This is a genomic window from Anaerotalea alkaliphila (assembly GCF_010179735.1).
Classification (GTDB): Bacteria; Bacillota; Clostridia; order Lachnospirales; family Vallitaleaceae; genus Anaerotalea; species Anaerotalea alkaliphila.
Window position 1 is genome coordinate 1 of record NZ_JAAEEH010000001.1, and the last position, 57671, is coordinate 57671.

Here is a 57671-nt window from a genome sequence, read left to right on the forward strand (position 1 = left end):
CCTGGGCCTGGACAGGGAACTGGAGGGAGCCTGCCCTGCAGGCGCCCAGGCCACCCGGGTTTCCTCCCATGGGGTGCTGAACAGGCTGGCGGAAAAGGTCCCCAACCTGATCGGCGGGGCCGCGGACCTGGCGCCCTCCACCAAGACCACCATGGAGGGCCGGGGGCATTTCACTCCCGGGGACCATGGAGGGGCAAACCTGCATTTCGGCGTCCGGGAGCATGCCATGGCCGCCATGGCCAACGGCATCGCCCTCCATGGGGGACTCGTGCCCTATGTGGCCGGATTCTTCGTGTTCAGCGACTACATGAAGCCGGCCATGCGGCTTTCCGCCCTGATGGGGCTGCCGGTGACCTATGTGTTCACCCACGACAGCATCGGGGTGGGGGAGGACGGCCCCACCCACCAGCCCGTCGAACACCTGGCCATGCTCCGGGGGATCCCCAACTTCAACACCATCCGGCCGGCGGACTACAGGGAAACGGAAGCGGCCTGGAGGGTGGCGCTCTCCAGCACCTCCACCCCCACGGCCCTGGTCCTTTCCAGGCAGAACCTGCCCCAATACGAGGGCAGCGGCGAGGGCCTCTACAAGGGGGCCTACGTCCTGAAGGAATCCCCAGGGGAAGCGGAAGTGGTCCTGGTGGCTTCCGGATCCGAGGTGGAACTGGTCCACCAGGCGGCCGCGCTGCTGGAGGAGGAAGGGATAGGGACCCGGGTTGTGAGCATGCCCTCCTGGTTCCTCTTCGAGACCCAACCGGAAGCGTACAGGAAAAGCGTCCTTCCGGACGAGCTCCCCATCCTGGCGGTGGAAGCCGCATCCCCCTTGGGATGGCACAAGTATGCCGGCTCGGGGGGCAAGGTCCTGGGAATCGAAACCTTTGGGGTCTCTGGGCCCGCAGATCAGGTCTACGGACAGATGGGCCTGACGGTGGAGCATGTGGCGGCAGAGGCAAGAGCCCTGTGCAAGCGCAGATAGACGGAAGCGCAAGACGCAAAGAAAGAAGGGAACAGGCACTCCTGTTCCCTTCTTTCTTTGCGTCTTGCGGAGGTCAAACGGGCGTCCCCACCAGGACAGCCACGGACCTGGCTTCCAGGTGGATTTTCCTCAAAGGGGGAACCGTACCGGATCTGGAAGACGTAAACTCCTTTCCGGCGGGAAGGGAGGTGTCCGCGACCAGGGTCCACGAATGGCTCTTGGGAAGGTCCGGAAGCCGGACGGTCTGGGGCTCCCAATAGGTGTTGATGCCCACGTAGACAAGGTCGTCGTCGGTGTCGTCCCCGTTCCTTCCGGCAAACAGCATCCCCAGCACCCGGGTTTCCTCCCAGGAATCCAGATACCAGGGGGAGACCCCGTGGCGGCTGACCGATGGGAGGCCGCAATGGGCGGGTGCGGTCTCCATCTTGAGGACAGGGTGCTCCTTTCGGAAACGGATCATCCCCTGGAAGAACTGGAACATGTCCCTGTTCGTCTCCAGGAGACTCCAGTCCAGCCAGGAGATCTCGTTGTCCTGGCAGTAGGGGTTGTTGTTGCCGTACTGGGTGTTGCAGAATTCGTCCCCCGCCAGCAGCATGGGGGTTCCCCGGCTGCAGAGCAGGACGGCGCAGGCGTTCTTCATCATCTTCTTCCGGAGGGCCAGGATTTCCGGATCCCGGGTGTCCCCTTCGGCTCCGCAGTTCCAGCTGTGGTTGGCGTTGTCCCCATCCGTGTTGTCCCAACCATTGTCCTGGTTGTGCTTCTCGTTGTAGGCGTAGAGGTCGTAGAGGGTGAAGCCGTCATGGCAGGTGAGGAAGTTCACGGAGGCGTTTTTGCCCCGGTGGGTGGGGTCGTAGAGGTCCAGGGAACCCGCCATCCGTTCCGCAACCACCGTAGCCAGACCCGGGTCCCCCTTCAGGAAGCGGCGGAGGTCGTCCCGGTACCGGCCGTTCCATTCGGACCAACGGCTCCAGGAGGGGAAGCTGCCCACTTGGTAGAGCCCCCCTGCATCCCAGGCCTCGGCGATCAGCTTGACCTTGGCCAGGATGGGGTCGAAAGCCAGGTTCTGCAGCAGGGGTGGCTTGCTCATGGGGGAGCCGTCCTCGTTCCGCCCCAGGATGGAGGCCAGGTCGAACCGGAAGCCGTCCACCCGGTAGGCGGTCACCCAATAGCGGAGGCAATCCAGGATCATCCGCTGGACGATGGGATGGTTGCAGTTGAGGGTGTTGCCGCATCCGCTGAAGTTGTAGTACTGGCCGTCCGGAGTCAGCATGTAGTATACGTTGTTGTCGAAGCCCTTGAAGGAGATGTAGGGACCGTCCTCGTTCCCCTCGGCGGTGTGGTTGAAGACCACATCCAGGATGACCTCGATGCCGTTCTCATGGAGCTTCTTGATGAGGGATTTCAGTTCGTCCCCCTCCCTGTTCAACTCGAAGCCGGCGGCATAGGCGGTGTTGGGGGAGAAGAAACTCACGGCGTTGTATCCCCAATAGTCCAGCAGCCGTTTTCCCTCCACGATGCGCAGGTCCTTCAGCTCGTCGAATTCGAAGACCGGCATCAGCTCCACGGCGTTCACCCCCAGCTCCTTCAGATAGGGGATCTTCTGGGCCAGACCCTCGAAGCTTCCCGGATAGTCCACCCCGGAGGAGGGATGGACCGTGTAGCCCCGCACGTGGAGCTCATAGATGACCAGGTCCTGGAGGTCGGTTTCCAGCTGCTTCTGGGTGCCCCAGTCGAAATCCTGGACCACCACCCGGGAACGGTACTGGTTGGCGAATTTGGGCTTGAATCCCCATTTGCTCTGGCCGGCCACCGCCTTGCCATAGGGGTCCAGCAGATACTTGGAGCTGTCGAAGACCAGGCCGTTCTCCGGGTCATGGGGACCTTCCAGGCTGTAAGCGTACTCGAATTCCCGGATATCCAAGCCGAAGAGGACCATGGAATAGACGTTGCCGATGCGGTAGCTTTCCGGAAAGGGGAGGGACGCATACGGTTCATAGGTATCCCGCCGGAAGAGGTGCAGGGTGCAGGAGGTGGCGTTCTGGGAATGGACCGTGAAACTGACCCCTCCGGGAACGACCATGGCCCCATTCTCCAGATACGGGCCGGGACAGATCTGGAAACCGCCGGAAGTATCCGTGGGTACAGGATTTCTGGTGACACGGTTATGGGTTTCTGGCATGGGTGGTCACCCCTTTCGTTGTATGGCAGGGAAGTACAGCAGGTCCTCCTTCAGGATATGTTCCAGAATCAGCTCCTTGGCGAGGAAGGAGGCGAACGCGGAGGCGCCCACAGCCCCGTTCCTATAGGATTCCTTCAGCTGGAAGGCCTTTCCGACGAGGTTCTTGTGGATTTTGGCATGCTTTTCCAGGTCGGGATAGCCGGCATCCGAAAGGGCCTGCTCTTCCGTCTGGAAATGTTCCACCAGCCGCTCCACGATGCTGTCGATCCTGACGGCAAGGGTCTGGGGATCCGCGCCGTCCGACAGGGGCAGAAGCTCCCGGGCCAGCCGCATCAGTTCCTGGTGTTGTCCGTCGATCTCCCGGTTGCCGCTGGCGTGGAAGGGCCGCCACTCCAGCAGGCCGGCGTCCAGGGCGGAGGGAAGTACACCGGCCACCTGGACCACCTGGTTTCCCCCATTTGCCAGGGAGCTTTCCAGCGCCTCCTCCAGAAGGGCCATCCAGTCCTCCAAGGATTCGCCGGGGGTCCGCTCCGAAACGACCAGGGTAGCCGTAACTTTGCCCACTACCGGATGTTCTATCCTGTCCAGGGCCGAGCGGACCCTTTCCGCCACCGCCATGGCTCCGGGCAGGGAGGTTTTGGGCATCAGAAGTTCCAGTTGCTCCCGGCCATGGAGGGTCAGGATGTCGTATTTGCGGATCAGGCTGGCGGTGGTCTCCGCCAGTTGCACCAGGACTTCCCGGACCACAGCCGTTCCCCAGGACGCCTGCATCCCTTCCAGTCCGTCCAAAGCCAGGACGGCCAGGGCCAGCGGGTCGTGGAAACGGTCGGAACGTTCCATCTCCTCTTCCAGGCGCTTCCGGAAGAAGTCCGGAGCCATCATGGATTCCAGTCCCTCCAGTCCGTCCAGGATTTCCTGGGCGACCAGGGACTCCTGCCGCGGGGCATAGATGCAGGCGAAAAAAGGGGCGTCGATGAGGAACAGGGTGGTGGTGGTCCAAATCCCCAACTGCTGGTGGAACTGGTCCAGGATCACCGGCTTGCTGTCCTGGAGGGCCTGGCTGTAGGCCAGGGTCCATTGGGGAGTGAAGTCCTCCGCCGCGGAGAAAACCGTGTTATGGTTGTTTCCCACGACATCGTCGGAATGAAGGCCCGTAAGGTCCTCGAAGGCGTCATTCACTTTCAGGAACAGATAGTCCGTGGGAGTCCCCTGCCCGTCCAGGACCGCCTTCTGGTAGGAAAAGGCCAGAGGGGATTTCTTGAAAAAATCCTGCAGAAGCTCTTCGTTCATAAATCAGTTCTCCTTGGGGGCCAGCAGCGAGCGCAAGGTCTTGTACTTGCTTTTCACCTGGTCGTAGATTTTCCTGCCATGGGCTTCTCCCAGCCGGTTACGGAAAAAATGGTAGAATTCGCTCTTGTTGTGGGAAACGGCAAGACCTTCCAGGACAAGCTGCTCTTCCTGGGGATCCAGGTTTCCCTTGATCTGGGCAAGGACCTTCTTCTGCCGGTCGGGAGAGGGGGGAGCGGCGTGGTGCTGGTGGGGATGGGGATGGGGAAGGGCGTGGGGGTGGGTTTCCCTGGGAGCTTGATGGGCAACGACATGGACCGGGGGGGCATCCTGGACCGACAGTGCATCCCCGATGGACTCATGCCTCTTGACCAGCACAGGCATGTCCTTGTAGTGGGACCGGAGGAATTCGATGGCGGCCTCGAAGCCCAGGTCCTTGGAGACCACATGGAACTCCCCGCCCTGGTGCCTTTCCATGGCGATGCCCATCATGGCGGCAATCTGGAAATCCATGGCGTTGGGACGTTTGGACTTGGTCTCGATGAAATGGATGTCCGCCTCCCCTTTCTCAATCTCCAGGATCACGGGGATTTCCAAAGTGTTGGCGTTCTCGCTGAAGAACACATAGACCTCATCCCCTTTCTCCAGATGGGAGAATTGACGGAGTCCCTGGCTTTTCACGTTTTCCAGGTCAATAAAAAAGCACTTCATATCTGTTGCCTTTCTTTCGGCGGGTGTTGCTTGGTTGCGGAGTTTCCTTGTGGTTATTATAGCAGGAATCGGAGGAATGGAAAAGGGGCCCTGGAAAACAAACATTTGGTTAAGGAGTAGACAAACAATTGAAAATATTGTATAATATAAATATATCGATAATACGAGAAATACACGAGGTAATCACCACAATCCCAAAATGGGAATACGATATTGGAAGCGCCAGGAATGTCAAAAGGCATGTTCCTGGCTTTTTTGTGCGGTGGGAAAGTCTGGTCCAAGCAATCTTGGGAACAGACTTTCCCACTGCATTCTTGTGCAAAAGGAGGTTTCGCGATGGGTTTAAAATCATTACCCTACACTGTTGAAATGGGGATGGCCCTGCTGTCGGTCTTGGCCGTCTGGTTTGTCTGGCGCAAGGTCCGAATAAACAGGAACATCCATATCCGGGACGCGTCCCTGACGGTGGAGGAGCTGGAGGACCATGCCAGGAGGATTTCCCTGGACCATGCGGTTTCCAGAAAAAGAAACATCCTGAATTGGCCGTTGACACGGATGAACGACAACTATGTCCAGATTCTGCTCGTCTACAAGGGGTTGAATGAGGACATCCAGCGGAAGCGGTCCGTACCGCCAGCCGCAGAGTGGCTGCTGGACAATTTTTATGTGGTCGAGGAACAGGTGAAGGGCATCCGAAGGGACCTGTCGAAAAAGCAGCATGACCGTCTTCCGGTCTTGCGGAAGGGGCCCTACAAGGGGTATACGAGAATCTTTGCCATCGCCATGGAACTTGTGGCCCATGTGGACGGACAGGTCGAGGAAGATACCCTGCGCAAATACCTGGAAGCGTACCAAACCCACAACATCCTTTTTGAAAGGGAAATTTCCGCCCTGCCGACCATGATCCGGCTGGCGCTCATCGAGAACATCCGCATGGCAACCGAAAAAATCAAGGAAACCCAGACACAGTGGAAAAAGGCCGACGAGGTGGCGAAAAAATGGCTTGAAGAGGATTCCATAAAACTGTTTCAGAACGGACTGGAACCCATAGAAGTGAATCCGTCCTTTGTGGAGCATCTGTTCTACCGGCTACGGAAATCCGGACGCAACTATGCGAACGTCTTGCTGTTTATGGACGAGAACCTGGAGAAGTTGGGAACCACGACGGAAGCCGTTGCCAGCAAGGAGCATCATGCCCAGGCCATCAACACGGTTTCCATGGGGAACTGCATCACCAGCCTGAAAGCTGTCGGGACGATGGATTGGTCGGCCCTGTTCGAGTCCGCAAGTTTCCTGGACAAGACCTTGCGGCAGGATCCGGATGGAACCTACAGACTGATGGACATGAGCACACGCAGCCATTACAAGAGAGAAGCGGAGAAAATCGCGCGGGCTTATGGGGTCTCGGAACTCCACATCGGAAGGGAAGCGGTCCTTCTTGCAGAAAAGGCTTCCAAAGGACAAACTCCCGACCAGGAGGTGGGAAACGCAGCCAGGAGAAGGCTCCATGTGGGGTACTACCTGACCGGAAACGGTTTGAAAGAACTGGAGGACAGACAGCAGGGCCAAGGCAAGAGGACGCCCTGGACACGAGTTGGGCTTTGGGTGAAGGGCAAACCGGAAATCCTGTATATGGGTTCCGTTGGAGTCCTCACGCTGCTGGTAGGGGCATTTGCCGTGGGCCATGTTGCGGACGCCCAAGGGGGAAATCTGCTGTTCCATGGGGTCCTGGCAGGGCTGGCGGTGCTGCTCCCGGCTTCGGAAATGGCCATTTCCATGGTGAACTGGCTGGTATGCAAATTCAGCGAACCGGCGATATTTCCCCGACTGGAGCTCAAGGGAGGGATTCCCGACAACATGCGCACCATGGTCGTCATGCCGGCGCTGCTGACGGACGAAAAAAGGGTGGAGGAACTGCTGGAAAACATGGAAATCCACTATCTTGCCAACAGGGAGGACAACCTGTACTTCGCCCTGATCGGCGCATTCAAGGATGCGGACAGCCTCAATACGGACGGCGACAGGAAGGTGCTGGCGGAAGCGTTTGACGGGATCAAGGCGTTGAATGGAAAGTATGCCCGGGAAGGGAAGGACATCTTCTATTTCTACCATCGGTTGCGGCAGTTCAACGAAAGCGACAACAACTGGATGGGATGGGAAAGGAAAAGAGGGGCGCTGATGGAGTTCAACGAAATGCTCCTAGGCTCCCAGGACACCAGTTTCTCCTACTACTCCAACGCATCGCTTCCGCACGCCGACATCAAGTACATCATCACCCTGGATGCGGATACGGTCCTTCCCCTGGGAACGGCCAAACGGATGATCGGAACCATGGCGCATCCGCTGAACATTCCCATCGTGGACAGGGAAAAGGGGATCGTGGTGGAAGGGTATGGACTCATGCAACCCAGGATCACCTTCGACATGGACAGTTCGAACAGGTCCGCCTTTTCCAGGATTTTCACGGGACAGGAGGGCATAGACCCCTATGCCAGCGCCATCTCCGATGTGTACCAGGACCTGTTCGGAGAGGGGATCTTCACAGGAAAGGGCATCTATGACCTGCATGTTTTTCACGGCATCCTGAAGGATGCCATCCCGGAGAATGCGATTTTAAGCCATGACCTGCTGGAAGGCTCCTATGTCAGGGTGGCCCTGGTCAGCGACCTGGAACTGGTGGATTCCTATCCATCCAAATACAATTCCTACATGGCAAGGCTCTACCGCTGGATCCGGGGGGACTGGCAGCTGCTGCCCTGGCTGGGAAGGAAAGTCAGCAATGCGAACAACGAGCGGATACAGAACCCGCTGTCCAAGGTCTCCAGATGGAAAATCGGCGACAATCTGAGAAGAAGCCTTTTGGCTCCGGCCATCATGGCGCTGTATCTGTTGGGATTCAGCATCCTGCCGGGAAGCCCCTATTTTTGGGTAGGGATCGGCATCGCAACCATGGGGTTGCCCCATGCCATCACCATTTTGGGGCAGGTTTTTTCCGGTGGACTGCGGATTGACAGGATCAAAAGCCATATTCCGGGATTCTTCGGTTTGAAGGCTTCCTTGTTCCAGTTCATGTTGAGCGGCGTATTCCTGTCCTATCAGGCGGCCATCGTACTGCACGGAATCTTCATAACGCTGTTCCGTGTCCTGGTGAGCAAGAAAAACATGCTGGTTTGGGTGACATCCGCAGACGCGGAAAAGACGCAAAAGAATACGCTGGGAAGCTATCTATCGGCTATGGGACCCAGCGCCTTGGCGGGCGCCGGCATGGTTGCCCTGGCAGCCCGTTTCAAGCCGGAGCATATCGCCTTCAGCCTGGTGTTCCTTGCCGTCTGGGGGATGGCGCCTTTCGTCGCATACCTTGTCAGCAGGGACATCGACAACGAGGAGGAAAGGCTGGAAGCAAAGGACCTGATGGAGCTGGGAAGGACGGCGAGAAGGACCTGGAGGTACTTCGAAGAATTCGCGAACCGCAAGAACAACTACCTTGCTCCGGACAATTTCCAAGAAGACCCGCCCAGGGGAATCGCCTACAGGACCTCTCCCACCAACGTCGGATTGGGGCTTTTGGCCTCCCTGTCGGCCAGGGATCTGGGGTATGCCGGAACGCTGGACACCGTGGACGCGATCGCAAAGACCGTGGCCACCATGGAAAAAATGGAAAAATGGAACGGGCATCTGTACAACTGGTATGACACGCGGACACTGCAGCCCCTGAAGCCGCTGTATGTGTCCACCGTGGACAGCGGGAACCTGGTCTGCTACCTGACGACCCTGGCCCAAGGGCTGGAGGAATACGGCGGCCGTCCTTTGGTGGATGCCTCATTCCTCCAGGGGATCAAGGACACCTTGCGCAACGGCCTCCAGGAGGAGGAAAATCTTCCCGCCTTATCGGTCCATTCCGACTTCATGGAAAGGGAAGATGAAATCAACCTGGTCTCGTGGAACAGGACCTTGGATGGAATCCTTTCAGGTACGGTGCCCGCACGGGCGCAGGAACAGGAATGGAACGAAAAGGTGGAGCGGATGGCAGGGAAGTTCAAGGAAGACCTGGAAAGGCTGGCACCTTGGGCCGCCCTGGCGGAAACCATGCCAAATGAAATGCGTGAGGACATCCTGGCTGTGGAAACGGAAAAGCTGCTGGGAATCCTGAAGGAAAACGTATGCCTGAAGGACTTGTGCCGGCATAGCGGAAACATTCTGGAGCAGATAGACGGCCTGATGGAAGAAACAGAGAAAATGGAGGGGAAATCCTTCAAGGAAGGCAGGGGATGGCTGGAGCGACTGAAGGAAGCCGCAACCGTGTCAAAGGAGTTCCATCTTGAATTCATGGAAAACCTGCGTCTGCTGATCCAGCGGATCCAAAAATTGTCCATGGAAACGCAATTCTCCATCCTATATGACGAAAGAAGGCAACTGTTTTCCATCGGATACGATGTGGAAGAACGGAAACTGTCCAACTCCCATTACGACCTGCTGGCATCCGAAGCCAGACAAACCAGTTTCATCGCCATCGCCAGGGGGGAGGTCCCGGCGAAACACTGGGCCATGCTTGGCAGGTCCTTGACGGTGGTCGACCGTTTCAAAGGGCTTGTATCGTGGAGCGGAACCATGTTCGAATACCTGATGCCGCTGCTGCTGATGAAGAGCTACAGGAACACCCTGTTGGATGAATCCTACTCCTTTGTGGTCAAAAGCCAGAAGAAGTACGGAAAACAAAGGGGAATGCCTTGGGGAACGTCGGAGTCGTCCTACAATTCCCTGGACCTCAATCTGGATTATCAATACAAAGCCATCGGAGTCCCTTGGCTGGGACTGAAAAGAGGTTTGAGCGAGGACGCGGTAACCGCGCCTTATGCCACATTCCTCGCCCTGATGGCGAGCCCCCGGGAAGCCTACAGGAACTTGCGGCGGTTGAAGGCCGAGGGGCTGGAAGGTGCCTATGGTTACTATGAGGCGGCGGATTACACGCCGGAAAGGCTGGATGCAAACGCGGGAAAAGTGGTCGTGAAGAGCTTCATGGCGCATCACCAGGGGATGAGCCTGTTGGCATTGAACAATTATCTGAACGGGAACATCATGCAGAAGCGTTTCGCTGCCGATCCCCATGTGAAAGCGGCCAGGCTCCTGTTGCAGGAAAAGGTCCCGATGAACGTGGTGTTCACAAAGGAAAGCAAGGAAAAGGTCGTGCCCGCCAAAGGGAAGGCCCGTCTGGACAAGGGTGTCACCAGAAGATACACAGCGCCGGATGGGGAGCTGCCCAGGGCCCATGTCCTTTCCAACGGGGACTACTCCGTCATGGTGACGGAGAGGGGAACAGGCTACAGCAGAAACAAAACCGTTGACCTGGCAAGATGGAGGGAAGACGATGTCCAAGACGGCCATGGAATGTTCTTTTACATCAAGGACATCGACCGGAACCGCCATTGGTCAGCCGCCTATGCTCCGCTGCAGGTGCTGCCGGAGAAGTATGAGGCGGTGTTCACATCCGACAAGGCTGTCTTCAGAAGGACGGACGGGGATATCGAGACGTCCACGGAAGTGGCCGTTGCAGCGGGTGACGACGGGGAAATCAGAAGGATCAAGCTCAAAAACAACGGGAAGGAACCGTGTGTTCTGGAAGTGACCAGTTATTACGAAGTTGTGCTGGCTCCCCGGAACAACGACGAGGCCCATCCCGCCTTCAGCAACCTTTTTGTGCGGACGGAGTTCAACGAGGAGCATCACGCCCTGTTGGCCAACAGGCGCCCAAGGGGTGGGATGGACAAGGAAATCTGGGCTGCGCAAGTTCCGGTCATCGATGGCGAATCTGTAGGTGAAATCCAGTATGAAACGGACAGGATGCAGTTCATAGGAAGGGGACGCACCGTAGGCAACCCGGCCGGCATGGAAAGGGAGAAACCGCTTTCCAATACGGTGGGAGCCGTCCTCGATCCAATCTTTTGCTTGCGGGCAAAGTTAAGGATCGAGCCGGGAAAGACGGCGGAAATATCCTTTGCATCGCTGATGGCGGACAGCAAAGAAGGCATCCTGGAGCGCATCGAGAAGTATTCCGGCAGGGAGGCCTGCGATGCCGCATTCCGTCTGGCCCTGGCCGGAAGCCAGGTGGAAGCCAAGTATTTGAACATCCAAGGGCCGAAACTGGAAATGTACCTGGAGTCGATTGCAAACATCCTCTATGCAAGTCCTCTGCGGCGAAAGCAGGAGCAGATGATCAAGGAAAACAGAAAAGGGCAGGCCTCCCTTTGGCCGTATGGAATCTCGGGGGACAGGCCGATCGTACTGGTCATCCTCAAGGCTGTAGAGGAAATCGAGCTGCTGGGCGAAGTGCTGAAGGCCCATGAGTACTGGCGCCTGAAAGACCTGCGGGTGGACCTGGTGGTCCTGGGCGACGAGGCGAAGGGTGGAAAGGACCGGCTGTTTCCGATGCTGGAAGACATTGCAGCCGCCAACCGGGCCCAGGACGTGTTCCTGCTCAACGCCCGGGAGATGCCGGCTGAAGATGGCGTCCTCTTTGGTGCCGTCGCCAGGATGGTGTTCAGGGGCGATGGGGGAACAATGGAGAAGCAACTGCGGGCACTGCCCAAGACAAGGCTTCCGGGACTGGAAGCGTTTCCGGAAGTGAGGGGGATTCCCTCCATTCCGGCGACCGAGGAAGCATTGGGGCTTTCCCATTTCAACGGCTTGGGAGGATTCAGCGGAGACGGAAGCGCCTATGTCATCCGGCTGGAAAAGGGGCAGATGACACCGCTCCCCTGGGTTAATGTGATTGCAAATCCGGAATTCGGGTTTATGGTTTCAGAGTCCGGAGGCGGCCATACCTGGTGTGAAAACAGCAGGGAAAACAAACTCACCCCCTGGTCCAACGATCCGGTGTGCGACACGCCGGGAGAAACATTCTACATCAGGGACGATTCAGGAGAAACCTGGTCCCTGACACCCCTGCCCATCCGGGAAGAGGAACCCTATACCGTCAGGCATGGATTCGGCCATACGCAATGGAGCCATGCAAGCCATGGAATCTCCCAGGAACTGGTGCAGTTCGTGCCCGTGGAAGGCAAAGTGAAGGTCAGCATGATCCGGCTGCAAAACGACGGTCCCATGGAAAGGAAGGTTTGGATCACCTGCTATGCGCATCCTGTGTTGGGGGTCGGTCCGAAAGACACCGCCCTGCATCTGGTCAGCTCCCAGAACGAGCGGGGAATGCTGCTGTTGGAGAATCCATACAACAGGGAATTCGAGGACAGGGTTTGCTTCCTGGATGTGTCCATGGAGGAGCGTTCCGTGACGGGAGACAGAAGGGAATTCTTCGGACTGGGCAAGGCGGATGCTCCGGAATCCTTGAAGCGGAAGCGCCTGTCCGGTGCCGTCGGCGCCGGTTATGCCCCCTGCGCGGCAATGCAGGTGGAGCTGGTCCTGGGAGCAAACGAAACAAGGGAGCTGGTCTTCGTTCTGGGCATGGCCGTTGACGGGGAAAAGGCCCAGGCGCTGGGAGACCGGTTCAGGGACGTGGAAAAGGCAAAGGAATCCCTGCTGCAGGTCAAACGCTTCTGGCAGGAAAAACTGCAGGTCGTCCAGGTGAGAACCCCCGATGGGGCCATGGACCTGCTGCTGAACGGATGGCTGTCCTATCAGGTCATCTCCTGCAGGTTGTGGGCGAAATCCGGCTTCTACCAGGCGGGAGGAGCCTTCGGGTTCCGGGACCAGCTCCAGGACTCCCTGGCGGTGGCCACCCTGTGGCCCGAAATGGCCAAAAGGCAAATCCTAAAACACGCCCGCCATCAGTTTGCGGAAGGGGACGTGCTCCATTGGTGGCATGAACCCGCCGGCAAGGGGACCCGGACCCGGATTTCCGACGACTACCTGTGGCTGCCGTTTGTGACGGCGGAATATGTCCGTTTGACCGGGGATGCGGAAATCCTGAACATCGACCTGCCATTTCTGGAAGCGGAGGTCCTAAGGGAAGGAGAGGAGGAGAGGTATTGCACCCCGGAAGTCTCTGCGGAAACGGCGTCCCTGTATGGGCATTGCATCCGCTCCCTGGAGAACGGCCTGAAGTTCGGAGAACACGGGTTGCCGCTGATGGGGACGGGAGACTGGAACGATGGGATGAATGCGGTTGGAAACGGCGGAAAGGGGGAAAGCGTATGGCTGGGATGGTTCCTGGTATCGACACTGGAGAAATTCCTCCCCCTCTGCCGGCTGATGGGCGAGGAGGAGAGGGTGGACAGGTATGGGGTATTGCGCCGCGCGGTCATCGAAGCCATCGAAGAAAGCGCCTGGGACGGCAACTGGTACAAAAGGGCCTTTTTTGACAATGGTTCGGCGCTGGGTTCGGCTAACAACAGCGAGTGCAGGATCGACTCCCTGGCCCAGACCTGGGCGGTGCTATCCGGTGGGGGGGATCCGGAAAGGGCCAAGAGAGCCATGCGTTCCCTGGAGGACCATCTCGTCCTGCGGGAGGAAGGCATCATCAAGCTGCTGACCCCGCCCTTTAAGACGGGAGACATGAAGCCGGGATACATCCAGGGATATCTCCCCGGCGTGAGGGAAAACGGTGGCCAGTATACCCATGCGGCGGCCTGGGTGGTCGGGGCATTTGCCCTGTTGGGCGACGGGGACAAGGCAGGGGAGCTTTTCGGGCTTCTCAATCCCATCAACCACACCCGTACCGACAAAGAATGCGCCGTCTACAAAGGCGAGCCCTATGTGATGGCCGCCGACGTGTATGGGGAACATCCCCACGTGGGCCGAGGTGGATGGACCTGGTATACGGGGTCCGCAAGCTGGATGTACAGGACGGGGTTGGAGAACATCCTGGGCTTTCGCAAGGTCGGGGACCGGCTGGAAATGGATCCCTGCATCCCCACCAAGTGGACGGGGTATGCCATCCGGTACACGCACCTGCAGACAACCTACGAAATCCAGGTGAAAAATCCGGGGAACGCAAGCAAAGGCGTGTCCGCGGTCACTGTGGACGGAAAACGGCTGGAGGGAAAGGTGGTCCAGCTGGTCAACGACAAGGGGTTCCATCAGGTGGAGTTCGTCCTAGGACCGAAGCCGGAAATTCACCAGTAAAGTAAGGAGGTTTTTGCCGTGAAAGAGTTCAAGAAAAACATTGGGAAGGCATTTGAGAATGTCAAAGATGAAATCGCATACAAGGTTGAAAATCTGAAGGACGAAGCGGAAGACAAGTTGGACGAGTTGAAGGATCGAAGAAAGGCGAAAGAATTGAAAGATCAGGCAAAAGAAAAGGCGGTAGAGCTGAAAACGGAGGCTGTTGATAAAGCCGAAGAGTTGAAGGAAAAGGCCGAAAAAAAGGCCAAGGAATTCCTGGACCGGGACTGACAAGCTGAAAATGATTCTTAAAGAAGGGGTGAATGCAGATGTTATGGACAATTGCAGCAATCATATTGATCTTATGGCTTCTTGGTTTTTTTACAGCTACGGGTGGGTCTTTGATCCATATCCTTTTGGTGATAGCGCTGGTTTTGGTTATCCTCCAGTTGCTTCAAGGCAGAAGAAGATAGGGCAGAAGAAGATAGAATGAAAGAACAGGTGTGCGGCCGATGACAACGGCCGCACACCTGTTCTTTCGTTGGAAACCTGTCCTATACGTTGAAGCGGAAGAGGATCACGTCCCCGTCCTTGACCACATATTCCTTGCCCTCCAGGCGGACAAGACCCTTTTCCTTGGCGGCGGTGTATCCGCCTACGGCGATGAGGTCGTCGTAGGCCACCACCTCCGCCCGGATGAAGCCCCGTTCGAAGTCCGTATGGATCTTGCCGGCTGCACCGGGCGCCTTGGTGCCCCGGGTGATGGTCCAGGCCCGGACCTCCTTCTCTCCGGCGGTCAGGTAGCTGATCAGCCCCAGGATGTGGTAGCTGGCGCGGATGAGTTTCTCCAGGCCGGACTCGGAAAGCCCCAGGTCCTCCAGGAACATCTTCTTCTCCTCCGGATCCAGCTCGCTGATCTCCTCCTCGATTTTGGCGCATACCACGAAGGCTTCGGAGTGCTCCTGCTCCGCCCACTCCCGGACCTGCCGCACATACCCGTTGGAGGCTCCCTCGTCCATGAGGTCGTCCTCCAGCACGTTGGCCGCGTAAATCACCGGCTTGAAGGTCAAGAGGTTCAGGGAGGCGACGAAGGCCTTCTCCTCGGGGGATTCCGTTTCCATGGAGCGGGCGCTCTTGCCGCTTTCCAGATGGGCCTTCAGCTTCTGCAGGACCTCCAGCTCGGATGCCAGGCTCTTGTCGTTCTTCGCGGACTTGCCGGTCTTGGCCATCCGGCGCTCCAGCATCTCCAGGTCGGAGAAGATCAGCTCCAGGTTGATGGTTTCTATGTCCCGCAAGGGGTCCACGGAACCGTCAACATGGACCACGTTGGTGTCCTCAAAGCAGCGGACCACATGCAGGATGGCGTCCACTTCCCGGATGTTGGCGAGGAACTGGTTGCCCAGGCCCTCCCCGTTGCTGGCGCCCTTCACCAGCCCGGCGATGTCCACGAACTCGATGACGGCAGGCACGGTGCTTTTTGCGGTATAGATTTCCGTAAGCTTGTTGAGCCTTTCGTCCGGTACGGTGACGATTCCCACGTTGGGGTCGATGGTGCAGAAGGGATAGTTGGCGGATTGGGCGCCCGCTTGGGTCAGGGAGTTGAAAAGACTGCTTTTTCCCACATTGGGCAGTCCGACGATTCCTAATTTCATAAATTGTTCCTTTCAATGAAAAAAATGGTTTACAAATGGCCGTTGACACGCTAGGCTAAATTATATCATAAAAAAGACACAAGTAAAGAGCAAAGGAGACGTTTATGTTGGTTGCGCATGCGCCGGATGTGGTTTTCCCCCACTTGGGCATAAAAATCGAGAAACTGGACCCCGCCGCATTCACCCTCTTCGGGGTGGAGGTCTACTGGTATGGGATCATCATCGTATTGGGAATCCTGGGAGGCCTGCTGCTGGCCCAGTACAGGGCCGGCAAGAGCGGCCAGAGCAAGGAGCTGTATGCGGACTTCCTCCTGTATGGCCTGGTGGCCGCCATCCTGGGAGCCCGGATCTACTACGTGGTCTTCGCCTGGGAGAGCTACAAGGACAACCTGTGGGACATCTTCGCCTTCCGGGAGGGAGGCCTGGCCATCTACGGAGGGGTCATCGGGGCGGTCCTGGCGCTGGTCCTCTACACCCGCGTGAAGAAGCTGGACTACTGGCTGATGGCGGACACCGCCGCTCCGGGCCTTCTGCTGGGCCAGTCCATCGGCCGATGGGGAAACTTCTTCAATATGGAAGCTTTCGGAGGCTACACGGATGGCCCCTTTGCCATGGCCTTGCGGGTGGACGCGTTGAAATACCTTCCCCCATCCCTGGTTCCCCACATCCAGGAGATGGAGGGGACGGCCTACATCCAGGTCCAGCCCACCTTCCTCTATGAATCCGCCTGGAGCCTGCTGGTGGTGCTCCTGTTGCTGTGGTACACCAGGAGGAAACGCTTTACGGGAGAAATCTTCTGGCTGTACCTGCTGGGCTACGGTTTGGGACGGAGCGTCATCGAGGGATTCCGCACAGACCAGCTCTTCCTTTGGGGGACGAACATCCCCGCATCCCAGTTGCTGGCGGCCCTGCTGGTGGTGGGATCGGGCATCGTGCTCCTGGTGAAAAGAAGGGGATTGAAGAAAGCCCAGTAGACAGATGGAAGAATTAACAAGGCTGTTTGGAGAAAAAAATCTCCAGGCAGCCTGTTTTTTGTGTAAAACAAAGGTTAATCCGGAAATACAGCTTGAAAAATTGGGAAGAATATACTATGATTAACACATCGGTGGCAAAGAGTGGAGGAAAATGTCAAAAAGTGGCAATAACCCCCCTGGACTGGCTGCCGGAACGGCAGAAGCGGGCAGGCAGGTGAGGACGTGTTCATTGGAGAGTACAACCACAATCTGGACGAAAAGAACAGGGTGACCATGCCTGTGAAGTTCAGGGAGGAGCTGGGAGACGTGTTTTATATGACGAAGGGGTTCGACAATTGCCTTTTCGTGTATTCCGCCCAGGAGTGGGAGAGGTTTTCCACCAGACTCCAGAACAACCAGCTGAAAAGCAGGGATGCCCGCAAGCTGCAGCGCTTCTTCATCGCTTCGGCGAATGAATGCGGACTGGACAAACAGGGACGGATCCTGGTCAGCACCCCCCTGAAGGAATACGCCGAAATCCAGAAGGAGCTGGTGATCGTAGGCGTGGCCAACCGGATCGAGGTATGGTCCAAAGAAAATTGGGATGCGTACAACAACGACGATGAAACGGATATCAGCGCATTGGCGGAAGAAATGGACAGCCTTGACCTGTAGACCCGAAGGGAGATGGAAACGACTTGGATTTCAAACATACATCCGTGCTGTTGGAGGAATGCCTGGAGGGACTGCATTTGCGGCCGGACGGCATCTACGTGGACGGAACCATGGGAGGGGCGGGGCACTCCAGGGCCATCTGCGAGCGGCTGTCTCCTGAAGGGACCTTCATCGGGATCGACCAGGATGAGAATGCCATCCGGGCCGGCAAGGAAAAACTGGATGGCATGCGCAACACCGTACGTATCGTGCGCAGCAATTATAGGGAAATCAAGAGTGTGCTGGAGGAGCTGGACATCCCCGCGGTGGATGGGATCCTGTTGGACCTGGGAGTATCCTCCCACCAGTTGGATGAAGCATCCAGAGGGTTCACCTACATGCAGGACGCCCCCTTGGACATGCGGATGGACCAAAGGCAGGAGAAGACGGCCCGGACCATCGTGAACGAGTATCCGGAGGAGGAAATCGTGCGGATCCTGTTCCAGTTCGGGGAAGAGAAGTTCGCCAGAAGGATTGCCGCAAGGATAGTCGAGCAAAGGGGCAGGAAACCCCTGGAGACGACCGGGGAGCTGGTGGAAATCATCAAGGCTTCCATCCCCATGAAGTACCAGCAGATGGGCGGGCATCCGGCAAAAAGGACATTCCAGGCCATCCGGATCGAACTGAACCAGGAGCTTGCAGTCCTGGAAGAGGCCCTCGACCAGATGGTGGAGCTGCTGGCCCCTGGGGGCAGGCTGTGCATCATCACCTTCCATTCCCTGGAAGACCGGATCGTAAAGAACCGCTTCCGCAACTACGAGAACCCCTGCAACTGCCCCCCCAGCCTTCCGCTTTGCGTATGCAACAAGAAGCCCCTAGGCAGGGTCCTGACACGCAAACCTATTTTGCCGTCTCCCCAGGAGATGGAAGCCAACGCGCGGTCTAAGAGCGCAAAGTTGAGAATTTTCGAGAGAATAGGAGAACAGCATGAGGACGGAGAGACACACACTTAGGAACCCGAAGGCAGTTGCAACCGCCACAGCAGAAAGCTACGCATCCCCCGCCGGCATGGGAGCACAACCCATCCGTAGGCCGGTCCGACCCAGGGACCGGTTCACCGTCATCGAAGGAGGTCCATCCCCCGATCCCAAGCCAAAGGCAAACAACCTCTATACATTTTTGCTGGCATTTGTTATAATTGCAACATTGCTGGTATGTGTTGTCCTCTTGAAGACCCAATTGGCCGTCACCGCCTTGAACAGCGACATTCTGCGCCTGAAAAGGGAAATAGCGAACATGAACGAGCAGAACCAGCAGCTGGTGGAGGAAATCGCCACAGCGGTGGACCTGGAGGAAATCTACAGGGCGGCTACGGAAGAAATGGGTATGGTGCTCCCGGACAAGGGGCAGGTTTTTTACATCCAACAAGACGACATCACCTATACCAAAAAATATGCAGATATAACAATGCCCCAGAACGGCGCCCCTACGGTAGCCAATGTGCTGGGATTCATATCCAAAGGTTGGTGATTGAAGTATGAACCAGGAACAAAGGTTTGCGGGAAAAAGAAAGACAAGCAAAACAAACGATAAAGGGTATACGCTTACAATGAAAAGGAGGTTTGCCTTCCTTTTCATTGTTTTTATGTTCGCGTTTATTGCGCTGGGAGGGCGCCTTACCTGGGTGACCCTGGTGGAGGGCAAGAATTTCAAGCAGGCTGTCCTGCAGAACGCTTCCGCAAAGGGCGGGAATGAGCTTTTGAACTACCGGAGGGGAGAAATCATGGACAGGAACGGCATCGTGGTCGCCCAGTCCGTCGCCAACTACGAGCTCTTCCTTGATCCGAAGCTTCTCCTGGAGTTGCAAAACCCCAAGATTGTGGAGGACACCATCGCTTTCCTCCAGGAGAACCTGGGTTACGACCCGGCCAGGTTGCGGGAGGCCATCGAAGGGAATCCCAACAGCCACGTGTACACCCTGAAGAAGGACTATACACTGGAGGAGATCAAGGCCACCAAGGAGGCCATAGACCGCCGTCGGTTGATCGGGGTGGAATACATCGAAAGCTACCGGAGGAACTATCCGTACAACGACTTCGCGTCGGATGTGATCGGCTTCGTCAATGCGGACAACCGGGGAGCCAACGGCATCGAAGGCTACTATGAGGACTACCTGAAGGGCGGCATTGGACGCCGGTTCGGCGTTGTGGAGGATGGAAACACCGTCACCCAGCAGGAGGTCCTGCCTACCAATGGAAACGACGTGTACCTGAACGTCGACTACACCATCCAGAAATACATGGAAGATGCCATCGACCGCTACCTGGAGGAGTACACGGCCACCAACATCCAGGTGATCGCCATGGACCCCAACAACGGCAAGGTCCTGGGAATGGCTTCCTATCCCAGGTACGATGCGAACAAGCCCTACGACCTGTCGGCCTTCTTCACTCTGGAAGAGCAGAAGGCCCTTACCCCGGAAGAACAGGCGGACTTCAGGTTCGGCCTTTGGAACAACTGGGGGATCACCAGCACCTACGAGCCGGGTTCCACCTACAAGCCCTTCGTCTCAGCCATCGCCTACGAGGAGGGCAGGGAGAAGGACGGCCTGTACCATTGCAGCGGTTCCGCCGTGGTCAACGGACAAAGGATCAGCTGCTGGAAAAAGGAAGGCCATGGGGCCCAGACCATCGAGCAGATTCTGGCAAACTCCTGCAACGTGGGCTATATGGAGCTGGGGAGCCTGATCGGGAAGGACCTCTACTACAACTACCAGCGCCTGTTCGGCTTCGGCAGCGTGACCAACATCGACCTGTTGGGGGAAACCAGCGCCCGGACCCTGCTGCACAGTTACGAACGGCTGAACACCATCGAGCTTGCCACGGGTTCCTTCGGGCAGGGGTTCAACATCACCCCCATCCAGCTGGTCAGCGGATTTGCCTCCCTGGTCAACGGAGGATATCTCTATGAACCCCATGTGGTGGACCGGGTGGTCAGCCCTTCAGGAGAAGTGGTCCTGGTCAACGAGCCCCGGATGGTCCGGCAGGTGGTCTCCAAGGAAACCTCCCGGGAGGTCGTCCAGGCCTTGAAGGGGGTTGTGGACGAGGGGACCGGCCAGCGGGCCTACATCGAAGGGTATGAAATCGGAGGCAAGACCGCCACCGCGGAAAAACTGGCCCGGGACAACATCAACTATGTGGTTTCCTTCATCGGGTTCGCTCCGGTGGAGAACCCCCAGGTCATCACACTGGTGGTGGTGGACGAACCCCGGGGACCCAGGATCGACAGCCGGTACGCCGCTTTCATCTTCAAGGATGTCATGGAACAGATGCTGCCCTACCTGCGGGTGTTCAAGACGGATGCGGTGCAGCCGCCAGAGCCCTTGCCCCAGGAGGCTGTGGAAGGCGTCCGGGAGACGCAGCAGGATCCGGCGGGAGAGTCTCCGCCGGAGCAGGAAGCCGCAACAGAAAGCACAGTGGAAGAAGGACAGGAGTGACCAGCATGAAATTGAACAAGATAATCGAGGGTTGCGACGTGCAGAGCCTTATCGGCGGCACGGAAGCGGACGTCACCAACATATCCAACGATTCGAGGAGAATAAAGGAAGGGGGGCTCTTCGTAGCCGTCACTGGTTTCGAGCTGGATGGACACAAGTTCATACCGGGCGCCGTGGCCAACGGAGCGAAGGCGGTGGTCCTGGAGGATCCGGCTGCGGTCCTGAAGGGACATGCGGATGTGGCCTGGATCCTCGTGCGGGATTCCAGGGAGGAACTGGCCCGGATTGCGGCCAATTTCTACGGACACCCCACCGAGAAGATGACCCTGGCGGGGGTTACGGGAACCAACGGCAAGACCTCCACGGTTTTTCTGATCCAAAACATCCTGAAGCATGCGGGCCGCAAGACAGGGCTGATCGGCACCATCGAGAACCGGATCGGCGACCGTGTCGTTGCGACGGAGAGGACCACGCCGGAGGCGGACGAGCTCCAGGCCCTCTTTGCAAGGATGCTCTCCGAGGGGGTGGATTCGGTGGTGATGGAGGTTTCCTCCCATGCACTGGACCTGCACCGGGTGGACCACTGCAAATTCCATGTGGGCGTCTACACCAACCTGACCCTGGACCACCTGGACTACCATGAAACCATGGAGAACTACAGGGATGCCAAGGCGAAACTGTTCGAGCGGTGCCAGGCGGCCGTGGTGAACATGGACGACCCCCAGGGCGGCTTCATGCTGCAGAAGGCCGCAGGGAAAAAGAAGCTCACCTATGGAATCGGAAGGGAGGATGTGGACCTTTCGGCCAAAAACCTGCGGGAGCGGCTGGACGGCGTGCACTTCACCCTGACCCATGAAGGCAGGGAATGGGAAGCCTACATGCAGACGCCGGGCAAGTTCTCCGTCTACAACGGGCTGGCGGCCATCGGATGCACCCTTGCCCTGGGAATCCCCATGGAAATTGCATTGCAGGCACTGGCAACGGAGAGCAGGATCAGGGGACGGTTCGAGGCTTTTCCCAGTCCCACGGGATATGTGGCCATCGTGGACTACGCCCATGCCCCCGACGGGCTCCAGAATGTCCTGCAGGCGATCCGGGAAATGTCGGAGAAGCGGGTCATCACCGTTTTCGGCTGCGGCGGCGACCGGGACAAATCCAAGCGCCCCGTCATGGGAAGGATCGCAGGGGAGATGTCGGACTACTGCATCATCACCTCCGACAATCCCCGGACCGAATCCCCGGAAAGGATCATCACGGATGTGGAGGTGGGCATGCAGAAGACAGGCTGCGCCTACGAGCGGATCACGGACCGGAAGGCGGCCATACACAAGGCGCTGTCCATGGGGGAAAAGGGGGATGTGGTCCTGATTGCAGGAAAAGGGCATGAGGACTACCAGGTCCTGGGAAAAGAGAAGATCCATTTCGACGATGCGGAGGTCGTGCTGGAGTTCTTCAAGGAGGTGCGCAAGTGAAGGCGCTGGCGGTTTCGGAAGTGCTGGCGGCTGTGGAGGGGGAACTGCTCCATGGGGACCGTCTGCGGTCGGATGTGGTGGAGGGGGTTTCCACAGACAGCAGGCGCACGGTGGCCGGAGACCTGTACATCCCCCTGGTGGGGAACCGTTTCGACGGCCATGCCTTCCTCCCGCAGGCTTTCGCCGGGGGGGCCGTCCTTGCCTTTGCCCAGCGGGTGGAGGCCGGCATGGAGGAGCTTCCCCTGGTGCTGGTGGACGACACCCGGTTGGCCATGGGAAGGCTTGCTGCCCACTACCGGAGGGTATTGGGGATTCCGGTGATTGGTGTCACGGGAAGCGTGGGGAAAACCAGCACAAAAGAAATGATCGCTTCCATCCTGGGCAGGCGTTTCCAGGTGCATAAGACAGGGGGGAACTTCAACAATGACGTCGGCGTCCCCCTGACCCTGTTCGGCATGGAGGAAAGCCATGAGATGGCGGTGGTGGAGATGGGAATGAACCATTTTGGGGAAATCTCCTACCTGAGCAGGATGGCAGCACCCGACCTGGCGGTGGTGACCAACATCGGATTTTCCCATGTGGAGAACCTGGGAAGCCAGCGGGGAATCCTCCAAGCCAAGATGGAAATACTGGATGGCCTGCAGGAGGGAGGCGTTGTGGTGGCCAACGGAGACGACCCCCTCCTGTCGGAATTCATCCGGGCCTTCCGGAATTCCGAAAACCCCAAGGGAATCCGGTTCCTGACCTATGGCAGCTGCCAAGGGTGCGACTGCCGCCTGCTCTCCTACGAGAGCCATGGGTTGGAAGGGCAGGAAGCCGTGGCGGAAACCCGGAGCGGCCGTTACCAGCTCCGGGTGCCCTATCCCGGCAGACACATGCTGTTCAACGCTCTGGCGGGAATCCTGGTCGGGGAACGCATGGGGGTTGAAAAGGAGGAAATCGTGGAGGGAATCCATTCCTACAGGTCGGAGAAGATGCGCCTGCAGGTGGAGACGCTGGAAAACGGGACCCTGCTGATCGACGACACCTACAATGCCAGCGTGGATTCCATGAAGTCGGCCTTGGACACACTTGTGGACCTGAGTCTGCCGGGCCAGCGGAAAGTGGCGGTCCTGGGAAGCATGTTCGAAATGGGCGGCTTCTCCGAAGAGGGGCACCGGCAGGTGGGAGCCTTGGCGTCCCAGCGGAATCTGGACCTGCTGCTCTGCATCGGCGAGGAGGCCAGGGACATCGCTGTGGCCGCACTGGAAGGGGGGAGCCTTCCAGAGGACGCGGTCTTCTGGTACGGGACCCAGGAGGAGTTCCTGCAGGAGGGTTTGGGCCGGATCCGGTCCGGAGACGCTGTCCTGGTGAAGGCGTCCAGGGGAATGGCTTTGGAAAAAACGGTGGAAGCCGTGAAATCGGTGAGGTGAGCGTATGCGTATGAGTTTGTGGATAGTGTTGTTCAGCTTTGTGGTTTCCCTGGGAGCGAGTCCGCTGGTCTTCCCCATGCTGCGGAAATTGAAGTTCGGCCAGTTCGTCCGGGATGACGGACCGGCCACACACCTGCAGAAAGCGGGGACCTTGACCATGGGCGGCGTCCTCTTCCTGCCAGGATTCCTGCTCTCCTCCCTCCTGTTCATGGAGGACGGGGCCAAGGTCCTGCCGGTGCTGCTGGTTGTCGCCGGCTACGGCTTGGTTGGCTTCTGGGACGATTACGTGAAAGTGGTGAAAAAGCGTTCCCTAGGCCTTAGCGCCTACCAGAAGATCCTGGCGCAGCTGGTGGTCACGGGACTCTTCATCGCCTATGCCATGGAGTCTTCCCAGGCGTCCACATCCATCCTGCTGCCTTTCCTGCCGGGAAGGGCGCTGGACCTGGGATGGTGGTACGTCCCCTTCACTTTGGTGGTGGTCCTGGGAACCGTCAACGGTGTGAACCTGACCGACGGATTGGACGGGCTGGCGGGAACCGTGACCCTGATCGTGTCCGGATTCTTCCTGGTGGCGGCGTTGCTCCAGGGGAATCCGCTGGCGGTGCCGGCGGCGGCCATGGCCGGAAGCCTGCTGGTCTTCCTGATCTTCAATTCCCATCCAGCCAAGGTGTTCATGGGGGATGTGGGGTCTCTGGCCCTGGGGGGATTTGTGGCGGCCATGGCGGTCTCCATGCGAATGCCCTTGTGGATCGTTCTGGTGGGGGGCGTCTATCTGGTGGAAAGCCTTTCGGTGATGATCCAAGTGGCCTGGTTCAAAAAGACGGGGAAGCGTGTGTTCAAGATGGCGCCCTTGCACCACCATTACGAGTTGAAGGGGCACAAGGAAACCAAAATTGTGGCGGTGTTCGGCATTGTGACCTTGCTGCTGGGCATTGTCGGCATTTTGGCCATGGGGTGAGGTGGTTGGATTGAAAAGGAAAAACGGAGGCATCCTGATGCTGCACAACCGGACAGACGTAAGTTTCCTGTTCGTCATAGCATTTCTCGTATCCTTCGGGATCATCATGGTGTTCAGCTCCAGCTACTACGCCTACGACGTTTCCGGGGGCAGCACTCCCCTGTGGGTGAAGCAGGCGGTTTTTGCCTTGCTGGGCTTTGTCGCCATGCTGCTGGTGTCCTATGTGCGGATCGAACTGATCAAGAAGTTCGTGCCCATGCTGTATGTCATGGCCATGCTCCTGCTTGTGCTGGTGCTGCTTGTGGGCAAGACCATCAACGGGGCGAAGCGGTGGCTTTCTGTGATGGGCATCAACATACAGCCCTCGGAGTTTGCGAAGGTGGTGCTGATCCTGACCCTGGCCGTCTTCCTGGCCGCGTTCACCGCCTATTTGAGCAAGTTCAGGGTTCTTGCCCTGTTTCTGGTGCTGGTCATGCTGCCGGCCTATCTGATCGGCAGGGAGAACCTGAGCGGTGCGCTGATCATCCTGGCCATCGCGGGAGGAATGCTCTTCGCCGCCCATCCGAAGATCATCCAGGTTGTCGGGGCGGGAATCCTGTTCCTGCTGTTGGGAGCGGGTGCTTACTCCACCCGCTCCTACCGGGGATCCCGGATGACCACCTTCCTGGAAGGTCCCTGGTCCGACCCGCTGGGAAAAGGCAGGCAGACCATCCAGTCCCTGTACGCCATCGGGTCGGGTGGTGTGTTCGGCATCGGGCTGGGGCAGGGGATCCAGAAGATGGGTTATATCTCGGAAGCCCACAACGACATCATTTTTGCTGTGATTTGTGAAGAACTGGGACTGGTGGGCGGATTCATCGTCCTGCTCCTGTACGGCCTCCTGATTTACAGGTGTTTTGTCATCGCACGGAACGCCATGACCAAGCTGGACCTGCTGCTGGTGGCAGGGGTCGCCACCCACATCGCCACCCAGGTGGTCATCAACATCGCGGTCGCCACCAACACCATGCCCACCACGGGCATTCCCCTGCCTTTCATCAGCTATGGGGGATCCTCCCTCCTGATTTTCCTTGTGGAGATGGGGCTGGTGCTGAATGTCGCCAGACATACGGATTTCCTGAAGGAAAGGGAGCGGCGGAGGCGGAGGGCTGCCATGGGGCTGACAGGCGGTGAAGCATATGGCCAAGCTTATTGATTTCAACGAAGCCAAGAAGCAGAGGCAGGACACTTCCCTGGGAAACAGGAAGCTGTTCCTGCTGGCCGGTCTGGTGGCCGCCCTGGTGGCCGTCCTGGCGGGGATCCTCTACCTGCTGGGGATCCAAACGGTGGAAGTGGTGGGAAACAGCCACTACAGCGAGGCGGAAATATTGAAGATGGCCGGCATCGAAGGTCGGGCCAACATGCTGCGGCTTTATTTTGACAAGGGGAGCATTGCGGAAGAGGACGCCTATATCGAATCCATGGAACTTGAGTTTTCCAACTTCAACCGGATGCGGATTGTGGTCCGGGAGAAGGAAATCATCGGATATCTGCCTTACATGGGGAAATACCTCTGCGTGGACCGGGAGGGCCGGATCATCGATTATGCGGAGCGGAGGGACGATGGCATTCCGGTGATCGAAGGGCTGACCATCCACCGGTTCCAGGAAGGGGAATTGCTGGGGATAGACGATGCCGTCCTGAACAACCTGTATTACCTGATCCGGAGCATCAGCCAGCTGGAAGTGCCCATCGACAAGGTGAGTTTCAACTACGAGAAGGACAAGGACATTTCCCTATACAGCGAGGATGTGGAGATCAAGATTGGGGATGTGGGGGAGCTGGAAAGGAAGATGGCTACCATCAAGAAGGTGCTGGAGCAGATGCCTCCGGGGGAGCGGGGGATCATCGATGTGAGGAACCTGCAGTCATCCATCATCTTCCGGGAGTACAAGAAGATGAGTCCCGAGGAAGTGGAGGCCATGGAGCAGCCGTAGCCAGGATTTTGTGATTGGTACTTGCAAATCCACTTGATAAACTTTATACTATTCTAAAAGGTCAAATACAGACGTTGTCATGGCGTGCGAGGAGGATATAAATTGTTGGAGATTAAGATGAACGAAGTGAACAATGCGGCCAAGATTGTGGTCGTTGGTGTGGGCGGAGGCGGCAACAACGCTGTCAACAGGATGATTGAGGACCAGCTGGACGGCGTGGAATTCCTGGCCGTGAACACGGATGCGCAAGCGCTGCACAGCTCCAAGGCCTCAAGAAAAATCCAAATCGGCGAGAAACTGACAAGGGGTCTGGGTGCCGGCGCAAAGCCTGAAGTGGGCTTGAAAGCGGCGGAAGAGAACAAGGAAGAACTGGAACAAATCATCAAGGGGAGCGACATGGTGTTCGTCACCGCCGGTATGGGCGGCGGCACCGGTACCGGCGCCGCCCCGGTCATTGCAGGCATCTCCAAGGAGATGGGGATCCTAACCGTGGGGGTTGTGACCAAGCCCTTCGATTTCGAAGGAAAGCAGCGGATGGAAAACGCGAACAGGGGAATTGCGGAGTTGAAACGTTCCGTCGACACACTGATCGTCATCCCCAACCAGAAGCTCCTGTCCGTCATCGACCGCCGCACGACCATGCGGGACGCGTTCAAGAAGGCGGATGAAGTGCTGCAGCAGGGGGTTCAGGGGATTTCCGACCTGATCTACACCCCGGGCATCATCAATCTGGACTTCGCGGACGTGGCTACCGTCATGTCCAACAAAGGCGTGGCCCATATCGGCGTAGGCCGGGCCAAAGGCGAGAACAAGGCGGAGGAGGCCGCACGCCTGGCGATTTCCAGCCCGCTCCTGGAAACCACCATCACAGGGGCCAAGCACATGCTGATCAACATCAGCGGCGACAGCAACATGTCCATGTTCGACGCCAATGACGCAATCCAGTTCATCCAGAAGGCGGCCGGCCAAAGTGCGAATGTGATTTACGGCCAAAGCATCGACGAAAGCCTGGAAGACGAGTTGATCGTCACCGTCATCGCCACCGGATTCGACGAGGTGGACCGCTACTACGACAACCTGGACCTCAGCGATCCGGCGGAAGTGCCGGTGCCCACAATCGAAGCGTCCGCATTGCAGAAGGAAGAGCAGGCGGCGCCGGAAGAGGAGGCGCAGGAAGTTCCGGATTCCAAGCAACAGTCTCCCCGGAAGGTCCAGGACGATAGGGTCATTGAAATTCCCGAGTTCCTCCAGAAGAACAGGAGACGGTAGGTGTGAAGTGCCCGTTTTGTTCCAGCGAGGTGAGCAAGGTCATCGACTCCCGGCCTTCGGAGGAGAGCAACGCCATCAGGCGGAGAAGGCAGTGTGAAGGATGCGGACGGCGCTTCACCACCTACGAGACCATAGAGAGCACGCCGCTTCTGGTCATCAAGAAGGACGGGAGCAGGGAGCCCTACGCCAGGGATAAGGTGATGGCAGGCCTGATCCGCAGTTGCCACAAGAGGCCCGTGTCCATGGGCCAGATCGAGCTGCTGGTGGATGACATCGAAACCAGCCTGTACAATTCCATGAAGCAGGAGGTGGACAGCAGCTACATCGGGGAACTGGTGATGGAAAAGCTGAAAACCACCGATGAAGTGGCCTATGTGCGGTTCGCTTCCATTTACAGGGAGTTCAAGGACATCAACACCTTCATGGACGAACTGAAGAAGATTTTGAAAGAGGACGGCAAGAAGTGAGGAATTCTGGGCCGGAATCCGGTGGAAGCCGGATTCCGGCCTTTTCGATGCGGCAGGAAAGAAGCTTGACAGGCGGGTGTCCAACTGCTATAATATATAAAACATATATTAATAGTTTGGAATAAGGAGGTTATTATGGCGGAAAGACAGTACAAATTCGACACGCTCCAGCTGCATGCAGGGCAGAAGCCGGATCCGACCACAGGTTCCAGGGCGGTGCCCATCTACCAGACCACATCCTACAACTTCAGGGACTTCGAGCATGCGGAGAATCTCTTCGCACTGAAGGAAGCAGGGAACATCTACACCAGGATCATGAATCCCACCACCCAGGTGCTGGAAGAACGGGTGAACGCGCTGGAAGGCGGTGTGGGAGCGTTGGCTTTGGCTTCCGGCTCCGCCGCCATCACCTATGCGGTCATGAACCTGGCCACCGCCGGGGATGAGATCGTGGCCGCCAACACCCTGTACGGGGGCACGTTCAACCTCCTGCAGAACACCCTTCCCCGCTATGGGATAAAGACGGTGTTCGTGGATTCCGATGATGTGGAGAATTTCCGCAAGGCGATCACCCCGAAGACCAAGGCCGTCTTTGTGGAGTCCATCGGAAATCCCAACGCCAACCTGGTCGACCTGGAAGCGGTGGCGGCCATCGCCCATGAGAACGGGCTGCCCCTCCTTGTGGACAACACCTTCGGGACCCCCTATCTGATCCAGCCCATCCGGTTCGGAGCGGATGTGGTGATCCATTCTGCGACGAAGTACATCGGCGGACATGGCACCTCCATCGGCGGGGTGGTTGTGGATGCCGGCAAATTCGACTGGACGGCGTCGGGCAGGTTCAAGGAGTTCACGGAGCCGGATCCTGGATACCACGGCATCGTCTACGGAAGGGACCTGGGAGCCGCCGCCTACATCCTGAAGATGCGCGTGCAGCTGCTCCGCGACATGGGGGCGGCCCTGAGCCCCTTCAACGCATTCCTGCTGCTCCAGGGGCTGGAGACACTGTCCCTCCGGGTGGAGCGGCATGTATCCAACGCCAAGAGGATAGCGGCCTATCTTGCGGAGCATCCCCAGGTGGAATGGGTGAACTATCCGGGCCTTCCCGGGAACAGGTACAACGAACTGGCCGGCAGGTACTTCCCCAAAGGCCCCGGCGCCATCTTCACCTTCGGAATCAAGGGGGGGAGGGAAGCCGCCAAGACCTTCATCGACCACCTGCAGCTGTTTTCCCTGTTGGCGAATGTGGCGGACGCCAAGTCCCTTGTCATCCACCCTGCAAGCACCACCCACCAGCAGCTTTCCCAGGAGGCCAAAGCCGCTTCGGGAGTGACGGAAGACCTGATCCGCCTTTCCATCGGCACGGAAGATCCGGAAGACCTGATCCTGGATCTTGCAGAAGCGTTGGAGGCGGCAAAAAACAGTTGATTATGGCAACAACTGTGCTATAATGGATAAAGAAGCTATAAATGAAGAAATACCAGATGCTTATGCATCCGGTGTTTTTTTATGCCTGGAGATACGGAACAGGGGGAGCCATGTATGTTGAGCTGTGCAGTGCGTCTGTATCGGGAATTGAGGGGAGGATCATCCGCATCGAGGTGGATGTGTCGGAAGGGTTTCCGCGCTTCGACCTCGTAGGCCTTCCGGACAGTTCCGTCCGGGAATCGGTGGAACGGGTGCGCACCGCCTTGCGTAACGGGGGATACGGTTTTCCCTACAAGAGGATAACCGTCAACCTGTCCCCCGCAGACCTTCGGAAGGTGGGGCCGGTCTACGACCTGCCCATCGCGTTGGGAATCCTGGCCTGCATGGGGAGGATTCCATTGGACAGGCTGCAGGAGGGGGTATTCCTGGGGGAGCTGTCCCTTTCTGGAGAGGTGCGGGCCATGCACGGGGTGCTTCCCATGGCCATGGAAGCGCAAAGGAGCGGTTTCAAGGCCTGCTACGTGCCCCTGGAGAACGCAGGGGAAGGGATGGTGCTCCAAGGGGTGCGCATGGTAGGGGTCCGGAACTTGGGGGAAGCGGTGGACCTGTTGACAGGAGGGAAGCCGCCGCGGATCCGGAATGGGAAAGGGAAGCCAAAGGATCCCGGGCACTTTCCGGACATGGGGGAGGTCCGCGGACAGCCTGTGGTGAAAAGGGCCCTTGAGATCGCTGCCGCGGGAGGCCACAACCTGCTCCTGGTGGGGCCGCCGGGATCGGGGAAGAGCATGCTGGCGGAGCGGATGGGGACCATACTGCCCGTTCCCAGCCTGGAGGAGCGGATGGAACTCACCAGGATCTACAGTGTGGCCGGAAAGCTGGAAGAGGCCGGCGTCCTGGTGTCCAGAAGGCCCTTCCGCGCGCCCCACCAGAACATCTCCGCGGCCGCCCTGCTGGGAGGGGGCCGGGGAGCGAAACTGGGGGAAATCACCTTGGCCCACCAAGGGGTCCTTTTCCTGGACGAGTTGCCGGAGTTCAGGAGGGATGTGCTGGAGTCCCTCCGGCAACCCATGGAGAAAGGGGCGGTCACCATCAGCAGGGTCGGGGCGGTGCACAGCTATCCCTCCCGGTTCCTGCTGGTGGCCGCCATGAATCCCTGCGCCTGCGGATATTATCCGGACCTTAAAAAATGCGGCTGCAGCTTGGGAGAGGTGGAACGGTACCAGAAGCGGATCAGCGGCCCGTTCCTGGACAGGATCGACATGGTGGTGGAGGTGCGGCCGCTGACCTTCGAGGAACTGGCCCGGGGGAACGGGGGAGAAACATCGGCGCAGGTCAGGGAGCGGGTGGTGCAGGCCCGCCACCGGCAACAGGTGCGCAACGGGGTCGGGCAGGAGCGCACCAACGGAGCCCTGGAGGCGGAGCAGGTGCAGAAGCATTGCCTGCTGGAGGCGGCCGCGGGGCGGCTGCTGGAGAAGGCCTTCGCGATGCACGGCATGAGCGCCAGGGCCTACCACAAGGTGCTCAAGGTCGCCCGCACCATCGCAGACCTGGATGGCGCGGACGCCATCGGGGAAAGGCATGTGGCGGAAGCGGTGCAGTACCGGAGCCTGGACAGGAACTGCTGGGCCAAGGGACATGTGGACATGGAAGAAAGATGAGCGGAAAGGTGGAGGACGGGATGGGTTGGAACAGGAGTCAATGGAAGGCGCTGGCCATGGGGGCCATGTTTTTGGATCATGTGGGGGCGGTGCTGCTGCCCCAGTTCATCGTCCTGCGTCTGATCGGCAGGATCACCTTTCCCATCATCGCCTTTTTCATCGCCGAAGGGGCCTGCCATACCCGGAACCCATGGAAATACGCCCGCAGGCTGGGGTTGTTCGCGCTGGTTTCGGAAATCCCTTTTGACTGGTATTTCTTCGGGACGGTTTTCCACCCTTCCTACCAGAACGTGTTCTTCACCCTGCTCCTGGGCCTTTTGGCCATCCTGGGATGGAGCAGGGGAAAAGGCCCGGCACGGCAGCTGTGGCCTCTGCTGGCCATGGGGTGCGCGGAACTCTTCCGGACAGACTACGGCGGGTTCGGGGTGCTGGCCATTTTCCTGCTGCACCTTTTCAGGGGGGTGCCCTTGCGGCAGGCGGGGGCCTATCTGGGGACCATGCTGCTGATGGACCTGCGGAGCCTTGTGGACTATGGGAATTTCGGAATCCAGTTCTTTTCCACCGTAGGTCTTGTACCCCTCCTTTCCTACAAGGGGGTGCGGGAGAGGAAGGAAACGGGAGCCTTCGGCAAGTACGCCTTCTATGTGTTCTATCCGGGACACCTGCTGCTGCTTGCCTTGGTGGACAGGATGGGTCGGCTGCATCTTTGATGAGGGAAAGGAGGAGCCATGGCACAGCGCCATGGCCGAACAGGATGGAAATCGTAGTGGATTTGGACAGGATTGGAGAAAATGTGGAGGTGCTTAGAAAGCATCTGAAAGACCCGGGCACCCGGTTCATGGCGGTCGTGAAATGCGATGCCTACGGGCATGGGATGGTTCCCGTGGCCCGGGCGGTCCAGGACAGGGTGGATTGTTTCGGCGTGGGGACTTTGGAAGAGGGGGTTGCCCTGCGGCAGGCTGGAATCGTCAAACCCGTGCTGGTGCTGGGGCCGGTGGAGGATTACCGCACCCTGCAGGGTGCGGGCCTCCAGGCCACCATCGGCTCCTGGAGCGCTTTGGAGCTGCTGGAATCCCAGCTGGAAGGCGCGGATGCTCCGCTGGAGGTCCATCTGAAGGTGGACACGGGCATGCACAGGTTCGGGTTCCAGCCCCGGGAGATGGAAAAGGTGCTGGAAGCCGTGGGGAGGCAGCCGAAAGTCCAGGTCAGAGGCGTCTACTCCCATTTCGGCGGGACTTTTCCCAAGGGGGAAGCCAGGGTCCGCCGGCAGTTTGCGGTCTTTTCCGAGGTGGAAGCCCGATGGCGGAAGGAGCTGGAGGAAGGGGTGCTTTTCCACATGGCCAACAGTGAAAACGCGTTGGATTTTCCGGCATCCCAGCTGGACATGGTGCGCATCGGAAACGGCCTCTTCGGACCCTGCAACAGCAGGACCAGGGCAGGGCTTTCCAAAGCGGCCCGGGTCTACGGAAGGATTGTAGGCTTCCAGACGGTGGAGGCGGGGGAATGTGCGGGATATGGACTTTCCTACAGGGTCAAGCGCCCCACCACCCTGGCGGTCCTGGATGGGGGGATTTATGAAGGCGTGGGACTGGAAAGGGGAACCGAAGGAGTGTCCGGTCTTCCGGGACTTGTGCAGTCCTTGAAGAAGGTCCTGCGGAAGCTGTTGGGCCGGACGAACCTGGTGGGAGGCAAGGAAGGGCTCCGGGTGGCAGGTCCCGTCCAAATGCAGTTCACCCTGGTGGACCTGGGGCTTCCGGAGGAAAAGGCCTTCCGGCGGTTCAAATTGGGGGATGCGGTGGAAATACGCCAAGCCCCCCTGTACCTGAAGGAATCGGTGCGACGCATCTACAGCAAGGAGGAAGAGTGATGATGGAATTCATGGAAAATCTGGACCCGGTACGGTTCGCCCGTTTCAACGAAACACACCCCATGGGAGAGGCGCTGCAGTCGGAGGAATGGGGGCGCCTGAAAAGCAAGGGGGAATGGAGCCATGAGCTTGTGGGGATGACCAGGCAGGGGGAAATGGCCGCAGCCGCCATGCTGCTGCGCAGAAAGCTGCCGGTTCCGGGCAAGAGCATCCTCTACTCCCCCCGGGGATTCGTTCTGGATTACAGCGACCACGGTCTGGTGCGGAACTTCACCCAGGCCGTGCGGAAATACGCCCAGAAGACAGGCGCCATCCTTGTGAAAATCGACCCGGCGGTCCCCTACCGGCAGCATGACATCGACGGGAACCTGGTGGAGGGCGGCCTGGACAACACACCGCTGGTGGAGTTCCTGAAGAGCCTGGGATACATCCACAAAGGGACCAAGCTGGACTTCGACGGTGTCCAGCCCCGTTTCGTGTTCCAGTTGGACATACGGAAGGGCAAGGAGGAGCTTCTGGCCAGTTTCCACCACAAGACCAGGTACAACATTAAGCTGGCGGAGAAGAAGGGCATAGAAATCCATGAAGGAAACCGGGAAGACCTGGTGGAATTCGAGAGGATCATGCGGGTGACGGGAGAGAGGGACAGTTTCCTCACCCGGCCGCTGTGGTATTTCCAGGACATGTACGACATCCTGGTGCCTGCGGGGAAGATGAAGCTCTACATGGCCCGGTACAACATCAGGAAGGCGCTGAAGACGCTGGAGGAGGAGCTGGAGGCCATGCGGCGCAAGACCAAGGTGGATCCACAGGCGCTGGAGAAGCTGGAGGCCCAGAAGGCGGAGGTGGAGGCCCAGCTGGCCCAGCATCCGGACGGTGTCGTTGTCTCCGGAACCATCCTGCTGGTGAACGGAAAGACGGCGTGGTACCTGTATGGAGCCAGCGACAACCTCTACAGGAACCTGATGCCCAACTACCTGATCCAGTGGAAGATGATCCAGGACGCCATGGATTTGGGATGCACCTTGTACGATTTTCGGGGGATTTCGGGAGACCTGGACCCGAACAACCATCTCTACGGCCTCTACCGCTTCAAGCGGGGGTTCAACGGGGAGTTCGTGGAATACATAGGCGAATTCGACCTTCCGGTGTCCAAGACGTGGTACCGGATTTGGGAAATAGGCGTGCCCATGGTGCAGGCAGGGGTCCGCAAGTTGAAGAGGCTCGGAAGATAGCCGGAAGGCACGGGGGGCAAGATGGACAACAACATATATTGGCTTTGGTTCACAAACATCAAAGGCCTCGGGTATCGGAGGAGAAGGTTTCTGCTGGAAACCTTCCTTTCACCCGAGGCCATTTTTCTTCTTGAGGACAGGGTGCTGCTGGACTTCCTGGAATCCAACCGCATGGGGGCTGCCGGGCTGGAAGAGGAGCTGAAAAGGAGCAAGCAGAACCTTGCGGCCGTGGAGAGGTACCACGGGGGGCTCCTGGAGCAAGGAATCCGCACGCTCTCCCTGGAGGATCCGGAGTATCCCCGCGAGCTCCGGGAAATCCATGCGCCTCCCCATGTGCTGTATCTCCGGGGGACATGGCCGAAGGCGGATCTCCGGGTCGGAATCGTGGGATCCAGGCGCTCCACCCAGTACGGAAGGCAAACGGCCCGCATCCTGGGAAAGGAACTGGCCAAACGGGGGGTCTGCGTAGTCAGCGGCATGGCGGTGGGGATCGACGGGGAAGCCCACTGGGGAGCGCTGGAAGGGGGTGGTGAGACGGTGGCAGTGTTGGGAAGCGGTGTCCTGGAATGCTATCCGCCCTCCAACCGGAACCTGATGGAGCGGATCATCGGACAGGGTGCGGTCCTATCGGAGGAACCGGTCCATGCAAAGCCGGTGCCGGGGCTTTTTCCAAAACGGAACCGGATCATCAGCGGGCTGTGCCGGGGACTGGTGGTCGTGGAGGCGGCGCACAAGAGCGGCTCCCTGATCACGGCCCATGACGCCCTGGAGCAGGGAAGGGATGTTTTTGCGGTTCCCGGAAGATGGAACGACGCCCAAAGCGAAGGGGCGAACAGGCTCATCCAGGCAGGCGCCAAGATGGTCCTGGGGGTGGAGGACATCCTGGAGGAACTGGGGATAGGAGCGGGGAAACAAGGGGAGAATTCAGAAAAAATAGAAAAAACACTTGATGAAAGGGAAAAAATGGTTTATTCTTGTATGAGTTTAGAACCCATTTTTCTGGATCGAATTTTATCAATTACGGGATTGCAGATTGGTGATTTGATGCTATGCCTGATGCAGTTGGAGTTGAAGGCGCTTGTGGAAGCGCTGCCCAACCGATACTATGTCAGATGTCCATAATCCGGTGGATGGTACGACGTGGAGGTTTTTATGTCAAAGAATTTAGTGATTGTGGAATCACCTGCAAAAGCAAAAACAATTAAGAAGTTCCTGGGCCCCAATTATACGATCGAGGCGTCCATGGGACACATTCGGGACCTGCCGAAAAGCCAGCTGGGGGTGGATATAGAGAATGACTTTGAACCAAAGTACATCACCATCCGTGGGAAGGGCGACCTCTTGGCGAAGTTGAAAAAGGAGGCGAAAAAGGCCAACAAAGTCTATCTGGCCACCGACCCCGACCGGGAAGGGGAGGCCATTTCCTGGCACCTGCTCCAGGCCCTGCAGGCGGACAAGGAGAAGTGCGCCCGGATCACCTTCAATGAAATCACGAAGACGGCGGTCAAGAATTCCATAAAGGAAGCCAGGGAAATAAACATGTCGCTGGTGGACGCCCAACAGGCCCGAAGGATTCTGGACAGGATCGTAGGATACAAGATCAGTCCATTATTATGGAAGAAAGTCAAAAAGGGGCTGAGTGCGGGAAGGGTCCAGTCCGTGGCCTTGAAACTCATCTGCGACCGGGAGAAGGAAATCCAGGACTTCATTCCGGAAGCCTACTGGACCATCGACGCCCGATTGCGGGAGCAGGGGAAGAAGGATGCCTTCGACGCCAAATTCCAGGGGACCCTGGAAGAGAAGGTGAAACTGGAAACGGAGGAACAGGTGAAGAAGATCCTCCAGGACATGGAGGGGCAACCGTTCACCATCCTTTCCGTGAAGGACTCCATACGGAGCAAGCAGCCCCCCCTGCCGTTCACGACAAGCAGCATGCAGCAGGAGGCGGCGAAAAAACTGAACTTCACCACCTCCAAGACCATGCGGGTGGCCCAGCAGCTGTACGAAGGGGTTGATGTGGCGGGGCATGGGACCGTTGGACTCATCACCTATCTGCGTACGGATTCCACCAGGATTTCCCAGGAAGCCCACGAAAACGTGCTGGAATACATCGGGCAGACCTATGGGCAGGAATACCCCAATGCGGAGGTGCAGACGGACAAGAAGAAGGGGGGGGTCCAGGATGCCCATGAGGCAATCCGGCCCACCTATGTGGAACTGGCGCCGAAAGACATCAAGGACTCCCTGGACAGGGACCAGTTGAAGCTGTATACCCTGCTTTGGAACCGCTTCGTGGCCAGCAGGATGCAGAAGGCCCGGTATGAGACCAAGTCCGTTAAGATCGGCTGTGCGGGTTATCTTTTCACCAGCAGCCTTACGCGCCTCCAGTTCGACGGTTTCCTGAAGGTCTACGACATCGAGGACGAGGAGGGGCATGCCCAGTACATCGACCTTTCGGACGACGCCTCCCTGGAGATGCTCAAAGTCGACCCGAAGGAGCACTTCACCCAGCCGCCTCCCAGATTCACGGAGGCAAGCCTGGTCAAGGCGCTGGAGGAAAATGGGGTGGGAAGGCCGAGCACCTACGCCCCCACCATTTCCACCATCCTTTCCAGAGGCTATGTGGCCAAGGAGAAGAAGCAGCTTTTCCCCACGGAACTGGGGGAAGTGGTGGATTCCATCTTGATCAGCTATTTCGGGGATATCGTGGAAATCGGATTCACCGCCCAGTTGGAAGCCAAGCTGGATACGGTGGAGGAGGGCCTGCTGGAATGGAAGGAAGTCATCCGCGATTTTTATCCGGGATTCGACGCCCTTGTGGAGAAGGCCCAGTTGGAAGTCGACAAAATCGAGATCAAGGATGAGGAAACCGACATCCCCTGTGAAAAATGCGGCAGGAACATGGTGATCAAGATGGGCAAGTACGGGAAATTCCTGGCCTGCCCCGGATTTCCGGAATGCATGAACGCAAAACCCCTGTTTGAAAAGGTCGATGATGTTGCTTGCCCCAAATGCGGGGGAGCGGTCATGATCAAAAAGACAAAAAAGGGACGCAGGTACTATGGCTGTGAAAACAATCCAGAGTGCGATTTCATGACTTGGGACAAACCTACGGACATCCAATGTCCCCAGTGCGGATCCATGATGGTGGAAAAGGGAAAGAAGCACATGTGCATCAATCCGGAATGCAAACATGTGATGGAAAGGCAACCAAGTGAATAGAAGATTCTAAATACTTGCTCGATTACCTTGAATAGACGCTAATTATGTACTATAATATGATTATACAGGGTTGAAAGGAGGCAGGACTGTGAGCGTTCAATTATTGGACAGAACAAGGAAGATAAACAAGTTGCTGCAAAAGACCGGAACACAGAGGGTGATTTTCACGGACATCTGTGAAGTCATGAGCGACATTCTGGAATCCAATGTGCTGGTCCTTAGCAAGAAAGGCAAGCTCCTAGCTGTGTACGACCGTTCTGTCATCGATTCCATTGACGAGCTTCTGGTGGACGAAATTGGAAACCTCATCGACGAACAGCTGAACGAAAGGCTGTTGAACATATTGTCGACGAAGGAGAATGTGAATCTGGCGACCTTGGGATTCGATCCGGGGTTGACGACCGGAAACTACATCGGCATGGTGGTGCCCATCGACATCGCCGGAGAGCGTTTGGGAACCCTTTTCCTCTACAGGCAACAGGAGGGCTACGACATCGAGGATATCATCCTGGGAGAATATGGTGCCACGGTGGTGGGGTTGGAGATCATGCGCTCCATCAATGAGGAGAATTCGGAGGAGGCCAGGAAGACCAATGTTGTGAAATCGGCCATCAGCACCCTTTCCTTTTCCGAGCAGGAGGCGATCAAGCACATTTTCGAGGAACTCGACGGGCCGGAGGGGATCCTGGTGGCGAGCAAGGTGGCAGACCGGGTGGGAATAACAAGGAGCGTGATTGTCAATGCCCTTAGGAAGTTCGAAAGCGCCGGCGTCATCGAATCAAGGTCCTTGGGCATGAAGGGAACCTATATCAAGGTGATCAACGACATACTTCTGGACGAAATCAATAAACTGTAACGAGATGGTCTTCCTGTCCGCCCGGTGGATGAAGAAGCTCCCTGGCAGGAGCGGCTTATGGGTGGACAGGCGGGCTTTTTTCAAGTGGAAAAGGAGAAGGGACGGTATGGCGGGAAAAAACATATTGATTGTGGATGATGCCGCGTTCATGCGGATGATGATAAGGGAAATCCTTGCCAAGAATGGATACACCATCGTTGGGGAGGCGGAAAACGGAATCAGGGCCGTGGAGCTCTTCCAGGAACTGCAGCCGGATCTGGTCATCATGGATATCACCATGCCGGAGATGGACGGGATCGCAGCGGTAAGGGCGATCCGCAAGCTGGATGCCGAAGCAAGCATCATCATGTGTTCCGCCATGGGGCAGCAGGCTTTGGTCATCGAATCCATACAGGCGGGAGCCAAGGATTTCATCGTCAAACCTTTCCAGGCGGAGAGGGTCATCGAGGCGGTGGCGAAAATAACCGGATGAAGCAAAAGGTTTTCCGGCGGTCATAGGCCGGCAGGAAAGAAGGTAGGTATGATGAAGGAATGGGATGGAATCGGATTGCAGGAGGAAAAGTCCTGGGAGGTCTTGCGGGAAGCCGCATCCATCGGCACGGGGAACGCCGTGACGGAGCTCTACCAGCGGACCCACCAGACAATCCGCATGGGCGTCACAGACGTGGCGCTGGCGACGGCTGTGGAGCTCCATGAAATCCTGGGAGGGGGGAGCGGAAGGGTCTTCGCCTTTTCCCTGCACGTGGAAGGGGAGATCAAGGGAAGGCTCCTGGTGCTGCTGGGACAGGATTCGGCCGTCCGACTCCAGCGTCGGATGCAAGAGCAGCGGGAGACCCAGGGGACGGCGGTCCTGGAGCCGGGAATGGACGCATTGAAGGAAACGCTGCGCCGGATGTCCAAGGTGTATCTGGTCGCCGTATCCTGCCTGACCAACCTCAAGATCATCGGAAGCCGACCCGCCCTATCCGCGGACCAACTCCACAAGGTGTTGGAGAAACCGCTGGCGGGGATGGCGGATCCGGAGGGGAAGGTGCTCTGCGCCCACACAAGGGTTTGGGACGAGGAGAGGACTTTCGAAGGGGATTTCCTTTTCCTGCCCGAAAAGGCTTCGGTTCTGGCGATGCTGTCCAGCACCGGCAGTTGAGTGCAGATTCCTTCTTGCAATTGCTTGACCACTGTGATATAATTTCCGAGGAAAAGAGCACGTTTCCCGATCAAACCCATGGTGCCTAGCGGTCTGGGGGTGAAATGAAGGAAGCGGAAGACAAAACCAAATGGAGGAATAAAAATGAGCGTAATTTCGATGAAACAACTGTTGGAAGCCGGTGTGCATTTCGGACACCAAACAAGAAGATGGAACCCCAAGATGGCCGAGTACATCTACACCGAGCGGAATGGGATTTACATCATCGACCTGCAGAAGACGACGGTCATGATCGACACGGCCTACGAGCTGGTGAAGAACACCATCGCTGACGGCGGAACCATCCTTTTTGTGGGTACCAAGAAGCAAGCCCAGGACGCCATCAAGACAGAGGCCGAAAGATGCGGCATGTACTATGTCAACAACAGATGGCTGGGTGGAATGCTGACAAACTTCAAAACGATTCAAGCCAGAATCCAACGTTTGAAGAAACTGGAAAAAATGGAAGAGGACGGCACGTTCGCATTGCTTCCCAAAAAGGAAGTCATCAAATTGAAATTGGAAATGTCCAAATTGGAAAAGAACCTTGGTGGAATCAAGGACATGAAGGGCGTGCCCGATGTGATTTTCATCGTAGACCCCAGAAATGAAAGGATTGCCATCCAAGAAGCCCATATCCTGGGAATTCCTCTTGTGGCCATTGTAGATACCAACTGCGATCCGGAAGAAATCGACTACGTGATTCCGGGCAACGACGACGCCATCAGAGCTGTCAAGCTGATCGTTTCCAAGATGGCCGACGCCGTCATCGAAGCCAACCAAGGGACTTCCATGAGTGAAGAGCCCCTGGCCGAAGCAGTTGCTGAAGAAGTTGGAGTAGAAGCGTAATCAATCATACGGAGGGTGTACGAATGGCAATAACAGCAGGAATGGTCAAAGAACTGAGGGAAAGATCCGGTGCCGGCATGATGGACTGCAAGAACGCGCTTGCGGAAACCAATGGCGACATCGACAAGGCAATCGAATATCTGCGTGAAAAGGGACTGGCGAAAGCCGCAAAGAAGGCGGGAAGGATTGCCGCAGAAGGCCTTGTGGCCGTATGCGAGTCCGAAGACGGAAAGACTGCCGCCCTTGTGGAAGTGAACAGTGAAACCGACTTCGTCGCCAAGAACGACCTGTTCAAGGAGTTTGTTGCGGAAGTTGCGAAGCAGGCTCTGCAGACAAACGCCCTGGACGTGGAAAGCTTCAAAGCGGAAGCTTGGGCCCTGGACCCCTCCAAGACAGTGGAAGAGGTTCTGAACGAGAAGATTGCCGTAATCGGTGAAAACCTGAGCATCCGCCGCTTTGAAAAGGTGGTTGCCGATAACGGCGCAGTGGTTTCCTACATCCACGGCGGCGGAAGGATCGGTGTCCTGGTGGAAGTGGTCGTCGACGGTGCGGATGCCGCTGTTGTGGAATGTGCGAAGAACCTGGCCATGCAGGTTGCGGCCATCGCCCCCAAATACGTTTCCTCCGACGAAATCCCTGAAGAGTACAAGGAGTCCGAAAAGAACATCCTGACCCAGCAGGCGATGAACGAGAATCCGGACAAGCCCGCCAACATCATCGAGAAGATGATCATCGGAAGACTGAACAAGCAGCTCAAGGAAATCTGCCTGCTTGAACAGGCGTATGTCAAGGACGGCGACCTGACGGTAGCGAAATATCTGGAGCAGGTTTCAAAGGAAGCGGGCAAGAAGGTTTCCGTGAAGCGGTTTGTCCGTTTCGAAACCGGAGAAGGCATCGAGAAAAAGGAAGAAAACTTTGCCGAAGAAGTGGCAAAGCAGATGGGCATGTAATCCGAAAGTCCAGATGAAGATGGAATAACAAAAAAGGGCTGTCTCGCCATGGAATCCAATTCTATTTTGAGAGAGCCCTTTTTTTGAAAGGTTTTACGAAAAGAGGCTATGGCCAAGGGAATGGATTTATGATAAATTAGTAGACAGAGGAGCAGATATGGCGAAATACAACAGAGTGTTGCTGAAGTTGAGCGGGGAAGCCCTGGCGGGTGAACAGGGAACGGGGTTCCATGAAGAGACCGTGGCACAGGTGGCAGGACAGGTGAAGGCCTTGGTGGAGAGGAATGTCCAGGTGGGAATCGTCATCGGTGGCGGCAACTTCTGGCGCGGGAGGAGCAACCAGCAGATGGACAGGAGCCGTGCGGACCAGATCGGAATGCTGGCTACGGTGATGAACAGCCTGTTCGCAGCGGAGGTGTTCCGCACCCGGGGGGTGAAGGCGGCAGTGATGACACCCTTTTCCGTGGGGACCATGACCAAACCTTTCGACAGGGAAGAAGCCCTGGCGCTCATGGAGGAGGACACCGTGGTGTTTTTTGCCGGAGGAACGGGACATCCCTTCTTCAGCACCGACACGGGGGCAGCCCTGCGTGCGGTGGAAATCGGCGCCGACGTGATTCTGCTGGCGAAAAACATCGACGGCGTTTATGATGCGGATCCCAGGAAGGACCCCGAGGCCACCCGCTTCGACAGGATTTCCCTGGCGGAAGTCCTCCAGAGGAACCTACAGGTGATGGACCAGGCGGCTGCCATCCTATGCCTTGAGAACAAGATGCCCATGTCCGTATTCTATCTGAACGATCCGGACAGCATCGTGCACGCCATAGAAGACAAGATCAACGGAACTTTCGTTTACATTTGACAGGAGGAGCAAAAGATGCAGGAAGAGCTGACGAAATATGTGGAAAAAATGAAGAAGACCATCAAGTCCCTGGAGGAGGAGTTCAACGCCATCCGTGCCGGACGGCCGAACCCCCATATCCTTGACAAGATTCAAGCGGACTATTACGGCACTCCCACGCCGATCCAACAGCTGGCCAACATCTCCATACCGGAATCCAGGATGATGGTGATCCAGCCTTGGGACAAGACGGCCCTGAAGGAGATCGAGAAGGCGATCCAGATGTCCGACCTGGGAATCAACCCCAACAGCGACGGCATCGTGCTTCGACTGCATTTTCCGGACCTGACGGAAGAGCGGCGCAAGGACCTCTCCAAAGAGGTGAAGAAGAAGGGTGAGGACGCCAAAGTGGCCATCCGGAACATCCGAAGGGACGCCAACGACCAATTCAAAAAAGGCCAGAGGGACAATACGTTGACCGAGGATGACCTGAAAGACCTGGAAGACCAGATCCAAAAGCAGACCGACAAGTTCATCAAGGACATCGATGCCCATGTGGAAGAGAAGATCCAAGACATACTGAAAGTGTAAGGGGACGTTATGGATGTGCAGTCATTGCTGAAGGATTGCGACATACCCGAGCACGTGGCCATCATCATGGATGGAAACGGGCGTTGGGCAAAGGCGAAAGGGAGGCCCCGCACCTACGGCCACAAAAAGGGGAGCGATGTCCTGAAGAGGATCTGCAGGGACGCCTACAGCTTGGGGATCCGTTATGTGACGGTGTATGCCTTCTCCACAGAAAACTGGAAAAGGTCTCCGGAGGAAGTGGGATTCCTGATGGACCTGCTGCGCCAATACCTGAAGGAAAGCATCAAGAGCGCCATGGAGAACAACATGCGGGTCCGCATGATCGGAAACCGTTCCGCCCTGGCGGTCGACATCATACAGAGCATAGAAACCCTGGAGGAAAAGACCCTGAACAACACGGGTCTTCAATTGCAGATTGCCCTCAATTATGGGGGACGGGACGAAATCCTAAGGGCATCCAGAAAAATCGCCCGGGATGTGCTGGAGAACAGATGCGACATCGAGTCCATCAACGAAGACCTGTTCTCTTCCAGCTTGGATACCGCAGGCATCCCGGATCCGGAACTTCTGATCCGTACCAGTGGAGAGGAACGCCTCAGCAATTATCTGCTCTGGCAACTGGCGTATGCGGAATTCCATTTCACGAAGGTGTTTTGGCCGGATTTCACGAAAGAGCATCTGGTTGACGCCCTCCTGCACTACAACAAGAAGGAACGACGGTATGGAGGGGTCCGTGATGAAAACTAGAATACTATCATCTCTGGTGGCGCTGCCGCTGGTCTTTGGGATCATTTATCTTGGAGGAGCCTATATCCTGGGATTGCTGGTGCTGGTGACCGGACTGGCCCTGTTCGAGCTGAACAGGGCCTTCAAGGTCCGGGACGAGTTCCTTTGGATCATGCCCCTCCTCTTATCCTTTTGGGCATATGGGGAGGTGTTCCTGACCAGGCAGCCCATGGGGCTCCAGACCTTTGCGGTACTGCTCCTGCTGCTGTTGTCCTATTACGCCCTCCGGTACCCCAAGGTCCCCTTCCGTTGGGTGCTCGTGAGTTTCTTCAATTATTTCTACGTCGTCTTCCTCCTGGGCTTCCTCCTGGCGACCCGCCTGCACCCGGCATTCGGTTCCGTCCTGGTCTGGCTTGTGTTCGTGATCGCCTTCGGCAGCGACACCTTCGCCTATTTCACCGGGGTGGCTCTGGGAAGGCACAAGCTGGCCCCTGTGGTCAGCCCCAAGAAGACGGTGGAAGGGGCTGTGGGCGGCCTGTTGGGGTCCTCTTTGCTGGGAGGCCTGTTCGGACTGTTCCTCTCCTACAAGGGGATCCTCCTGGGGGGCAATCCTTTTTGGCTTTTTGCCCTGGTGGGCTTGGGAGGTTCCCTGTTGGCGCAACTGGGGGACCTGGCGGCCAGCGCCCTCAAGCGGGAAAGCGAAGTGAAGGACTTCGGCCATTTGATTCCGGGACATGGGGGAATCGTGGACCGGCTGGACAGCATCGTCTTTGCTGCTCCTTACGTCTACTATGCGGCCATGCATCTGCTCGACTGATGCCGGCGCAAAGGAAAGGATGCAAATGAAAAGAATAGCGATCATGGGTTCGACAGGCTCCATAGGCAGTCAAACCCTGGAAATAGCAAGGGAACAGGGGGACCTGGAGGTCCTGGGCCTTTCCGCCCACAAGGATGTGGAGGGGATGCTTGCCCAGGTCCTGGAGTTCAACCCCAGGCTGGCCGTGATGATGGATCCAGAGGCCGCCGTATCCCTGGAACTGCGGCTTGCGGGGCGTCAGGATGTCTCCACCGCAGTCCTGTCGGGAATGGATGGACTCCTGGCGTTGGCGACCCTGGAGGATGTGGAGATGCTTGTCACGGCAGTGGTGGGGATGATCGGCATCCGCCCGACCTTGGCGGCCATTGCCGCGGGGAAGGACATCGCCCTCGCCAACAAGGAAACGCTGGTGACCGCCGGCAAACTGGTCATGGATGCGGCGAAGGAGCACGGCGTCCGCATCCTGCCGGTGGACAGCGAGCACAGCGCCCTGTTCCAATCCATGCATGGGGAAGACCCGAAGAGTTTGGAATCCCTGATCCTGACGGCATCCGGGGGACCCTTTCGGGGGAGGGACAGGAAAAGCCTGGAGTCGGTGACGGTGGCGGAGGCCCTTCGCCATCCCAACTGGGCCATGGGAAGCAAAATAACCATCGATTCCGCTACCCTGATGAACAAGGGGCTGGAAGTCATAGAGGCCGGCCGGCTGTTCGGTGTGGAGGGAGAACGGATCCAGGTGGTGGTCCATCCCGAGAGCATCGTCCATTCCCTTGCCTCCTTCAGGGACGGCTCCGTCATCGCACAGCTGGGGTTGCCGGACATGCGGCTGCCCATCCAATACGCCCTTTATTATCCTGAACGCAGAAGCAACCGGCATCCCCGGTTGGATCTGGCCAAAATCCGGGACCTGCACTTTGAGGAGCCGGACAGGAAGACCTTCCGTCTTCTGGACCTGGCCTATGGGGCGATGGCGGAGGGAAAGACCATGACAACCGTCCTGAACGCCGCCAATGAAAAGGCGGTAGCCTTGTTTTTGGAGGGAAAGATCCGTTTTCTGGACATCCAGGACATCATCGAGGACGTCCTGGAACGCCATCTGCCATGGGAACCAAAAGGGGTGGAGGATATACTGGAGGCGGAACGCTGGACTTGGAGCACCATTGAAAGCAGGTGGAAATATTGAACATCATCGTAGCAATCCTCATTTTCGGTTTCATCGTCTTTTTCCATGAATTGGGCCATTTCCTTTTGGCCAGGAGGAATGGAATCCTTGTGGAAGAGTTTGCCGTGGGCATGGGTCCGAAGCTGATCGGCAAAAAAGTGGGGGAGACCCTGTATTCCGTCCGGATCCTGCCTTTGGGAGGGTTCTGCAAGATGCTGGGGGAGGATGAAAGCTCGGACGACCAACGGGCCTTCTCCTCAAAATCCCCTTGGGCGAAGATCCAGACGGTCCTGGCAGGCCCGGCCTTCAACTTCATCCTTGCCTTCCTTTTCGGGATGATCTACATGGCCCTGGTGGGCTCCAACACGAACCTGGTGGGGGAAGTCCTGGAAGGGTATCCTGCGGAAAGCGCAGGACTCCAGGCAAACGACAAGATCCTGGAGGTGGACGGAAAAGGCATCACGTCCTACAGGGAGGTCTCCTTCTACATCAACCAACTGGGGGGAGCCCCGGTGGAAATGGTGGTGGAACGGGCAGGGGAAAAACTGTCCCTGCAGATGACACCCCGGTTTGTGGAGGAAAGTGGAAGCTATCTGGTGGGCCTCACCTATGTTCCGGTGGACATGAACCTTCTCCAGGTGGTGAAATACGGCTTCCTGGAGATGGTGTTTTGGATCAAGATGGTATACTACAGCTTGGGGATGATGATCGGAGGCAATGTTTCGGCGGACCAGATTGCGGGTCCCATCGGCATCGTCAGCGTAATAAGCCAGGGGTATGAGGAGAGCGTGAAGCTGGGGTTAAAGCAGGTGGTTGTGACCATCAGCTTCTACATGGTGCTGCTCAGCGCCAACCTGGGGGTGATGAACCTCCTGCCCATACCGGCATTGGACGGGGGACGTCTCGTCTTCCTGCTGGTGGAGGCCGTGCGGGGGAAGCCGCTGGACCAGGAAAAGGAGGGGATGATCCATTTCATCGGCTTTGTCCTGCTGATGGGGCTGATGCTGCTCATCCTTTTCAACGATATCAGGAAATTGTAAACGCGCAGTCATGAAGGAAGGTTTGCCATGCAGGTGAAAAGAAATGAAACCAAGGCCATAGCCGTGGGGAACATGTGGATCGGGGGGGAGCATCCGGTCTCCATCCAGTCCATGACCAATACAAGAACGGAAGATGTGGAAGCCACGGTCGGCCAGATCCTCGCCTTGGAAGAGGCGGGATGCCAGATCGTGCGGGTGGCGGTGCCCACCCCTGAAGCCGCCAGGGCAATCGGGGCGATCAAGAGGAGGATCCACATCCCGCTGGTGGCGGACATCCATTTCGACCACACGCTGGCCATCCTTTCCGTGGAGCAGGGGGCCGACAAGATACGCATCAACCCGGGGAACCTGGGAGGGACGGACCGCCTCCAAGCGGTGGTGGAAGCCTGCAGGGGAAGGGGCATCCCCATCCGGGTGGGGGTGAACAGCGGTTCCCTGGAGCGGGAATTGCTGGCCCGCCACGGCGGACCAACGCCGGAAGCGCTGGTGGAAAGCGCCTGGATGAAGGTAAGGCAGATCGAGGACATGGGATACGACCGGATGGTGGTGTCCATCAAGTCCTCCGATGTGATGCTCTCCATACGGTCCTACAGGCTGGCGGCCGAACGTATGGACTATCCCCTCCATCTGGGCATCACGGAAGCGGGAACCCTGTCCTCCGGAACGGTGAAATCCGCAGTTGGTCTGGGAGTCCTTCTGGCCGAGGGCGTCGGCAACACCATACGGGTCTCCCTGACAGGGGATCCGGTGGAAGAGGTCCATGTGGCAAGGCAGATACTGCAGGCCCTGGACCTGGCCCCCCGGGGGGTGGAGATCATCTCCTGTCCCACCTGCGGACGGACCAGGATCGACCTGGTATCCATCGCCGAGGAAGTGGAGCGGCGGACTGCGCACCTGAAGAAGACCATGAAGGTTGCGGTCATGGGATGCGTGGTCAACGGTCCAGGGGAAGCCAGGGAGGCCGACCTGGGCATTGCGGGAGGCGACGGCATGGGCATCCTCTTCAAGAAGGGGAAGCTCCTGCGTAAAGTGAAGGAAGAAGAGCTGGTGGACGCCCTGATGGAGGAAATCCTCAAGGAGCAGGACAGGGTGGACCGATAGGACCCGGGGGAGCGGTGAATGATGTGACGAAGAAACTGACGGAAGTGTTTGAGAACCTTTCCCTGCGCCCGTCCCTGGCGGAATATTTCCAGGACGGACTGGTGGAGCGTGTGTTCCTGGAAAGGGACAGGAACAACCTGTTCCTCCATCTGCGGCTGCCCCAGGTGGTCCATCCGGTCTTCATCCGGGAGCTTGAGGAAGCGATTTTCTGCTGTCTGGGGGAGCCCCAGGGGATCCGCCTGGAGATACGGGAACGGTTCGACCTGCCCTCCGCCCTTTCGGCGGAAGGGCTCTACGCGCTTTACAAGGAGTCCCTCGTCCATCTCCTGAAACAGGCCAATCCCATCTGCGGCGCCATGGTAAAGGAACTGGAACCGATGGTGACGGACAGGTCGATCGTCTATCCCATCGACAAGAACAGTTTCGAATACATGTCTCAAAATGGCATGGAGGAGCTGATCCGGCAGGTGTTCAGCGACAGGTTCGGCTGGGAGTTCGAGGTCCGTTTCGAAAAAATGGACGATGAAAACCGGATTTATGCGGATTTCATCAGGAACAGGGACAAGGAACAGCAGAAGATTTTGGGAGAGCTGGTGCAGGCGGCCGTCCCCCGGGAGGTCAGGAAGGTCATCCAAGGGGAAGGAACCGCCAAGGAACCCTCCGACCTGCTGGTGGGGAAAAAGGGCATCGCAGGGGAAGTGTCGAAAATCGGTCACTTCGACGAGGGAACCAACGAGGTCCTGCTGGAAGTCCAAATGTTCGAAATGCGTGAACCAAGGGAACTGAAGGGGGGCAAAGTCCTCCTTGTTTTCGATGCCACCGATTTCACCGGATCCATCACCTGCAAATGCTTTGTGGAGAAGGACCGCTATCTGGATAAGGTGAAGGACAGCATGAAGAAGGGCCGGTTCTTAAGGATCAAAGGGGTCTACAAGTTCGACGAGTACGAAAAAGGCATGCGGGTGTTCGTGAACGCCATGGAGGCCATGGAGGATTTCAGGACCCATCACAGGAAGGACAATTCCGCGAAGAAGAGGATCGAACTGCACCTCCACACCCAGATGAGCGACATGGACGGCGTCGTGGCAGCCAAGGAAGTGGTGAAGCGGGCAGCCTTCTTCGGCCACCCGGCCGTCGCCATCACAGACCATGGAGGCGTGCAAGCTTTTCCGGACGCCTTCCATGCGGCCCACGACCATCCCGTGAAGATCCTGTATGGTGTGGAGGGTTACCTGGTGGACGACAGGAAGCCGGTGGTAAGACGCCCCAGGGGACAGGGACTGCGGGGGGACTTCGTCGTATTCGACCTGGAAACCACGGGACTGCGGGCGAAAAAGGACGCCATCACGGAAATCGGGGCCGTGCGGATCCGGGAAGGGAAAATCGTGGACCGGTTCTCCAGCTTCGTGAACCCCTTGCGGACCCTTTCCCCGAAAATCCAGGAGCTTACAGGAATCACGCCCCAGATGCTGCGCCATGCGCCCCTGATCGGCCAGGTGCTCCCCGAGTTCCTGGAATTCTGCGGAAAAAGCGACAACACGGTGCTGGTGGCCCAGAACGCAGACTTCGACATGAGCTTCCTTTCCCACCAGCTGCAGCTACTGGGACTCGAATTCACCCCCACGGTCCTGGACACCCTGGAATTGGCCCGGATCCTATTCCCCGACCTGAAGAACTATAGGCTGGACACACTGGCCAAGCACCTGGATGTCCGACTAGCGGGCCACCACCGGGCGGTGAACGACGCGGAAGCGACCGCGGAAATCATGGCCAAGCTGATTCCCCTGCTGGAAGAGAGGGGGATCCCCACAGTGGACGACCTGGAGGAGAAGGCCCGGACCATGGAGCGGCCGGTGAAGAAGTACAGGCCCAACCATGTGGTGCTCCTGGCGAAAAACCGGCAGGGGCTGCTGAACCTGTACAAGATCATCTCCTATTCCCACATCCAACACTTCTTCAAGACGCCCCGGATCCCCAAGTCCATGCTGGAGGCACACCGGGATGGTCTCCTGGTGGGTTCCGCCTGCGAGAACAGTGAAATCTACCGTGCGGTTCTGGAAGGCAAGCACGGGGATGAGATGGAGCGGCTGCTGGATTTCTACGACTATCTGGAAATCCAACCGCTGGGGAACAACCAGTTCATGGTGGAAAAGGAACTGGTGGAGTCCAGGAAAGAGCTGGAGGAAATCAACAAGGAAATCATCCGGCTGGGCAAATCCAAGGGCAAGCTGACGGTGGCCACGGGGGATGTGCATTTCCTGAATCCCGAGGACGAGGTGTACCGTCGTGTGCTCATGGCCGGGAAAGGTTTCGATGATGCGGACAACCAGGCCCCCCTCTACTACCGGACAACGGAGGAGATGCTGGAGGAATTCCGGTATCTGGGGGAGGAAGAGGCCTGGGAAGTGGTGGTGGAAAATCCCCACAGGATCAACGACAGCATAGAAAACCTGTCCCCGGTGGAGAAGGACAAATATCCTCCGGTGATCGAAGGCGCCGAAGAGGAGCTGGCCGCCCTCTGCCGAGAAAGGGCGGCGGACCTCTACGGGAACCCCCTTCCGGAGCTGGTCCGGGAACGTCTGGACAGGGAACTCAACTCCATCATCAGCAACGGATTTGCGGTCATGTACATCATCGCCCAGAAGCTTGTGAAGAAATCCAATGACGACGGATATCTGGTGGGTTCCAGGGGGTCCGTGGGTTCCTCCTTTGCGGCGACCATGGCGGGGATCACCGAGGTGAACCCCTTGTCGCCCCATTACATCTGTCCAGGCTGCAAATATTCGGATTTCGATTCGGAGGAAGTGAGGGCCTACGCGCAAAATTCCGGTGTGGACATGCCGGACAAGGCCTGTCCCGTCTGCGGAACACCGCTGACGAAGGAAGGACACGACATCCCCTTTGAAACCTTCCTGGGCTTCAAGGGGAACAAGGAGCCGGACATCGACCTGAACTTCTCCGGAGAATACCAGAGCACGGCCCATGAGTATACGGAAACCCTTTTCGGAAAGGGGCATGTGTTCCGGGCGGGGACCATCGGGACCCTGGCGGACAAAACGGCCTACGGCTTCGTGAAGAACTATTTCGAAGAACGGGAGGTTCCGGTGAACGAGGCGGAAATCACTAGGATCATCCAGGGCTGCATCGGGGTCCGCAGGACCACGGGGCAGCATCCAGGCGGAATCATCGTGGTCCCCAAGGACCAGGAAATCTACAAGTTCACCCCCATACAGAAGCCGGCCAACGACATGAACACCAATGTGGTCACCACCCATTTCGACTACCACTCCATCGACCACAACCTCCTGAAGCTGGACATATTGGGCCATGACGACCCGACCATGATCCGGATGCTGGAGGACCTGACGGGGGTGGAAGCAACCCGGATCCCCCTGGACGAGCCCAAGGTCATGTCCCTCTTCCGGTCCACCCAGGCCCTGGGGGTCACCCCGGAGGAGTTGGACGGTTGTCCCCTGGGAGCACTGGGGGTTCCGGAGTTCGGCACGGATTTCGTCATGCAGATGCTCCTGGAGACCAGACCCCAGACGTTTTCCGACCTGGTGCGGATTTCCGGCCTGTCCCATGGAACGGACGTCTGGACGAACAATGCCCAGGAACTGGTCCGGCAGGGGAAGGCGGACATCAAGACCGTCATCTCCACCAGGGACGACATCATGACGTACCTGATCAACAAAGGGCTGGACAAGGAACTCTCCTTCACCATCATGGAAAGCGTCCGGAAGGGAAAGGGGCTGAAACCCGAATGGGAGGAGGAGATGGCTTCCTTTGGAGTCCCGGACTGGTACATCTGGTCCTGCAACACCATCAAATACATGTTCCCCAAGGCCCATGCGGTGGCGTATGTGATGATGGCCTACCGCATCGCCTATTTCAAGGTACACCATCCACTGGCCTACTATGCGGCCTTCTTCAGCATCCGCGCCGCGAACTTCGATTTCGAACTCATGTGCAAGGGGAAACAGGTCCTGGAGCAGCACCTGCGTTCCTACAAGCAGCGCTTCAACGAGCTGAGCAAAAAGGAAAAGGACATGATCAAGGACTTCAAGATCGTCCAGGAGATGTACGCCCGGGGATACGAATTCGAACCCATCGACCTGTACACGGTGGACGCCCATCATTTCAGGATCTGCAACAACAGGATCATGCCTGCCCTTTCCGCCATCGGCGGCATGGGGGAGAAAGCGGCGGAGAGCATCGTGGAGGCCAGGAAGGCGGGGGAATTCATTTCCCTGGAGGATTTCAGGAACAGGACGAAAATCAGCAAGACCCTGGTGGACCTGCTCCGGGAGAACCATATCCTGACAGGCCTGCCGGAAACCAATCAAATCAGCATGTTCTAGAGAGGGGGATCCCATGGAAGTGGATTTGTACACGGACGGGGCGTGCCGGGGGAATCCGGACGGGCCGGGGGGCTATGGCGCCCTGCTGGTCTACAAGGATGCGGACGGCAAAGTCCACGAGCGCAGCCTGAGCCAAGGCTACACCAATACGACAAACAACAGGATGGAACTGATGGCCGTGCTGAAGGGGCTGGAAACCCTGAAGCGGCCTTGCCATGTGACGGTCCATACGGACTCCCAGTACATCGCCAACGCCTTCAACCAAGGTTGGCTGAAGAGCTGGATCAAGAACGGATGGAAACGGGGGGCCAAGAAGGAGCCGGTGAAGAACGAGGACTTGTGGCGCAGGATCCTGTTGGCCATGAAGCCCCATACGGTGGAGTACGTGTGGGTGCGTGGACATGACGGCCATCCGGAGAACGAACGCTGCGACGAGCTGGCTACGGCCGCCGCCGATGGGGACGGCCTGTTGCCGGACCTGCGGGAAATGCCGGAAGGGAAGGTCAGCCTATGAGCGGCCCGAGAGGGGAAGAACTGCTGGTCCTGCTGCTGGAAAAGACCGTTGCGGCAAAAGGGACGGACCTCCACTTGTGCGCGGGAAGCCGTCCGATGATGCGGGTCAGGTCCCGGCTTGCGCCGGTGGAAGGCATGGAGAGGATGGGACCCAGGGAAGTGGAGGACCTGGTCTGCAGCCAGTTGAATCCGGAACGGCTGGAGAGGCTGAAGCGGCAGAAGTCCATCGACTTCTCCTACTCCAAGAGCAACCTGGGACGGTTCCGCTGCAATGTCTATCTCCAAAGGGGGACCTACGCCATGGCCATCCGCACCCTTCCCCTGGAAATCCCCCGGTTTGAAACCCTTGGACTGCCTCCGGTGGTGAAGGGGTTCACTGCCAGGCGCCAAGGCCTGGTCCTGGTCACAGGAGCCACCGGGAGCGGAAAGTCCACAACCCTTGCCAGCCTGCTGGACGTGGTGAATGCGGGACACCCCTATCATGTGGTGACGATCGAGGATCCCATCGAATACCTGCACAGGCACAAAAGCAGCATGGTGACCCAGCGGGAAGTGGGGGAAGACGCCAACAGCTTCGCCTCCGCACTGAAGGCGGCCCTGCGGGAGGATCCGGATGTGATCATGGTGGGGGAAATGCGGGACCTGGAAACCATTTCCATCGCCCTGACGGCGGCGGAGACCGGCCATCTGGTCCTTTCCACGCTGCACACGGGAAACGCCGTCAAGGCCATCGACCGGATTGTGGATGTGTTCCCCACAGACCAGCAGAACCAGGTCCGCAGCCAGCTTGCCAGCGTGCTGGAGGGAATCGTGTCCCAGCAGCTGGTTCCCGGCAAGGAAGAAGGGGCCCTGGTTCTTGCCGCGGAGGTCATGGTCGCCACTCCCGCCGTGCGGAACCTGATCCGGGAGGGGAAGCACCATCAGGTCAACGGTCTGATCCAGACAGGTTCCAAGCACGGGATGGTATGCCTGGAGCGGAGCCTTGCGGACTTGTGCCTGGCGGGGAAGATCGACCGGGAAGAGGCCGCCATGAAGGCCCATGACCTGCAGCTGCTGGAAAGCTTCCTGCAGCGGGGTTAGGCATCCGTTTGGGAAGACAGCAGATTGGAGGGTTGCAGGATGGCAGGAAAGATGTCCATACCGATGGAAGAAAGGGTGCTGCTGGCAAGACAGCTTGCCCTAGTGGTGGATGCGGACCTTTCCCTGGTGGAGGGTCTGGAGTTGGTGCGCGAAGGCGCAGGCCCCGGCCAGGTGGAGAAGCTTCTGGGGGAAGCCGTCCGGGACGTGGGCGAGGGCCTGTCCCTGGGAGAGGCCTTCAAGAGGCAGGAGGAGCGGTTGACCCCCTTCTTTGCCAACATGGTGGACCTGGGTGAAAAGACGGGAAACCTGACCAGCCTGTTGGACAGGCTGGCCCAGGTGTATGAGACGGAAATGGAAACGGCCAGGAAGGTCCGGGCGGCGCTGACCTACCCCCTCCTCCTGACGCTGATGATGGGACTGGTGGTGCTCCTCCTTGTCGTGAAGATCCTCCCTGTCTTCGAGGAGATCCTGCGCTCCCTGGGCGCGGAAATGCCGGCCCTCACCCGGGGGCTTCTCCGTACGGGCCTTTTCCTCCAGAACAGGGGAGGGGTTCTGGCCATGCTCCTGCTGGTGGTTCTGGGAGTCCTGTACCTCTGGGGCAGGACGGAAAGTGGATCTTTGGCGCTGGAGCGCTGGTCCTACGGAATCCCCTTCTACGGCAAGGTGCGGCGCACGGTCCTGACAGCCACCTTCGCCAGGACCATGTCCTTGCTGATGAGCGGTGGAACCGCACCGGCCACCGCATTCCGGATGATGGCTGCCGTCTTCCCCGGAAAAGTGTTTTCGGGTCTGATGGAGCAGGCTGCGGCCAGGGCCGGAGACGGGGAGCCGGTGGAAAAGGTCCTGGGGGACATGGCTTTCTTTCCCGCCATCCTGAACCGTCTCCTGGGTACCGCCCACGCCACAGGGCACCTGGACAGGATGCTGGACAAGGCGGCCCGGGAGATGGACAAACAGACGGATGCGGACCTGGACAGGCTGGTGAACGTGCTGGAGCCGTCGCTGATCCTGGTGCTGGCGATCATCGTGGGCCTGATCCTGCTTTCGGTCGTCTTGCCGGTGGTCCGGATCATGAACGCCATCTAGGCAGGAGGGGACATGGGAAAAAAGAGAGGAAGCCGCATCCATGCGGCATGGACGGGGCTTGTGTTCCTGGTCCTGATCCTATGCTGGACCATGGGGGCCTTGGGGTCGTACAGGGAACAGGCAGGAAAGGAAAGGACAGCGGAGATGGAAGAGACCATCCGGCAGTATGCGGTGCAGTGCTACGCACTGGAAGGGGCCTACCCCCCGGACCTGGCCCATCTGGCAAAAGAGTATGGCCTGGTCCTGGATGAAGACCGGTACTTCTACTATTACAGCGCCTTTGCTTCCAACATCCTGCCGGAGGTGATCGTGATTGAAAAAGGGGAAAGGAGGCCGCCATGGGGAGAAAATTGAACCTGTCCCTGGAATCCCTTCTGGTCATGGCGCTGGTGACGGTATTCATGACCGCCGCGGTTGTTCTGATTTGGGAAGGAAGGGAAAGCTACGACCGGATCATGGAAGTACGTCTGGCCCAGGACAAGGCGAGGACGGCGCTTTCCTATCTGGCCGGCAAGGTCCGGCAGAACGACGGGGAAGGCCTGCTGCGCTTCCAAAAGGAAGGGATGGGGGACACCGGAAGCCTGGTCCTGATCCATGGGGGAGCGGAAGAGGGCTATGCCACCCATATCTTCTTCGAAGAGGGAATCCTTTGGGAATGCTATACGGAAGTGGAGGGGACGCCTGACCGGGAGTCCAGCCAAAAAGTCATCAGCCTCCCGGGACTCGTATTGGAGCAGGAGCCGAAGGCTCCGGGTTTGCTGAAGGCATGGGTGACCGACGGAATGGAGCCCTATGGGCTTCCCAGATACATGGCGGTGCGGGGGGCGGATTTGCAGGGAGGTGCGGCATATGGATCCATCCGATAGAATCTCCGGGTTCACCCTGGTGGAGGTCGTGGTCTCCATTGCCGTGCTTTCCCTGTTGTCCGTGTTTTTCCTGCAGCTGTTCCTGAAGGCGCAGGAGGTGAACGGAAGGGCAAGGGAGCTGGACCAGGCGACCGTGCTGGCCTCCGGCCTGTTGGAATCGGCAAAAGCCGCGGGACGCATGGCTCCAGAAGACCTTCCCCATCCGTATGGCAGCATGCTCCCTATGGATGGGAATCCGCAAGGAGCGCGTTTCCACCTTCTGCTGGATGGGGACTTCAGGCCACTGGCGGATGGATCCCCTTGGACCTACAGGCTGGTTTTTGAGGAAAGCCTGGAGGAGAGCCGGAAGGATCCAGCTGTTCCAGGAAGGTTCAAGGGGCTCTACCGCTGGACCTGCAAGGTGGAGAAGGAAACCGGGACAACTTTGGTCCGGCTGGTCGCCGGGCATCGGAGGCAGGTGGAGACCCTGCCGGGGGAGGTGGACGGATGAAGCGGAAGCTCTTGCAGGAAGAAAGGGGCGCCACGTCGGTTCTGGTGGTGCTGCTGCTGGTGGTGGTGCTGCTGCTGGGCGTATCCGCTTTGACCACAGCCAAGGCGGGATTGGTGCTGGCGGAAAAGAACAGGGCCCATCTGGAGGAACTGGGGGAGTTGGAATTGGAGGGGGAACGCCTGCTGTTCGAGGCGGAAGCCATGGGGGACCCCGGCGGAGACGGAAGGATCCTGCTGGAAGCCTTTTCCCAAGAACGTTCCGGCCGGCGACTGGAGGTGGAGGCCAACTGGGAAGAAGGCGGATACAGGCTGGTCCGTTGGCAGGTCATGCAGGAGCCTTGGGACTATGAAGGCGGAATCGAATACGAAAACCCGGATTTTTAAGGAGTGTGTGAGGATGAAAACAATCGGCTGGTTCATCGGATTTTGGATTTTTCAGCTTGTTACCCTGCCGTTTTTGCTGTATTATAATAGTATTCTGAAGAAGTCGGGGGATCAGGAAAGGAAGGATGCCTTCCTCTATCCCTTCACACGCATCTGGGCCAGGCTGATGGTTGGCATGACAGGGTCCACTGTGGAAGTGGAGGGGACGGAACGGCTTCCGGTAGGGAACGTCCTGTTTGTCTCCAACCACCAAAGCAATTTCGACATCCCCTTGCTGCTGGGATATGTGCCCAAACTGAAGGGGTTCGTGGCCAAGGTGGAACTGAAGAAACTGCCTGTGGTGAACCGGTGGATGGAAGCGCTGGACTGCATTTTCCTGGACAGGCAGAACCTGCGGCAGTCCCTGGCGGCAATCCAGCTGGGCATCGGCAAGCTGAAGGCAGGGAGGAGCCTGGTGGTCTTCCCGGAAGGGACCCGAAGCAAGGGGCCCGAAATGGGGACCTTCAAGAAGGGGAGCCTTAAGTTGGCGGTCAAGTCAGGAGTGCCTGTGGTACCGGTCACCATCGACGGAACCTACCGGCTTCTGGAAGAAAAGGGCAGGATCCAAAAAGCCCATGTGCGCGTCACCATCCATCCGCCCCTGCTTGTGGGGGGGATGACCGCAGAAGAAAAAGAATCCTTGGTAGAGCGGGTATTTGACATCGTCAAAGGCCCTCTAGACAATAAAAACGACAAACAAGAGTGAGGTGCTTATCATGGAGACGAATTTTTCAGAACTGGAACTGATCACCCTGGCCATCAGCATGGAAGAGGAAGGTGTGAAGTTTTACACCGACTATGCGAAAAAGAC

The 57671-nt window shown here is 57.9% G+C and carries 49 protein-coding genes (1 of these 49 running past the window's edge); 45 read left to right on the top strand and 4 right to left on the bottom strand.

What is annotated here, in order from left to right; all coding sequences use genetic code 11:
- The coding region (locus GXN74_RS00005; protein ID WP_281355193.1) for a transketolase-like TK C-terminal-containing protein at positions 1-976 on the top strand (976 nt) is incomplete at its 5' end.
- A gap of 73 nt (positions 977-1049) precedes the next feature.
- Here the strand turns inward: GXN74_RS00005 and glgX are convergent.
- From glgX to GXN74_RS00020, 3 genes are read right to left on the bottom strand one after another with little or no spacing between them, the layout of a single operon-like run.
- The gene (gene glgX, locus GXN74_RS00010; protein WP_162368859.1) at positions 1050-3155 is read right to left on the bottom strand and encodes a glycogen debranching protein GlgX; all 2106 of its coding nucleotides are present in this window, start codon (positions 3153-3155) and stop codon (positions 1050-1052) included.
- Between the two features lie 6 nt (positions 3156-3161).
- Positions 3162-4445, bottom strand: coding sequence for a hemerythrin domain-containing protein (locus GXN74_RS00015; RefSeq protein WP_162368860.1), 1284 nt, complete (start codon positions 4443-4445; stop codon positions 3162-3164).
- A 3-nt stretch (positions 4446-4448) separates the two neighbouring features.
- The gene (locus GXN74_RS00020) at positions 4449-5153 is read right to left on the bottom strand and encodes a PIN domain-containing protein (RefSeq protein WP_162368861.1); all 705 of its coding nucleotides are present in this window, start codon (positions 5151-5153) and stop codon (positions 4449-4451) included.
- Positions 5154-5489: 336 nt separating this feature from the next.
- Here GXN74_RS00020 and GXN74_RS00025 point away from each other — a divergent pair, with 336 nt between their 5' ends.
- From GXN74_RS00025 to GXN74_RS00035, 3 genes are read left to right on the top strand one after another with little or no spacing between them, the layout of a single operon-like run.
- A complete protein-coding gene (locus tag GXN74_RS00025; RefSeq protein WP_246208529.1) occupies positions 5490-14228 on the top strand; it encodes a glycoside hydrolase family 94 protein in 8739 nt (2912 codons plus the stop codon).
- Positions 14229-14246: 18 nt separating this feature from the next.
- Positions 14247-14498: a YtxH domain-containing protein gene (locus GXN74_RS00030; protein ID WP_162368862.1), complete on the top strand. Its 252-nt coding sequence runs from the start codon at positions 14247-14249 to the stop codon at positions 14496-14498.
- Between the two features lie 38 nt (positions 14499-14536).
- Positions 14537-14680, top strand: a complete 144-nt coding sequence (locus GXN74_RS00035; protein WP_162369052.1) for a lmo0937 family membrane protein — start codon at positions 14537-14539, stop codon at positions 14678-14680.
- Positions 14681-14761: 81 nt separating this feature from the next.
- Here GXN74_RS00035 and ychF read toward each other — a convergent pair whose 3' ends face one another.
- Positions 14762-15859 carry a redox-regulated ATPase YchF gene (ychF, locus tag GXN74_RS00040; protein WP_162368863.1) on the bottom strand — a complete coding sequence of 366 codons (1098 nt, stop codon included), beginning with the start codon at positions 15857-15859 and terminating at the stop codon, positions 14762-14764.
- A gap of 104 nt (positions 15860-15963) precedes the next feature.
- Here ychF and lgt point away from each other — a divergent pair, with 104 nt between their 5' ends.
- From lgt to GXN74_RS00245, 41 genes are all read left to right on the top strand, one after another.
- On the top strand, positions 15964-16833 hold the full coding sequence (lgt, locus tag GXN74_RS00045) for a prolipoprotein diacylglyceryl transferase (RefSeq protein WP_162368864.1): 870 nt from the start codon (positions 15964-15966) through the stop codon (positions 16831-16833).
- Positions 16834-17055: 222 nt separating this feature from the next.
- Positions 17056-17487, top strand: coding sequence for a division/cell wall cluster transcriptional repressor MraZ (mraZ, locus tag GXN74_RS00050; RefSeq protein WP_162368865.1), 432 nt, complete (start codon positions 17056-17058; stop codon positions 17485-17487).
- 23 nt (positions 17488-17510) lie between these two features.
- Positions 17511-18479, top strand: a complete 969-nt coding sequence (gene rsmH, locus GXN74_RS00055) for a 16S rRNA (cytosine(1402)-N(4))-methyltransferase RsmH (protein WP_162368866.1) — start codon at positions 17511-17513, stop codon at positions 18477-18479.
- Positions 18454-18996, top strand: coding sequence for a septum formation initiator family protein (locus tag GXN74_RS00060; RefSeq protein ID WP_162368867.1), 543 nt, complete (start codon positions 18454-18456; stop codon positions 18994-18996). The genes rsmH and GXN74_RS00060 overlap by 26 nt, the downstream gene beginning before the upstream one ends.
- A gap of 154 nt (positions 18997-19150) precedes the next feature.
- Entirely contained in the window at positions 19151-20962 is a 1812-nt protein-coding gene (locus tag GXN74_RS00065) for a penicillin-binding transpeptidase domain-containing protein (RefSeq protein WP_162368868.1), read from the top strand.
- 5 nt (positions 20963-20967) lie between these two features.
- The gene (locus GXN74_RS00070) at positions 20968-22434 is read left to right on the top strand and encodes a UDP-N-acetylmuramoyl-L-alanyl-D-glutamate--2,6-diaminopimelate ligase (protein WP_162368869.1); all 1467 of its coding nucleotides are present in this window, start codon (positions 20968-20970) and stop codon (positions 22432-22434) included.
- Positions 22431-23846 (top strand): UDP-N-acetylmuramoyl-tripeptide--D-alanyl-D-alanine ligase, encoded by a 1416-nt coding sequence (locus GXN74_RS00075; protein WP_162368870.1) that lies wholly within the window; start codon positions 22431-22433, stop codon positions 23844-23846. The genes GXN74_RS00070 and GXN74_RS00075 overlap by 4 nt, the downstream gene beginning before the upstream one ends.
- Positions 23847-23856: 10 nt before the next feature.
- Positions 23857-24804, top strand: a complete 948-nt coding sequence (gene mraY / locus GXN74_RS00080; protein ID WP_162368871.1) for a phospho-N-acetylmuramoyl-pentapeptide-transferase — start codon at positions 23857-23859, stop codon at positions 24802-24804.
- A gap of 10 nt (positions 24805-24814) precedes the next feature.
- The gene (locus tag GXN74_RS00085) at positions 24815-25999 is read left to right on the top strand and encodes an FtsW/RodA/SpoVE family cell cycle protein (RefSeq protein WP_162368872.1); all 1185 of its coding nucleotides are present in this window, start codon (positions 24815-24817) and stop codon (positions 25997-25999) included.
- The gene (locus GXN74_RS00090; RefSeq protein WP_162368873.1) at positions 25983-26780 is read left to right on the top strand and encodes a cell division protein FtsQ/DivIB; all 798 of its coding nucleotides are present in this window, start codon (positions 25983-25985) and stop codon (positions 26778-26780) included. Before GXN74_RS00085 ends, GXN74_RS00090 begins: the two co-directional genes overlap by 17 nt.
- A 117-nt stretch (positions 26781-26897) precedes the next feature.
- Positions 26898-28049 carry a cell division protein FtsZ gene (gene ftsZ / locus GXN74_RS00095; protein ID WP_425481798.1) on the top strand — a complete coding sequence of 384 codons (1152 nt, stop codon included), beginning with the start codon at positions 26898-26900 and terminating at the stop codon, positions 28047-28049.
- A gap of 2 nt (positions 28050-28051) precedes the next feature.
- Positions 28052-28516: a transcriptional regulator NrdR gene (nrdR, locus tag GXN74_RS00100; protein WP_162368875.1), complete on the top strand. Its 465-nt coding sequence runs from the start codon at positions 28052-28054 to the stop codon at positions 28514-28516.
- 135 nt (positions 28517-28651) lie between these two features.
- On the top strand, positions 28652-29944 hold the full coding sequence (locus GXN74_RS00105; RefSeq protein ID WP_162368876.1) for an O-acetylhomoserine aminocarboxypropyltransferase/cysteine synthase family protein: 1293 nt from the start codon (positions 28652-28654) through the stop codon (positions 29942-29944).
- Between the two features lie 110 nt (positions 29945-30054).
- Positions 30055-31602, top strand: a complete 1548-nt coding sequence (locus tag GXN74_RS00110) for a YifB family Mg chelatase-like AAA ATPase (RefSeq protein WP_162368877.1) — start codon at positions 30055-30057, stop codon at positions 31600-31602.
- The gene (locus GXN74_RS00115) at positions 31599-32312 is read left to right on the top strand and encodes a TraX family protein (protein WP_162368878.1); all 714 of its coding nucleotides are present in this window, start codon (positions 31599-31601) and stop codon (positions 32310-32312) included. The genes GXN74_RS00110 and GXN74_RS00115 overlap by 4 nt, the downstream gene beginning before the upstream one ends.
- Positions 32312-33469, top strand: coding sequence for an alanine racemase (gene alr, locus GXN74_RS00120; protein WP_246208538.1), 1158 nt, complete (start codon positions 32312-32314; stop codon positions 33467-33469). The genes GXN74_RS00115 and alr overlap by 1 nt, the downstream gene beginning before the upstream one ends.
- The gene (locus GXN74_RS00125; protein ID WP_162368880.1) at positions 33469-34704 is read left to right on the top strand and encodes a peptidoglycan bridge formation glycyltransferase FemA/FemB family protein; all 1236 of its coding nucleotides are present in this window, start codon (positions 33469-33471) and stop codon (positions 34702-34704) included. The genes alr and GXN74_RS00125 overlap by 1 nt, the downstream gene beginning before the upstream one ends.
- Before the next feature lie 21 nt (positions 34705-34725).
- Positions 34726-35826: a DNA-processing protein DprA gene (dprA, locus tag GXN74_RS00130; protein WP_162368881.1), complete on the top strand. Its 1101-nt coding sequence runs from the start codon at positions 34726-34728 to the stop codon at positions 35824-35826.
- A 30-nt stretch (positions 35827-35856) separates the two neighbouring features.
- Positions 35857-37926: a type I DNA topoisomerase gene (topA, locus tag GXN74_RS00135; protein WP_162368882.1), complete on the top strand. Its 2070-nt coding sequence runs from the start codon at positions 35857-35859 to the stop codon at positions 37924-37926.
- Positions 37927-38014: 88 nt separating this feature from the next.
- Positions 38015-38782: a GTP-sensing pleiotropic transcriptional regulator CodY gene (gene codY, locus GXN74_RS00140; RefSeq protein WP_162368883.1), complete on the top strand. Its 768-nt coding sequence runs from the start codon at positions 38015-38017 to the stop codon at positions 38780-38782.
- 106 nt (positions 38783-38888) lie between these two features.
- Complete coding sequence (locus tag GXN74_RS00145; protein WP_162368884.1) at positions 38889-39254, top strand: response regulator; 366 nt, start codon at positions 38889-38891, stop codon at positions 39252-39254.
- Between the two features lie 48 nt (positions 39255-39302).
- Positions 39303-39926, top strand: coding sequence for a chemotaxis protein CheC (locus GXN74_RS00150; RefSeq protein WP_162368885.1), 624 nt, complete (start codon positions 39303-39305; stop codon positions 39924-39926).
- 144 nt (positions 39927-40070) lie between these two features.
- Positions 40071-40814 carry a 30S ribosomal protein S2 gene (gene rpsB / locus GXN74_RS00155; RefSeq protein ID WP_162368886.1) on the top strand — a complete coding sequence of 248 codons (744 nt, stop codon included), beginning with the start codon at positions 40071-40073 and terminating at the stop codon, positions 40812-40814.
- A 23-nt stretch (positions 40815-40837) separates the two neighbouring features.
- Positions 40838-41764, top strand: coding sequence for a translation elongation factor Ts (gene tsf, locus GXN74_RS00160; RefSeq protein ID WP_162368887.1), 927 nt, complete (start codon positions 40838-40840; stop codon positions 41762-41764).
- Between the two features lie 157 nt (positions 41765-41921).
- Positions 41922-42626: a UMP kinase gene (gene pyrH / locus GXN74_RS00165; RefSeq protein ID WP_162368888.1), complete on the top strand. Its 705-nt coding sequence runs from the start codon at positions 41922-41924 to the stop codon at positions 42624-42626.
- A 15-nt stretch (positions 42627-42641) separates the two neighbouring features.
- Positions 42642-43196, top strand: a complete 555-nt coding sequence (gene frr, locus GXN74_RS00170; RefSeq protein ID WP_162368889.1) for a ribosome recycling factor — start codon at positions 42642-42644, stop codon at positions 43194-43196.
- 9 nt (positions 43197-43205) lie between these two features.
- Positions 43206-43943, top strand: coding sequence for an undecaprenyl pyrophosphate synthase (gene uppS, locus GXN74_RS00175; RefSeq protein WP_162368890.1), 738 nt, complete (start codon positions 43206-43208; stop codon positions 43941-43943).
- Positions 43933-44739, top strand: coding sequence for a phosphatidate cytidylyltransferase (locus GXN74_RS00180; protein WP_162368891.1), 807 nt, complete (start codon positions 43933-43935; stop codon positions 44737-44739). The genes uppS and GXN74_RS00180 overlap by 11 nt, the downstream gene beginning before the upstream one ends.
- Positions 44740-44764: 25 nt before the next feature.
- Positions 44765-45922 (top strand): 1-deoxy-D-xylulose-5-phosphate reductoisomerase, encoded by a 1158-nt coding sequence (locus tag GXN74_RS00185; RefSeq protein ID WP_162368892.1) that lies wholly within the window; start codon positions 44765-44767, stop codon positions 45920-45922.
- Positions 45919-46941: an RIP metalloprotease RseP gene (gene rseP, locus GXN74_RS00190; RefSeq protein WP_162368893.1), complete on the top strand. Its 1023-nt coding sequence runs from the start codon at positions 45919-45921 to the stop codon at positions 46939-46941. The genes GXN74_RS00185 and rseP overlap by 4 nt, the downstream gene beginning before the upstream one ends.
- 27 nt (positions 46942-46968) lie before the next feature.
- Complete coding sequence (ispG, locus tag GXN74_RS00195) at positions 46969-48042, top strand: flavodoxin-dependent (E)-4-hydroxy-3-methylbut-2-enyl-diphosphate synthase (RefSeq protein ID WP_162368894.1); 1074 nt, start codon at positions 46969-46971, stop codon at positions 48040-48042.
- A gap of 23 nt (positions 48043-48065) precedes the next feature.
- Complete coding sequence (locus GXN74_RS00200; protein ID WP_162368895.1) at positions 48066-52403, top strand: PolC-type DNA polymerase III; 4338 nt, start codon at positions 48066-48068, stop codon at positions 52401-52403.
- Positions 52404-52416: 13 nt separating this feature from the next.
- Entirely contained in the window at positions 52417-52917 is a 501-nt protein-coding gene (rnhA, locus tag GXN74_RS00205; protein WP_162368896.1) for a ribonuclease HI, read from the top strand.
- The gene (locus tag GXN74_RS00210) at positions 52914-53996 is read left to right on the top strand and encodes a type IV pilus twitching motility protein PilT (protein ID WP_162368897.1); all 1083 of its coding nucleotides are present in this window, start codon (positions 52914-52916) and stop codon (positions 53994-53996) included. Before rnhA ends, GXN74_RS00210 begins: the two co-directional genes overlap by 4 nt.
- A 39-nt stretch (positions 53997-54035) precedes the next feature.
- Entirely contained in the window at positions 54036-55082 is a 1047-nt protein-coding gene (locus tag GXN74_RS00215; RefSeq protein WP_162368898.1) for a type II secretion system F family protein, read from the top strand.
- Positions 55083-55094: 12 nt separating this feature from the next.
- Positions 55095-55436 carry a hypothetical protein gene (locus GXN74_RS00220; RefSeq protein WP_162368899.1) on the top strand — a complete coding sequence of 114 codons (342 nt, stop codon included), beginning with the start codon at positions 55095-55097 and terminating at the stop codon, positions 55434-55436.
- The gene (locus GXN74_RS00225; protein ID WP_162368900.1) at positions 55421-55948 is read left to right on the top strand and encodes a DUF4860 domain-containing protein; all 528 of its coding nucleotides are present in this window, start codon (positions 55421-55423) and stop codon (positions 55946-55948) included. Before GXN74_RS00220 ends, GXN74_RS00225 begins: the two co-directional genes overlap by 16 nt.
- Complete coding sequence (locus tag GXN74_RS00230; protein WP_162368901.1) at positions 55932-56438, top strand: type IV pilus modification PilV family protein; 507 nt, start codon at positions 55932-55934, stop codon at positions 56436-56438. The genes GXN74_RS00225 and GXN74_RS00230 overlap by 17 nt, the downstream gene beginning before the upstream one ends.
- Positions 56435-56821, top strand: coding sequence for a hypothetical protein (locus tag GXN74_RS00235; RefSeq protein WP_162368902.1), 387 nt, complete (start codon positions 56435-56437; stop codon positions 56819-56821). The genes GXN74_RS00230 and GXN74_RS00235 overlap by 4 nt, the downstream gene beginning before the upstream one ends.
- A gap of 13 nt (positions 56822-56834) precedes the next feature.
- Positions 56835-57566, top strand: a complete 732-nt coding sequence (locus tag GXN74_RS00240) for a lysophospholipid acyltransferase family protein (RefSeq protein ID WP_162368903.1) — start codon at positions 56835-56837, stop codon at positions 57564-57566.
- A gap of 10 nt (positions 57567-57576) precedes the next feature.
- Positions 57577-57671 carry the 5' portion of a ferritin-like domain-containing protein gene (locus GXN74_RS00245; protein WP_162368904.1) on the top strand. The gene runs 373 nt beyond the window's last position, so only the first 95 of its 468 coding nucleotides appear in the window; the start codon lies at positions 57577-57579; its stop codon lies off the right edge, out of view.

Coding starts and splice junctions, on each gene's coding strand:
- glgX (WP_162368859.1), bottom strand. CDS start 3,155: ATGCCAGAAACCCATAACCGTGTCACCAGAAATCCTGTACCCACGGAT.
- GXN74_RS00015 (WP_162368860.1), bottom strand. CDS start 4,445: ATGAACGAAGAGCTTCTGCAGGATTTTTTCAAGAAATCCCCTCTGGCC.
- GXN74_RS00020 (WP_162368861.1), bottom strand. CDS start 5,153: ATGAAGTGCTTTTTTATTGACCTGGAAAACGTGAAAAGCCAGGGACTC.
- GXN74_RS00025 (WP_246208529.1), top strand. CDS start 5,490: ATGGGTTTAAAATCATTACCCTACACTGTTGAAATGGGGATGGCCCTG.
- GXN74_RS00035 (WP_162369052.1), top strand. CDS start 14,537: ATGTTATGGACAATTGCAGCAATCATATTGATCTTATGGCTTCTTGGT.
- ychF (WP_162368863.1), bottom strand. CDS start 15,859: ATGAAATTAGGAATCGTCGGACTGCCCAATGTGGGAAAAAGCAGTCTT.
- lgt (WP_162368864.1), top strand. CDS start 15,964: ATGTTGGTTGCGCATGCGCCGGATGTGGTTTTCCCCCACTTGGGCATA.
- GXN74_RS00060 (WP_162368867.1), top strand. CDS start 18,454: ATGAGGACGGAGAGACACACACTTAGGAACCCGAAGGCAGTTGCAACC.
- GXN74_RS00070 (WP_162368869.1), top strand. CDS start 20,968: ATGAAATTGAACAAGATAATCGAGGGTTGCGACGTGCAGAGCCTTATC.
- mraY (WP_162368871.1), top strand. CDS start 23,857: ATGAGTTTGTGGATAGTGTTGTTCAGCTTTGTGGTTTCCCTGGGAGCG.
- GXN74_RS00090 (WP_162368873.1), top strand. CDS start 25,983: ATGGCCAAGCTTATTGATTTCAACGAAGCCAAGAAGCAGAGGCAGGAC.
- ftsZ (WP_425481798.1), top strand. CDS start 26,898: ATGAACGAAGTGAACAATGCGGCCAAGATTGTGGTCGTTGGTGTGGGC.
- GXN74_RS00105 (WP_162368876.1), top strand. CDS start 28,652: ATGGCGGAAAGACAGTACAAATTCGACACGCTCCAGCTGCATGCAGGG.
- GXN74_RS00110 (WP_162368877.1), top strand. CDS start 30,055: ATGTATGTTGAGCTGTGCAGTGCGTCTGTATCGGGAATTGAGGGGAGG.
- GXN74_RS00115 (WP_162368878.1), top strand. CDS start 31,599: ATGAGCGGAAAGGTGGAGGACGGGATGGGTTGGAACAGGAGTCAATGG.
- alr (WP_246208538.1), top strand. CDS start 32,312: ATGAGGGAAAGGAGGAGCCATGGCACAGCGCCATGGCCGAACAGGATG.
- GXN74_RS00125 (WP_162368880.1), top strand. CDS start 33,469: ATGATGGAATTCATGGAAAATCTGGACCCGGTACGGTTCGCCCGTTTC.
- dprA (WP_162368881.1), top strand. CDS start 34,726: ATGGACAACAACATATATTGGCTTTGGTTCACAAACATCAAAGGCCTC.
- topA (WP_162368882.1), top strand. CDS start 35,857: ATGTCAAAGAATTTAGTGATTGTGGAATCACCTGCAAAAGCAAAAACA.
- GXN74_RS00145 (WP_162368884.1), top strand. CDS start 38,889: ATGGCGGGAAAAAACATATTGATTGTGGATGATGCCGCGTTCATGCGG.
- GXN74_RS00150 (WP_162368885.1), top strand. CDS start 39,303: ATGATGAAGGAATGGGATGGAATCGGATTGCAGGAGGAAAAGTCCTGG.
- rpsB (WP_162368886.1), top strand. CDS start 40,071: ATGAGCGTAATTTCGATGAAACAACTGTTGGAAGCCGGTGTGCATTTC.
- tsf (WP_162368887.1), top strand. CDS start 40,838: ATGGCAATAACAGCAGGAATGGTCAAAGAACTGAGGGAAAGATCCGGT.
- pyrH (WP_162368888.1), top strand. CDS start 41,922: ATGGCGAAATACAACAGAGTGTTGCTGAAGTTGAGCGGGGAAGCCCTG.
- frr (WP_162368889.1), top strand. CDS start 42,642: ATGCAGGAAGAGCTGACGAAATATGTGGAAAAAATGAAGAAGACCATC.
- uppS (WP_162368890.1), top strand. CDS start 43,206: ATGGATGTGCAGTCATTGCTGAAGGATTGCGACATACCCGAGCACGTG.
- GXN74_RS00180 (WP_162368891.1), top strand. CDS start 43,933: ATGAAAACTAGAATACTATCATCTCTGGTGGCGCTGCCGCTGGTCTTT.
- GXN74_RS00185 (WP_162368892.1), top strand. CDS start 44,765: ATGAAAAGAATAGCGATCATGGGTTCGACAGGCTCCATAGGCAGTCAA.
- ispG (WP_162368894.1), top strand. CDS start 46,969: ATGCAGGTGAAAAGAAATGAAACCAAGGCCATAGCCGTGGGGAACATG.
- rnhA (WP_162368896.1), top strand. CDS start 52,417: ATGGAAGTGGATTTGTACACGGACGGGGCGTGCCGGGGGAATCCGGAC.
- GXN74_RS00210 (WP_162368897.1), top strand. CDS start 52,914: ATGAGCGGCCCGAGAGGGGAAGAACTGCTGGTCCTGCTGCTGGAAAAG.
- GXN74_RS00215 (WP_162368898.1), top strand. CDS start 54,036: ATGGCAGGAAAGATGTCCATACCGATGGAAGAAAGGGTGCTGCTGGCA.
- GXN74_RS00220 (WP_162368899.1), top strand. CDS start 55,095: ATGGGAAAAAAGAGAGGAAGCCGCATCCATGCGGCATGGACGGGGCTT.
- GXN74_RS00225 (WP_162368900.1), top strand. CDS start 55,421: ATGGGGAGAAAATTGAACCTGTCCCTGGAATCCCTTCTGGTCATGGCG.
- GXN74_RS00230 (WP_162368901.1), top strand. CDS start 55,932: ATGGATCCATCCGATAGAATCTCCGGGTTCACCCTGGTGGAGGTCGTG.
- GXN74_RS00235 (WP_162368902.1), top strand. CDS start 56,435: ATGAAGCGGAAGCTCTTGCAGGAAGAAAGGGGCGCCACGTCGGTTCTG.
- GXN74_RS00240 (WP_162368903.1), top strand. CDS start 56,835: ATGAAAACAATCGGCTGGTTCATCGGATTTTGGATTTTTCAGCTTGTT.